Raw genomic sequence first — 57,671 nt, forward strand, 5'->3', positions numbered from 1 at the left:
TCTTTTATGGCATGGTACACTAAATTACGTGCCGAATCTTTTTCGGCAATAGAGACTGCGTCTTCACAATCAAGAATAATCGTATCGGCGCCATAAATATCAGCATTTTGCAGCATTCCTGGATTATTGCCAGGGACAAACATCATTGTTCTTCTCAGTTTTTCCACTACTCGCACCTCACTTCATTGCTCTATTAAGAGCTGTTTTCAGTCGTGCCCGTATTGTGCAATCCAAAGCGCCTTTATCACTGGCTTTAATGATTGCTTCTGTAACACCATTTTCGGCAAGTACGGCTTCAATAACCGCTTTGATCTGTTTACCATACTGTTTCAATACCGGACTGGTCAGTTCAATTGCGAGACCTGCTCCTGCCGTCGCTGGCGCTACCGTGATATAAATATCATTGGACTCCATCGTGCCGGCAACCGCCATTTGTACAATTTGACTCACTTCGATCCCTCCATATTCATACTAAAATTCTTATAACTTCATATTAAAAATTGATTCACATTTTCACTTAAATCGCCAGCTAATTGAGCTAAAGAACGACTTGCTTCGGCAATCTCACCTAAAGCGGCGGCTTGTTCTTGGGCAGCTGCAGAAATCGTTTCTGTTTCAGCTGCATTGTCTTTCGTAATTCGATCTATATCACACACAAGATCAACTAACCCTTTACTATGTTCGGTAACTTGATGAATGGCTGTTGAGAATTCTGTAATCTGTCGTGACAATACCACAATGGATTGGACAATTTCCTGAAAAGTTGTTCCAGTTGACGTTACCACTTCAATCCCTCGCCGAATTCCTTTTGTTCCAGACTCCATTGTTACGACAGCTTGATTCATATTTTGCTGATTCGTTTGAATCAAAGCGCCAATCTGCTGCGCTGCTTGGTTAGAAGCTTCGGCTAATTTCCGAACCTCCTCGGCAACCACCGCAAAACCACGACCATGTTCACCGGCTCTTGCTGCTTCAATCGCTGCATTTAAAGCCAATAAGTTCGTTTGTCCCGCAATTTGAGAAATCAAATTGACAATATTACCAATCTCCATCGAACCTTCGGCCAATTTAGCAACAGCTTGTTCTACCTCTTCGGAACCTTTGCCAATTTGCTGCATTTGTGCAACAGCTTCTTCTACAGCAACAGTACCTCGCGTTGCCTGTTGCGATGTATTACGGGCTATATCAACCATAGCGTCGCTTGCAGAAGAAATCTGCTCTGTCCTTTCAGCAATTTGCCGCGTAATTGTGGCAATCTTATTAGACAATACTGCTGTATCGGCGGTTCCTGCTGCAATTTTTGTGATAGATTCAGCAACTTGTAACGAAGCTTCGGAAGATTGTTGCGCACTGGCAAGAAACTCTTCACTTGCCGCCGCCAAATGATCCGACTTGTCCTGTACCTGTCCGACTAAGTTACCTAAATTATTTTTCATAGTAATAAAGCCTGTACTAAGCTGTCCAATTTCATCATGAGATTGAACTTTTACTTCCCGACTTCTAAAATCGCCTTTAGCCAATAATAGACACTCATCGCGAATTTCGCGAATCGGCGAAGAAAACTTCCTGCTGAAAAAAACAATCAATGCAACCGACAATAGCAAAAACATTGCAGAAATCACTAGTAGAACACGCGATAGTTGATTCGTTGCTGCTGCGATTTCCTGCTCTGGTGCCGAAACAAAAACTACCCATTTTTGTCCGCCACCTAAATCTACTGAAGATGCGATCCCATGATGCACTACACCATCAAAGTTTGTATATTGACCACTACTTTGTCGTCCCTGCTCCGCTTCATGAAATAAAGCAAGCATCCGCTCATCTACTTCTTGCAAAACAGTTTTAAAACTCGGATCAATTTGTTTTTTCGTAATATTGATCTGACCATTCAATTCTGGCTTTTGTGCATGAGAAATAATAATGCCATGTTGATCTAAAATAGTAATAAAGCCAGTTTCCTTAACCTTCTTATCCTGAATTAAACTTGTAACATGCTCTAGTGATACATTGCCTGTAACGATCCCAGTCAACATGCCGTTTTCGATGACTGGCACTGCAATAATCAGGCCCAGCTTTCCTGTTCCCCTTGTCAACATGGGATCAGAAATATATAGTTTATGAGTTTTTACAACGTTTTTTACATACTCTTTATCAGATACATCCGTAGTGGATCCATCAAACCTGACACCTTTGCCACTAGGCTGCAAACAGTTAATATTATCAAAATCGCCAGTACGCTGCTTCATTTCCTTTAAAATACTTACCACTTTAGCTGAATCGGTATTCTTTTGAATCGCTTCCTGCGAAGCCAAATCTTCTAGTTCAGTGACCCGTTTACTAATAAGTGTTTTCACTTGATTGGAGTAATCGGAATCAATGGAATTGATAACTTCTCGATTACTTTGTTCTAATGCTTTCATAGCCAAATAATAACTAGTACCGGAAAGCACAATAAAAGAAACCGCAAAAAGCGGTATAAATAAAATGAGAAGACGAATACGCACAGTGTTTATTTTCATAACGAATCCTCTCTCTTAGCGACTATGAAAAGAGCAGGGGCATAAAGCCCCTACTATTAATGAATTAAATTAATCCCAGCCAATGCCAATAGGTGTTAACAAATAAAATATACGCTCCCAAACCTAATAAAGTAAGCGGAATGCCAATTTTAAGCATATCACTTTGTTCATAGGTCCCCGTAGAATAAGTCAACAGGGTTGCCGGCGTATTAACTGGCAATAAGAAGGAAAAGTAAACCAAAAATGACGATATTAAAGTGACACTCCAGATAGGAATATCAGGATTATTAAAGTTAGTCAATAAGCCGAGCATGGTAGGTACAACAATGGCTGCTAATGCGACAATACTAGAAAAAGCAACACGAATGACGATAATCGGCACCGAAATAGTGGCAAGAATCATGGCAGCACTCATCGATTGCAGCCCCATATGCCCCAGGGCAGCATTGGCAGCCCAGGCCGCAGCACCCGTCTTAAGAAGCACTTCTCCGATCGTAATACCGGCACCAAATAAAACTAAAGTACCCCAGCCAACGCGATCGCTCATTTCTTTCCAGGTAGCCACCTGTGTCAGGAAAATTAGCAATGCTGCAAATACGGTAATCGTATTTGCATCAATATGATGGGTATGCTCAGTGCCCCAAAGCAAAATAGTAAACGCAAAAATCCAACCAATCCGCTTTTCTTTCGAAGTCATCGGTCCAAGCTCGGTCATATACTTAGTAATGAGCGCCTCGCCGCCTTCTAACTTTTCAAACTTATTCATGGTAATAACCAGCACATACATAATAATTCCCAGAACCACAGTGAACGGTCCAGCATAAATAAACCAGTCTAACCAAGTAATTGTGTGATTCAATTGACTGGCTAACAGACCTACTGTAAATGGATTTGGTGCACCTGCCGTCAAAACCGTCCCGCCAGTGATCGCTGCAGTAAAGCCAGTAACTAACATAATTTGCTTGGCAAAAGCACTTTTTTTATCTACTTTCAGCGCAGTAATAAGACCTAATGCCACTGGAATCAAAGCTGCCGCCCGCGCCGCAATCGATGGAATGATAAAAGACAGTAAAAATCCGGCAATAATCATGCCGCCAATAATTTTCTTCGGTTCTGTCCCAACAACTCGCAGAATATTAACAGCGATTCGACGATCGAGCCCGGTAAACCGAACAGCTTCTGCTAAAAAAAGTCCGGCAGCAACCAAGACCCAGCCCGAATTCACAAAACCCGACATAGCCATAGGAATCGCTTTCCCAGTTCCTAAAAGTTTACCGGAAACGCCTTTTTCCGGTGATAATCCAAGCAGCATAATCATTAAAAAAGTAATTGCTATACCACTAACAGGAAAAGGCATTGCTTCTGAAATCCAAATATACACAGCAAAAGCAAGGACTCCAAGCATTCTGTGCCCTGCAATTGACAAACCATCAGGATTTGGCAACAAAACGATACCGATTAATATAGCTAACGCAATACCAATATGAATTGGCTTATAGGGATTCTTTTTTATAACTTCCGACATGCCTTTTCCTCCTACAATTCACTTTTTATTTTGGCTCTTCACCATGAAAAACCTTGCGTGAAACGTATACAAAACCTTCCATTATGGGCTTGGCTGTACGACTGACCCCAGCCTTGACCAAATTCCACTTTTTCTGTTCATTTAGAAGCTCGATTTCAAAGCCTAGCACACCGGACGGATGGCCTAGACGGACAATTCCGCTTTTTTTCGCTGTTTCACTTACAATTTCATTGACTACAGTCCCGTCAATCAAAGCAGCTGTCGATGCACAAATTCCGCCAGTGACAGCATACGCTTTATGCAGCACAGCCATTGCCTTAGTACGAGCAACCAAGTCAATCTCTTCTGCGCGTATTTCAGCTCCTGTAGTCGTTTTATACGTCTTAGGTGCAGCTACAAAAGCAACTTTAGGTACAGCTGGGCCAACTTTTTCTTTACTATCAGCAAGTCCCATCATGACACCAGCTGTCGTACGCAAATCTTCCATTATCGCTAAAATTTCCGGATTTGTTTCCGTATCCTGGGGCAACTCCAAGCCAGTAAGCCCAATATCTTCCGCCTTCACAAATATAGAAGGATTGGCAGCATCAACTAAACTAACTCGTACCTTTTTCCCTGTTTTTAACGTAATTTCATCTACCACATTCCCTGTTGGCAACAACTTTCCTGTTTTTGCCCCACCGGAATTTAAAAAATTGAGTACAATCTTAGCACCTGTTCCTGGCACGCCGTCAATTGCATAATCACCCTCTGTAACAACCTCGCCATCTTTCACAGGGATCGATGCTTCAATAATTTTCTTTGTATTTGTGTTGTAAATCCTAACAGAAGTGATAGGTTCTACTGCTTTCACAAGACCTTGTAAAATAGCATAAACCCCTACGCCTGACGAAATATTACCACAATTCCCTTCATAATCGACAACGCGATCCTGAATCCCCACATAACCGAAAGTGTAGTCAATATCCACATTTTCGCGCTCGGAAACACTAAGAAGAGCTACCTTGCTTGTTAAAGGATCAGCCCCGCCCATCCCGTTAATCTGGCGAATATCAGGACTACCGTAAATCGCCAAAATGACTTCATCACGCTTCGCAGGATCTTTCGGCAAATCTTTCGTCATTAGATAAACACCTTTACTGGTGCCGCCACGCATATATAATGCTGGGATTTTTACATACTCTTTCATTTGTCCACATCCTTCGATGCTTATTTTCCGCCCTTAGCAGCGTAATTCAACAGACCTCCGCTAAGCACGATCTCTCTTTGGCGATTTGTCAGCAAACATCTTGTTTTAAAGCTATAACCTTGTGTTTTGTTAAGCACCGTAATCAATTCTGACTGGACGGCTTCATAGACGTTTTCTACTACAACCTCATCGCCGTCTTGCAAGCGGTCATAATCGGCATCATCCACAAAGGTCAGCTGCAAAATTCCAAAGTTAATTAAATTAGCGGAGTGAATTCGTTCAGCGCTCTTGGCTAACAACAGGCGAACGCCTAAATACATCGGGCAAAGTGCTGCATGTTCCCGAGAAGAACCTTGTCCATAACTTAATCCGGCTACGATGACTGAATCAAATCCTGATTGTTTATTAGTTTTACATTTTTCCGAAAAAGTCGGATCTATATGATAAAATACATATCCCGAATATTTAGGCACATTCGAGCGATATTTCAAATAAGGTCCAGCAGGCATAATATGATCGGTAGTAATCTTATCGCCTACCTTGATCGAAACTTTCGCTGTCAGCGTTTCTGGCATAGGTGTATTTTTCGGCGGCTCACCAATATTGGGTCCGCGAAATACTTCGATATCAGACTGACAGGATGGTTCAATCATCAAACTGTCGTCAATAAGATATTTTTCCGGCAGTACAATTTGCGGATAATCAAGCGCTAAGTCACGAGGATCCGTAACTTTTCCTGTCAATGCAGCAGCCACTGCTGTTTCAGGGCTTACTAGATACACATTTGCATCTTTCGTGCCGCTGCGCCCTTCATAGTTACGATTATTGGTTCTAAGGGATACTGCTTTTGTCTGCGGGGCCTGCCCACAGCCAACACAAAACCCGCAGGCCGTTTCTAAAATCCGCGCTCCAGCTGCAATCAAATCACCAAGTGCACCATTTTCAGCAATCATCGCAAGAACCTGCTTACTTCCTGGTGCAACGCCGAAGCTTACTTTGGGATGTACCTTTTTGCCTTTTAGCATAGCGGCAACCATCATCAGATCACGATAGGAGGAGTTCGTACAGCTGCCAACAAGTACTTGATTCACTTCTAATCCTTCAATTTCTCGGATCGTTTTTACATTATCAGGTGAATGAGGACAAGCGACATTAGGCTGAATTGCTGCAAGATTCAAATTAATCACCTGATCATACTTAGCATCTGCATCAGGTTTTAGTTCTTGCCAATCGCCTTCGCGCTCTTGCGCTTTAAAGAAAGTATGAGTCAATTCATCACTTGGGAATATAGAAGTCGTCACTCCCATTTCTGCTCCCATATTCGTAATCGTTGCCCGCTCTGGTACGGTAAGATGAGCTAGACCAGTGCCGCCATATTCAATTAATGTTCCCACATTCCCTTTCGTAGTGAGAATTTTCAACATTTCGAGCACAATATCTTTTGCCGAACACCAAGGCTGCAATTTTCCTTCTAAATTTACTCTGATAACTTTGGGGTAAGTAAGATAGAAAGGACCGCCTGCCATCGCTACAGCAACATCAAGACCACCAACACCAATCGCCAACATTCCTACCGCACCAGAAGTAGGCGTATGACTGTCTGAACCAATGAGTACTTCACCGGGACGACTCACTCTTTCTACATGAATCTGGTGACAAATACCATTTCCGACCTTAGAACATTTAATCCCATATTTATCGGCTACAGTCTGCAAATATTGATGATCATCAGCATTTTCAAAACCGTCTTGCAACGTATTATGATCAATATACGATACTGAAAGCGTTTTAACTCGATCAATCCCCATAGATTCAAATTGTAAATATGCCATGGTACCAAGGGCATCTTGCGTTAAGGTCTGATCTACGTGAATGCCAACTTCGCTGCCTGGCGTCATCTCTCCCGAGACAAGATGTGCACCAATGATTTTTTCTACTAAATTTTTTCCCATTTCCCAGCCTCCATTCATTTTTCATGATCAAAAAAACAATTTATTCTGAAAACAGTATTCAGATAATAAATAGGACATTGCCTGTTGATTTTGATTGTAGTACAATAATTAAAATATATAAAATATTTCATTTCTATTAATCCTCATAGATTTTTTCGATCGAGATAAAGCGAGGTATGTCTTATGAATGAAAAAGACTGGCTTATGTTAAAAATTATTGCTGAAGAAAAAAATATTACGAAAGCAGCCAATCGCTTGTTTATTGCACAGCCCTCAATGACGTATCGTTTGCAACAACTTGAAAAAGAATTTGCTACGAAGATCGTCTCCAGGAATTCGACCGGCGTCACACTAACCCCCGAAGGTGAATATCTTCTTGCTTATGCAAAAAAAATGCTTCTGGAGTTTAGAGCTGCAAAAGAAAAAATTCAAGATATGTCTGGTAAGGTACAAGGGACTTTACGTCTTGGCTCTTCGGCAATCTTTGCTTACTACGAGTTACCGCGACTTCTCAAAACATTCCTAGAAATGTATCCTTTGGTGGATATTTCTTTGAAAACAGGACTCAGTCAAAAAATTAACCGCTTGCTGCAAACCGAAGAAATCTCAATCGCCATTGTTCGCGGTGACTTTGCTTGGGATACTGAAAAATATTTGATTCGAGAAGAGCCGATCTGTCTTGTATCCCCCTCGCCGCTTACGTTAGAGGATTTACCGAAAAAACCACAAATTACGTATGGAACAGACTCTGCACTAAAAAAAATGATTGAAGAGTGGTGGCGACAGATTTTTGCCGTTCCACCGCTTATCAATATGGAAGTTGATAGCATGGATACTTGCCGTCAAATGGTCTTAAACGGACTTGGCTGGGCTGTCTTTCCTGAAATTGGTTTGCCTAAACAAGATGATCTATTCGTACAACATCTATTCTGGAAAGATGGTACGCCGCTCAAACGACGTACCTGGCTTCTATATCATGCCGATTCCTTGGAATTATCGGCAGTTCAAGCTTTTATCGAATATATAAAAACAACCTTTGCTACTGATGACATATAGACCTGTGTCAGTACCGCAGTATGGATCTCTAAAACCCCACGCCTAGCGTGGGGTTTTCTATTCGCGCAAAAAACAGGCATTTCCTAAAAATCTAGGAAATGCCTGTCAGACAAAATTTTATTCGGTTATTACTAAAGTAGGCTTATCATTTGTAAATCAAACAACTTTGCAATAATAAAGGAGTTGTTTGTTCGATGGCGAATAAGCTCTTTCATAAGATTACTATTGAATGTACCACATTAAAGGATGTGAAATATGTGTTTGATCATTTTATTGAATTTATGCAATCTCTGCTAACCTTTTTTTATAATATCACGTTAAGCCTCGGCTTCCCTAATTATGGCATCGCCATCATTTTATTAACACTCGTTATAAAAACTATCTTATTTCCGTTAGCAGCCAAACAAACAAAATCTATGAACGCAATGAAATCATTAAATCCTCAATTAAAAATTTTGCAGGAAAAATATAAAGATGACAAAGTACAGTTACAAAAAGAAATTTCTCTTTTATATAAAGAAGCAAAAATAACCCCGCTCGCAGGCTGTTTACCGCTTCTCGTACAAATGCCAATTTTAAGCGGTATGTTCTATGCGCTGCGTAATTATAACTATGTAAGTCATCCCGGGTTTCTCTGGATCAAAACGCTATCTGGCTATGATCACTTGTACATTTTACCTTTATTAGCAGCTCTGACAACCTATTTTTCTTCGCAACAAAGCCTGCCTGCAACAACTTCCAATGAACAAAGTAAAGTAATGCTGCTCATCATGCCTTTTTTCGTTGGCTACATGACAATGAATTTCCCCGCCGGACTTGGTTTATATTGGGTTATGGGCAATCTAATCCAAATGTTACAACAATATTTCTTGCAAAAAACTTAAAATGATACTCAGAAGTAATACACCTCTGAGTATCATTTATAACGAGAAAATTCTTCTAATCGATTACTTCTTGAACTCTCCCGACAATTCCATCGATCAGCCGTACTTTTATTCCGCGATGATGCACGGCACTATTCGTGAGAATATCTTTTACTATGCCTTCGGTTAATTGCCCGGTTCTTTGATGAATCTTTTGTACCACTTTAACCTTTGATCCTGGTTTAATATTTCTTCGCTCTGTTCCATTCATAAAACCATACCCCGATTCCCAAACATTCATTTTCCAGCAGCATGGAATAGCCGCTCTGATAATTGATGAATATAATCAATTATTCTCCGCATATGATCTATTCCCGCTGAAGTCATATTCAAGCTAGACTAATCATCTTTTGTGCAAACTGACGGGAATGTTGCGCTTTCTCCTCATTCATAAACACCGATTGATAACCTAAATCTCTCTCTGCTAGCATCCCCATATATTGTAATTGCGAGTGCTTACAATATCGTTTGATCCCTTCTTCAAACAAATCAGCGCCTTTTTCAGGCCGATATCCACAAGTGGCAATGATCGCTAACTGTTTTCCACTCCAAAGCGCTGGGCCAACCTTCTCACCATAGTACTTATTCATACCATACACCATCCGGTCCAATAAAGCTTTCATGGGCGGCGTACAATACCATGAGTAGATTGGCGTCGCTAGCACAATCACATCACAAGCAAGAATGTTATCGAAAATTTCTTGTACATCATCCTTATAATGACAGCCGAAAATCCCCCAATCCTTTTGGCAAATTCGACAAGCAATACAAGGCTCAATTTGTGTTTCATGAAGCCAAGTCAGAGTGTGCTCGACGTGGTTCTGCTCTAATTCCGCCATAAATGGCTCCAATAGCGCTATGGTATTCCCGTTTTTCCTTGGGCTTCCCATGAGAATATAAACCTTCATTTTACAACTCCTTATCCTCTGTTATACAGAGATGTACTGCAATGCCACGCGCTACTCCATTACAAGCTATTTTCCTTGAAAGATTGGCAGCCGTTTTTCCTTAAAGGCTTTAACGCCTTCTTTATGGTCTTCCGTTTGCATACAAATCGTTTGCAAATCAGATTCCAATTCCAACACACTTGCCAAATCCAGATTGCCAGAGCGATTAACCATTGATTTTACCATACTAAGTGCAATTGGGGCACCATTAGTTAACTGCTCAGCAAAGGCAACCGTCTTACTTTCAAGCTCAGCATCGGCAAAGATCTTATTGATAATGTTTAATTCTAATGCCTTTTGCGCATGAATCAGGTCAGCAGTAAACATCAGTTCTTTCGCTTTATGCATCCCAACGATCCGTGGTAACAAATACAAGCCGCCACAGTCGGGAATAAGTCCAACTTTCACAAAGCTCTGGGCAAATCGAGCAGATTCGGCACAAAATACGATATCACAGGCTAATGCCAAATTAAAGCCAGCTCCAGCAGCTACCCCATTTACCATAGCAATGACTGGTTTTTTCATGGTCATTATTCGTGTTACGATTTCCCCTACTTCTGAAATAAATTTTCTGGCGGCAATCGGGTCAGTAATACTATTTATGTATTCTAAGTCACCACCAGCGGAAAAAGCCCGACCTTCGCCAGTCAGTATAACAGTCCTGATAATCGGATCATTTTCTACCTCCTGTAAGGTACAAAGCAATTGATTCACCATGTCTTGATTCAACGCATTCATGGCTTTGGGTCGATTCATTGTAATAATTGCAATTTTGTTCGCTGTTTTTACTCTTACTACCTGAGATTGCTCTTTATTTAGTGCTTGATCGGTCATCTTCTTATCCCCTTTTTTTCATATTTTCAGCAGCAAATCACCTACTGTTGCTAAGTATATTTACTACAACCAGTAGAGAAACTGCCATAAGAACACCATGATTACCATCGATAAGAAAACCGCAAGAAAACAATTGCCCCAAATCACCCATACACCTACATTTAGTGTTTTCTTCATATTAATTATACCACTGTGGCGTGTCATGATCATAGTAGACAAAGCTACGGTATGATCACCAACTGCTACAATATCAAAAACCGCTGAGATAATAAATCGTAATCTATCATTTTTACCTTGTTTGAAGAGATGCCAACGCATTTCAAGTTGTCACTGAATGGATCAATAATAACTAGAAAACGCCTGCTCTATAATGAAATTCATTATAAAGCAGGCGTTTTCTAGTTTCTCAGTGTTTCTAGATTAATCCTTATAGAGCTTTAGCTTAGATGTGTCAGCTTCTTGGCTATTAATTTGAGCATGAAGTTTGCATCTGTAACCATAGTTAAAAGTTCGTTCATTGACAGAGTTTCAAGTGAAACTACATCAGGGGAGGAGTCCAATATCATAGCTTGGGCAGATATATTTTTCAGAACTGATTTAATAACTGCACTTTGAATGCTATCTTTGATTTTACTACTAGCAATGGCCAGTTGAGTAACTTCATCGCGAAGTTTCACGATTGTTTCGGGCGAAGAGTTATTTGCGAGTTTAATTTTAATTGCATCTATGGATTCAGCAATTTGATAATGAAAATTTTCAGCAATACACTTGATTAGATTTAACGCTGATGGAACAGATATGGCGCGTACTGCGGGAATAATAGTAACATCTTTTCGAAGATAAGAACGATACGTTGGCGACAAAAGACCGCCTTCTCCCACAAAACGGTCAACGCCAATTATATATTTTGCGCACTGAATCCGTGAAGCAACTTCTTCTTCTGACAACTCCCAATAAGCAATAGGGATAAAGTTGACACCATCAATGCCAATTTTTTTGCAATACTTAATGAGCGCATTTATATATTTAAGATAATTATTAAATATATATACGTCTTCGTTTTTAGGGATACGAGCAACATCAATAAAAAATCTTGAGTTTGGCATCAGATCTATTGTAAAAATCTCTTCTTTAGGAATTAATTTTTGTAGAAGGTGAACTTGGGTTGGCGTACAGATATAGATGTCAGCCTCCGGCCTGTTTACCATTTCAGGTGTAAAGTAAGTTTGGATCATTAGGTTCTCATCTATAATGGATTGTATTATATTGACGACCTCTTGCGCAATTAATTGTCCACTGGCAAATACCGCTATTTTTAATTCCATGTGGCTGCTCCTTTACAAACTAAAAGTGAAAGATCGTTTAAGTTTAAACCAATATTTCGTTAACTACAGCAAGAAAAGCCTGCCCTGCATGCGACAGATACCGATTCTTCTTAGTGGCAATTGCGTAATCAATCGATAAAGAAGTCTCTATTTGAATTGTGACAAGGGAACTATCACATAAATCCTGCGGCAAAATAGCAAGACCGGCGTTACAAGCCACAAGGCTTTTAATTGTTTGTACGTGATTAGATTCAAAAGCAATCCTCGGAAGTGTATTTTGTTTCTCAAATTCCTTAATAACCAGGTTTCGCAACAAACAGTTTTGAGAAAATAAAATAAGTGGCTCATCTACTAATTCATCAAGAAAAATAGAGTTCTTGCGCTTAAATTTATGATCTTTGGCGCAACAAACTACTAATTCTTGTGAAGTGAGAAGCGTATAATCAAGCAAATTATCATTCTCACCTAAAATAATAATTCCAAGATCAGCCCGATCCTCTATTAATAACTCTTGAACTGTCACAACGTTTTCTTCAATAAAAACGAGCTGAATATTAGGATGCCGTTCTCGAAACACTTTGAAAATGGTAGAAATTGTTTTCAAACCAGAAATCGGCGTAATAGCAATTGTCAGAACACCACTATTAAGATTTTTTAGTTCATTTATTTCGAAAATAGTTTTTGATACTCCGCTTATGATAGTTTCAACATGCTTACAAAATACCTGTCCTTCTGCGGTCAAGAAAGCCTGCTTTTGATTACGGTCAAATAATTGGATGCCAAGTTCTTCTTCCAAGCTACGAATCGCAGTGGTCACGGCAGGTTGTGATACGTAAAGACGTTCTGCAGCTCGTGTAAAGCTATTGGTCTTACTTACCATAAGAAAATATTCCAGTTGTCGTAATTCCATGTTTACTGCTCCTTGACGTGATATATTTCATTTTATCATAGGTGCTGTCATTAAAAGAAAAAAGCGCGATAAGATAATTTTATAATAAAATAAATAAAATTTATGAACCGTTGTAAAAAGTGATAAAACGACTAAGTGTATATATAAAAATATAGTTAAAGCGTTTTTATAATCTCAATTTATTATTTTATAAATTAAGATTATAAAATAATAAATTACTCTTAATTCACTGATGATTTTTAAACTGTTAACATTAAACAAGATAATTGCTCTTTGCATATTTCATGGAGCAAGTGAGATTTATATTCGGTAAGGAGGTCTAAGTAACGACATAAAAGCCATGTGAATAGCTGCAAATCAGCCTGTATAATGATCTATTTAGCATCAAAGTTAGCTGGCTTACAGCACAAATGCTGGGAAGTCAATAAGGAAGGGATATTAAAATGAACGGAACTATACGCAAGGGATTACTCGTTTTAGCAATTGGTGCTATTATTTGGTTCTTGCCCGCTCCGGCAGGTTTAAGTGTAAAAGCCTGGCACTTATTTGCTATTTTTATTACTACGATTTTAGGTTATATTCTCCAGCCTCTGCCAATTGGGGCAATTGCTTTGATTGCAGTTACTTTTTCGGCTTTGTCGGGAACGCTTAAAGTAAATGATGCCCTAATGGGTTATGGTAATGGGACTATGTGGCTGATTGTTTCAGCATTTTTATTTGCCCGAGGCTTTATAAAAAGCGGCTTGGGTAAAAGAATAGCCTTTGTTGTTATAAAGCTTATTGGTAAGTCTTCTTTGACGTTAGGTTACGCAATTACCCTTAGCGATCTTATTATATCTCCCGCAACTCCATCTAGTGCAGCTCGGGCAGGCGGAATTATTTTTCCGATCATCAAAAGTTTGTCTTCAGCACTGGGATCTGAACCTGGTGCTACAGCACGTAAATTCGGCGCATACATCATGCTAGTGGAATATCACGCCAATGCAATTACCTGTGCTATGTTTATGACTGCTATGGCAGGAAACCCATTAGCAGTAGAGCTGGCTTCTAAAACAATCGGTATTCAGCTTACTTGGGCAAACTGGGCTGTCGCAGCCGTTGTTCCTGGTCTTATTTCACTGCTGCTAATCCCCTACTTGCTTTACAAACTTTGCGCGCCAGAATTAAAACAGATGCCTGATGCGAAAGATTTAGCGATAAACGAACTAAAAGCAATGGGTCCTATGACAAAAATAGAAAAAGTCGTGGCCTTCGTATTTATCGGCGCCATGCTACTGTGGGCCACAGCAGAAATTACCAAGCTTGATGCAACCGTTGTAGCCATGTGTGCCGTATCTGTACTCGTTATTTTTCAAGTTCTCCGCTGGGATGATATCCTTTCGGAAAAGGGAGCTTGGGATACCTTATTTTGGATGGGTTCGCTGGTCGCTTTGGCAACAGAACTTGCAAAATCCGGTTTTATCGCCTGGATTGCCAAAACCGCAGGCGCCGCAATTGCAACAGCTAACTTCCCCTGGCTTACAGCCTTTATTATTTTGATTGTCATTTATGTATATTCTCATTATGGTTTTGCTAGTGTTACCGCCCATATTAGCGCTATGTATGCAGCTTTTCTTGCCATCTCCGTTGGCGTAGGTGTACCGCCTTTACTCGCCGCATTGGGATTTGCCTTCTTATCTAATGTTATGATTCCTTTGACCCACTACAGTGGCGCCGCCGGACCAATTCTTTTTGGCGCTGGCTACGTAACACAAGCTGAATGGTGGCGGCTTGGTTTTATTCTCACCACAGTAAATGTATTAATCTGGCTTGTCATTGGCGGTGCATGGTGGAAATTCTTAGGTCTATGGTAGTAAAACATAAATAATACGGAAAATCATAGGAGGCTTATAAATGAAAGAAATCCAAGTTGCAGATATTACAAAGCTGGTGTGCCAAATGATTAAAACATCGGGCACAGAGCTTCCACTTGATGTTTGCCAGGCAATTGAAAAATATCGAGAAACAGAGCCATCAGCAGTAGCAAAAAATATTTTGGGATTGTTAAGAGAAAATGCCGAAATTGCCCACAATGAAAAAATACCGCTCTGTCAAGATTGCGGTCTTGCCTTCTTTTTTCTAGAAGTGGGCCAAGATGTTCATTTTGTTGGCGGTAGCTTAGAAGACGCGATTAACCAAGGCGTTGCCCAAGGATATACAGAAGGCTTTTTACGTAAATCCGTTGTTGCAGAGCCATTATTTACTCGAGTAAATACAAAAAACAATACCCCTGCCATTATTTACACAAATTTTGTTCCTGGTGAACAAGTAAAAATCAAGTTAGCAACTAAAGGATTTGGTGCCGAAAATAAAAGCGTCGTCAAAATGCTTGTTCCTGCCGATGGAATTGAAGGAGTCAAAAAGGTAGTTTTAGATACGGTAAAAGAAGCAGGTTCTGCCGGATGTCCGCCCTTTTTAGTTGGAGTTGGTATTGGCGGTTCTCTTGAATATTCCGCTTTATGTGCAAAAAAAGCTGCAATCCGCAGTATTGAAAGTCGAAATCCTGATCCACAGTATGCCGCACTTGAAGATGAATTATTAACGCTTGTTAATAAAACCGGAGTAGGTCCACAGGGGCTAGGCGGAAAAACTACAGCTTTAAAAGTAAATATTGAATGGGCGCCTACCCATATTGGCTCAATGCCAGTAGCAGTGAATCTAAATTGCCATGCAATAAGACATGTTGAAATGATATTATAGGAGGTAGTACACTGTGAGCCAAAGTATTCAAGTCTCGATTCCTTTAAGTGAAGTAGTTGCTCGTTCTCTTAAGGCCGGCGATGAGGTATTAATTTCCGGTAAAATATTTGTTGCCCGGGACGCTGCCCATAAGCGCATGATGGAAGCAAACAAGGCCGGAGAACCCTTACCAGTAGATTTTACTGAAGGAGTTATTTATTATATGGGACCGAGTCCGGCTTTGCCAGGCCATGCCATAGGAGCGGCCGGACCAACCACTTCCAGTCGTATGGATAAATACACTCCTATGATAATAAAACAGGGTCTTAAAGGCATGATTGGCAAAGGTCAACGTTCTAAGGAAGTTATAAATGCAATGAAAGAACATGGATGCGTTTACTTTGCAGCAATTGGCGGCGCTGGCGCTCTAAACTCTAAACGTATAAAAAGTTATAGTATTATTGACTATGCTGATTTAGGGCCTGAGGCACTTGCAGTGATTGAAGTTGAGAACTTTCCCGTAACGGTTGTGATCGACTGTAATGGCGGCAATCAATATACGGCGGGCCAAGCAGAATACGCTGAATTGTAAGCGAAGTGCTCTGGGTATTTATAAGTCATATAATAGGTTACTTATCATTCTTTAGTAATTCAATTATAGATTCTATCGGAATGACACAAAGTATTTAAAACGGCGAAATTCCTAATTCGCCGTTTTTTCTTTGTCAAATATATAAAAATCCCTCACCATTAGAAACTAAAACATAATCAAAATTCTATTTTAAACCGCTACCCTATTTTTCATCGTGTTTATCCATTTTTCCGCAATAAGGTGCAAATAAGGTATAAACGCAAAAAAACAGACCTTACGGAAATTCCGTAAAGTCTTAAATCTACTCTGGAGCGGGTGAAGGGAATCGAACCCTCGTAACTAGCTGAACTAAACCAGAAGCAACGTACAAAAAATAAAACTCCCCGAGGTAGAATAACTTGAAATTACGCAAACTGGCATCGTTTTTTATACGGTGTCAGTTTTATTTTTAATTGAATACGTTCAAAGATATTAAACAGAGTGTTTCAAATTACGTTTTATCTCAAAGAAAAATGAAATAAATATAGGGCTTAGACAAGTCGCTAAGCCCTATATTCTGCGGCAAAAAACAATGGTTAAATTAGCCATCTTACATTTGAAATTTACTATCTTCTGACGAACAAAATACTAGTTGAAAATCATATGGCAAGGATTTCATGTGATTACATACTTCCTGATAGAACACTTATATATTGTCCTGCTCATTAAAAGCAATCACAACAATTGAAATAAGTTGATGTCTGGCTGCTCCTATTTAAGATGCTCTTCATAACCCAAAACAGCTTTTTAAGTACAATTTGGGGAGTATCCCTCATTTTGTGCAAACGCCAATTGGTATAAAAAGAGCATATGCTTTTATAGGGGCAAAACAGTCATCTGGACTGGTTGCCCCTTGTTTGCATTATACGAAAAAGTTCCTCACTGTCAAGTCATTCAAGTCTGTCAGCAAAAAATATTTCTAATTGGGAATGAATTTGCCCCCAGTCTCTACGGCGGCCTGTCCATTTTTTCATAATATCTATCATTGCTAAATACAGTATTTTTAGCAAGCTGTCATCCGTGGGGAAAACTGATTTAGACTTCGTAACCTTACGAAACTAACGATTAAAGTTTTCTATTGCATTTGTGGTATAAATTAGCGTTCTTACTTCTTGTGGATATTTAAAATAAGTAGATAAATGAACCCAATTCGCTCGCCAGGACAGCGCAATTTGGGGGTATTTACCACTCCATTTTTCATCAAATGCATCAAGTTGATATAGTGCAGTTTGTTCATCAATAGCAGCATAAACCAGCTTTAGATCACCCATTAACAATTTAATATCTTTATACGAAACATATTTCGTTGAGTTACGAATCTGATTTCAGTTGTATCAATTTATTGAAAAATGTTTTATAAGCCCAAAAACTTGCCAAAAAAGCAGTAACAGACACTGCTCCGGTTAACATAAACGCGACAATAATTTGATATTTAATAGCGTTCACCGGTGCTACTCCCGCTAAAATAAGGCCGGTCATCATACCTGGCAACTGCACAATTCCTAGAGTTTTCATCGAATCAACCGTTGGTAACATAGCAGTTCGAACCGTATCCCTGATAATAGTCAGCGAAGCCTGTTTCGCAGTAGCCCCCAAACACAATTTAATTTCTATCTCGTCTCTTTGTTTTTCGAATCTTTCCCTCAAACTGTTAAAAACTAGACCAGTTGCAACCATAGAATTCCCTACAATCATTCCGCTAATTGGAATTACTTCACTAGGCTGATACGTAACAACCCCAAACAAAAGCAAACTTCCCAATGTAACAACTAGACCGATAAACAAAGAAATATAAGCAATCCTTACAGCATGATGAATACCGCGCCCGCGCTTCGCTGCAACAGTCGCGGCATTATAAATCATAATCAGTAAGAGAATTGTTGTAACTCCATAATTATTCAAATGGAAGATATAAGTTAACGCAAATCCGATTAAAGTGAGTTGTAAAACTGCCCGAATACTACCAACAATAATTTCTTTTTCCAAGCCAATTTTATTTTTATAAGATAGCCCTAGAGTCAGGATAATCAAACTGAAAGTCATGGCTAGAGAAGTATCACTCATGCGGGCACCTTCTTCCTAAAAAATAATCACTTTTGCTTCCAAAAAAGTGGAGATGGCCATTTTTTATAAACAATATTTTTTGTGCCAACCGTTCTGCTTGTTGCAAACTGTGCGAAATAAACAAAATTGTCATCTGACGCTGTTCATGCTGTTTTCGGATGAGTTGTTCAATAGCAAGCGTATTTTCCTCATCAAGCGAAGAAGTCACCTCATCTAAAAGTAAAACTTTAGGCTTAATCAAAAGCGAACGAATCAATGCTATACGTTGCTGCTCTCCGCCAGAAAGGTCATGATTTTTCTTCAGTTTAATGCTCTCTGGCAAATTAGCCTCTCGTAAATACTGATCGATTTCTTCCTCATCTGGCTTTTGTTTGGCCAGTTGATAAGGATATATCAAGTTATCCATAACAGAATTGCCAAAAAGGTATGGCTTTTGAAAAACATATCCGATTTCCCGACGAAGCATTGTTGGCTGATAAGATAAAATATCTTGCTCCCGATAAAAAATTTTGCCTAACGTAGGACTTTGCAATAAATTAATCATACGAAACAGAGATGTTTTACCTGAGCCTGAGTTTCCCATTACGACGACTATGTCACCACAGTTTACCTGAAAAGACAGAGAGTCTATGATGCGTTTTCCTGCAAATTCTAACCCGATAGCAACAATTTTAAGCAACGAATCCATACGCTTCACCTCCATCAATAAAATTCTTTCTACTTTGAAAAATCCCTCGCATCCCTTTTAATAGATTTAGTGGTGAAGAAGAATTCTTCTCCACCACTAAAAAGCCAGGATTATACTTTCATGTCAACCTTTGTGCCAAGGTTTGGTTGTGCATTTGCCTGCAAAGACTTTGATTTGACAGCGTCATCAGCACCTGTTCCATTATCGTAATCACCGTCATTATCTTTGACTCTCGTCATACTGGCGGTCGTGCTTAATGCTTGATGAAGCGGCGCATACTGCCCGCCTGTTGAAACAGCTCCTATATTCATTCTACTCTCCCCCCTCTTTTTTTGTATTTATTTTAATAGCCTTGTGAAATCGCTTTCATCAAGACTAGAATAAACCCACACCGCTTAAATTCTTCTTATTCATGTTTCTATACTACTTGTTCATTAACAAATTCCCTCACTTATCGGATGAAAACGGTTCCTAATGCGCCGGATGAAAATAAATGGTTGCCTTTGGCAGGGCTGCAATATAGGTCCATTCATCAGCCTGAAAGTATTGACTAAACTGTCCATAATTACGTTCATCCAGAATAAGATAGATATTTTTATCACGCGGCAGCTCTTCGAAAGCAATGAAAGGCATCACATTTTTACTGCTCCAGCTCATGGCCTTTGGCGCAACTTGCTCTAATTCCGCCTTGTGGACAAGATTATAAACTGGTCTATTCCCATAAAAAACAGCTGATGCTTTATAGTCACCGTAGCTTACAATCATGTCGCCAGACTGTATCTGCTCGTTCAAAATGGCAGCAATCGCTTTGCCTGAATAACTGTTATTACAAAAAGGAATGGCCACAAACCAAGTGATTATCACATAAAAGCCAATACTTCCCCAAGCGATGCCTTTAACAAGTCTTGTATGAGTATAAAGAAGACGGGCTGTCAAAACGGCAATTGGCAATAACGCTGGCAGCGTATAAGTTGTATATTTTGTCGCCATAGATTGATAAAATCCATTGATCAGAACTGCCCATAACAGCAAAAAGAGAGTCGTCTGATCAAGAGCAGGCCATCGTCTACTACGCCAGTATTTTATAAATGCCATGGGCAGGCTAAAACACCACGGAAAAAAACCTATAAAGAAAATAGCTGTATAGTAATACCACACATTAAAGCCCGGATGCTCTGACACAGTAGCTCGTAATACATTATGAACACCTAAAAATGTATCAAGAAAAATCGGTCCATGTAGCTGATACATCGCATAGTACCAACTCACACCAGTTATAAGAAAAATGGCAGTACCAGCCAATAATTTCATCTGTTTGATTTCGCCAAAATCCCGACGGCAAATAAGAAATACCGTCACAATGAGTCCAGGGAGTAAAATACCGATAGGCCCTTTCGTAAGAACAGCAAGGCCGGCAAATAGATAGCAAAGATAGTAATACTTTTTATTAACCCCTCTATAAGCCAGATAAAAGCAGACAAGTACAGCATTAAAAAAAAGAAATAATGTCATATCGGTAATGACTGTTTTAGAAATTAGCCAATATTCAAAAGAAGTTCCTAGGATAATTGCAGCAAACAATCCTGTTTTTGCATTATAAATAGTCCGGGCAAAACCATATGTCATCCCCATACCAAGAATACCAAAAACAGCAGGAAAAAATCGCGCCGCAAACTCGTTAACACCAAATAATTGAAATGCAGCGATCAATTCCCAGTAAAAGAAAACCGGTTTATCATACCAGTAGTTTCCATATATCCGTGGTGACAGGTAATCACCAGACCGAAGCATTTCTGATGCTGTCAATGTATAATTTGATTCGACGGGATCGGTAATGGCAATCAGAGAATTACCAAAGAAAAACAATACTAAGCCTAAAACAAAAAGAAGCAACAAATGTTTTCTTGTCGTTGTCATACTTAACTCCTCAAATCGGAACGGACTTTTTTATTGCTCTTCTGTCGTATATACCATAAAAATAAAATCGTCAAAATTCCGCCAACAAAAGCAATAGCAGTCTTATGTCCAATAATAACCAATACGTTCCAACTTTCTCCTAATAAAATTCCAGCCCATAAAAGCAGTGCAGTCCAGGGAAGTGATCCTAGAAAGGTATAGCATAGAAATTTCTGACTATTAACCTTTCCAGATCTAGAAAAAAAGTATTAAATAATTCCATGAGCTCCTCCTTTTACATTATTGCTTCACAGTTCGACTACCGTAAAATGGCGCGATGGCACCACTCCTGATTTTTCGCCAGATAAAAGGAACATAACGTCCCATGTAATAAGCGGCCCATCCTGCCAGAAACCCAAACACAACGCCAGCCAAAACATCACTAGGATAATGCACAAATAAATACAACCGGGAAAAACCAATCGCAGCGGCCAAAGCTATCGCCGCTAGCCCCGCGCGCCTATTTCTAAAAAAGATAGCGGTGGCAGCAGAAAACGATCCGAATGTATGGCCTGAAGGAAACGAATAATCTGTCGGTAATGGAGTTGCAATAGCCAGCGATACCCAGGGATACTCGATACAAGGCCGCAACCGTTCCACTATATGCTTTAAGATACCATTTCCGACAATCAAGCTAATTGCAAGAGCAATAAACACGGCGATGCCAGTTGAACGATATTTTTTCATGGCCACTAAGGCTAAGCCAATGGCAATCCAGATGGCTCCTACATCCCCTAAATTTGTAATAAATACCATATATGGGGTTATTCCCGGCATAACCAAATGCGCTTGTATCCAAAACAATATACTTTGATCTGTCATGCTAAACCATTCCATCTTAATTCTTCCTCTCAGTTTGATGAACTCAGTATAGATGGCAAATCTAAACAAAAGCTAAACAGAATAAAAACATTTCTAAAACTTTTCCAATAAAGAAAGCAAGCTGTTTGACCTGATTCTTGTCAGATCAAACAGCTTGTTCCTAAGCAATTACAATATATGATCACTAGCATCTATGAAAGCGATATCCGGCTCCCCAAACCGTTTCAATGTAGATCGGTTTTGTCGAATCAGGTTCAATTTTTTCACGGATGCGGTTAATATGAACCATCACTGTAGCCGTATCGCCCACAGCCTCCATTCCCCAAACTCGATCAAAGAGTGTTTCTTTACTAAATACGATTCCGGCATTTTCTGCTAAAAATACCAGCAATTCAAATTCTCGATTTTTTAAAACTACGTCTTCGCCATGAAGTACTACACGGCGTGCTTTAGGATAAATCTCTAACTCGCCAAAACGCAGACTTGTCCCGCCAACATCTCCGCCGCCAGTCAATCGTTCATATCTCGTAATATGCGCCTTAACCCGCGCCACCAGTTCACTGGGGCTAAAAGGCTTTACAACATAATCATCAGCACCAAGTCCCAAGCCCCTTATTTTATCAATATCTTCCCGTCGCGCCGACACCATTAGAATCGGTGTATTTTTTTTAGTCCGAATCTGGCGACAAACGTCAAATCCATCGACTTGCGGCAACATAAGATCCAGTATAATGAGATCATAATCTTCGAGCAACGCTCTTTCCAATCCGGTTTTTCCATTATCAGTGATTTCCACATAAAATCCATTGGCTTCCAGATAATCTCGTTCTAACTCCGCAATACTCACATCATCTTCAATGATTAATATTTTTTTCAACGTTCCATCCCCCCTTGTATCGGCAGTGAAATACCTATAGCCAGACCGCCAATCCTACTCTTTTCCGCCCAAACAGCGCCTCCCATTGTCAAAATAATTTTCTTTACAATACTAAGTCCCATGCCGCTTCCCTTGCTTACGTTCGTCCGCGCTCGGTCAGTTCGGAAAAAGCTTTCAAATAAATTAGGAATATCTTCATCAGAAACGCCGCAGCCATCATCGCTAAATAAGAGAATCGCTTCATTAGAATTATTTGCTTTTAGCGCAACAATCAATTGCCCAACCTCATTTTGCTTATATTTTATAGTGTTTTCTACTATATTTTCAATGACCCGCTGAAATTGGATGCGATCAATTGCTACTACGGCACAAAGACCGTCTGTTTCAAAATTAACATTCACGCCGCGTTTTGCCAAACGCTCTCTATTTTCTTCTATATAATCAGCGAAATAGTCTTGTAGCTGAACTGATTCTAAACAAAAATTTTCCTGTCCAAGATCTAATTTAGAAAACAAAAATAAACGTTCAACCAAAGATTCCATCGTGCAGGTTGTTTGGTAAATGCGGCTCAGGTAACGTTCTCGTTTTTCTTGTGTATTAGCAATTCCATCTAAAAGACCGCTGGTATAGCCTTTGATTGTTGTCAAAGGCGTAGAAAGATCGTGCGAAATGCCAACGATAAGCTCTTTGCGATTTTGCTCATAACGTTCCTGTATCTGTCTGGCCTCTTTCAATTGTACTCTCATTGCATCAAATTCCCGGCAGGCAATACCAAGTTCATCTTTTGCATCAACAGAAATCGCATAGTCCAAGTTGCCTTGACTGATTGCTCCGGCAGCGCGCCGTAATTCTTGTAAAGGTTTTACAATTTTCCGTGATAACCGTCGTGAAAGAAAAACCCCCGTGACAATAATAATTGCTATCGTTATGGCACTGACAAGCAACGCCATAATTTCCAATACATTTTTAGCAGTCGCCTCTGACAAGCTCCCCCGCACCAATAATGGAACATCGCCTCTGGCTATTACTACTAGATTACTTCGCACCGATCTATAGCGAAAAGCAAACCCCTCTTCGTCCCAAAGTAAAGCCGATCCATTACCTCTGTAACGTTCTTGTATTTTTTCGATCAAATATGGCAATTCTGTCCCTTTTGTTATATAAAATACTTGGCTGTCATCGGTAACAGCAACTTGTATTCCTTGTTCCTCCAAAGCTTCACAGGCTTCGAGAATTTCATGAAACTTTGGCCCGTTTTTCCGGTCCAACTCTGCCCGCAAAGAACTAACAGCCAACTGAATCGATAAGGAAGGTCCTGTATCAGGCCACAACAAAGCAATTTCACTGCGCCGAGCATTGCCAGACATTCTCAAACCAATTACAATACTAGTGACAATTACCAGGATTAATACGACTGGAATCAAAACCATCATAAAATTAAATAACATAATCTTTTTTCGGACAGATATATTTCGCATTTTCACAGTATGAATCATCTCCTTGCGATTCTTGAGCCGATTTTCTCCTGGATACACTCTCATCACTAAGTATACGGTAAAAATGTAAACAAATCCTAAACTAAAAATATTTTATCGCCCTACGGTGGCTTCTTTTATTTGCTTCATAATAAAATAAAGTTGAACAGTTAAAAAAAATCCATCTTACCATTTTTCTCAAATGGTAAGATGGGAGTTATCACACAACCATAATCAAATTTGTAATCTTTGACGATAGTATTTGTCTCTTTACATACATAAAGCCCCCCCAAACGGCCCCAACGCATACATGAGCATTTTTTAAACTGCTAAACAATGACATTGCTCATTCGGCTCGGAAAAACCAACATTTTACTTTCCTTGCATTTTCTTGAATTTAGAAAGTTCTTCAATATCTTTGTAAATCAAGCATTTCAGAGGCTATATCCTACTTAACTCGTTCTGAATTTTCCCCATCATTTGCTATAGAAACACTTTGTTTTTCATCATTTTTTCAAAACCAAGCAGTGCTAACCAGTTTTTTGTTTTTTCTTCATAATCCCATTCCTCAGTATCCAATGTGAACTATCTTCAATTTGAATAAAACAATTTAATTCCTGCAGCTATCGCATTAGCAATTTTATGCTGGTATTCCGGCTCTTGCAATAACTGATACTCTCTTGGATTTGTAATAAACCCAACTTCAATTAAAGCAGCAGGCACCTTATTGCGTCGTAATACGAAAAAGTCACCTGACCTAGCCTGATTACAAATTGGAGTCACTGTTTTTAGTTGTTTTTGAATTGCTATAGCGAGTTCTTTCCCTTTTCCAGATTTCCCCCAATAATAGCATTCAATTCCGTGCTTTTCCGGATTCTTATTGCTATTTGCATGAATACTTACAAAGAGGTCTGCCTGCGATTCTTGAATCGCTTCTAACCTAGCGTAAAGATCTCGATGATACCGACCTCTTACCCTAGTATTATCGCATAAGTCGCTCAATTCGCGATCTATATCTCGTGTCATAATAACCTTATAATTATATTTTTGTAAAAGATCTCTAACTTGAAGGGCAATCGCAAGATTAATATTCTTTTCTTCTATACCAGGTCGATTAGCTCCCGGATCAATACCACCATGCCCGGGATCTATCACAATGATCTTTCTTAATTCTCCCTGATCCGCACCTAAATTTAAATTAGGCACAGCTAAAAATCCCCATATAATGACCGGGATTAAGATAATTTTACTAATAAGCCCCATATTCGTAAAAACCTCCAGTGCAATTATATGCACTGGTTAAAAAATAAAGACATCTGAATAGTAAAGCAAAATAAGTCGCTTTCCTAGACGACTATCTTTCTGTGCCTTCCCACCACAAAAGAAAAGATATGCAAAAAGCCAACCACATGGACCCTATAGCATAGCCCGCTATAACATCAGTAGGGTAGTGAACACCTAAGTAAACACGGCTTATTCCAACAACTACCACCATTGCCATTGTAAGAACAACGACGACTATTTTTTTGTGCCAATTGGTGCTAGAACGCATAAGTAAAAAAGCGACCATACCATAAAAGCACAGAGTTGCAAGCGCATGGCCGCTAGGAAAACTATATCCTATTTCGGGAACTACCCAGAATGCCTCTGGTCTTGCACGATGAAATAAATTCTTCAATAAAGAACTTAATACTGCTCCTCCGGCTAAACAAATAGCCATACTCATAAGTTCTTTCCAGCGCTTGCTATAAATAAGAACCAGCAATGCAAGTCCTACAAGTACAATATAACTAGTACCAAACCCCAGGTCAGATAGGCCTATCATCACTTTATCCATATAGGGATTGGAAAAATATCTGATAAGCCAAATAAAACTATCATCAAATAATACAAGAGTATGGCGAAATAGAGTATTCCATGCAATTTCACTAAACAAAGCTAACATTAAGCCGCTAATCAATAAGCCGATAGTTACATAAATAAACGGCCAACGCTTTTCTACATAGAACAATTGCCTCTCTATATTCGAATACCATGAAGTTTTTCTTAAGAGTAGATAAATAAACCAAAGAAAGAGTGGTAAAACAATAAGGATGAAGGCTCCCAAGCCTAGTAAAATTGCTACCAAAAATGGAACAAGAGGATGTCCTTGCGGTGCTATAATCCATGGAATCCGTTCAACTATTGCTCCATCTTCTATCTGCACATCGCCGCCTAATATTATAATCTGCCCATCAACGATTGCTCCATTTTTGATTGCTAAGTTACCATCAATAACGATGACACACTTTCTGACTTGGCCAAAAATAGTGCCCTCGCCTCCGGCCACCATGAAATCATTGACGATTTGATCTGATGACAAAATAGAGCTAGTGTGTGCAAAAAAACTAGGGATTTCTTTGTTTGCAGCTAATACATGATTAAAAGAAAAGAGTGATATTACGATCCCGTAAATTATCACATGAATAAATGGCCTATAATATTTCACACGGTACCTCCCAAGTTAGAATTAGTATACTTTGCATAACGAAATTCAATTCTGCCTGGTTGACGGAAATCATCTTTATTAGATTTTGCGGCAATTAATTGCTACTATATGAAGAAATCAATTCCAACCTAAAATACTAATTCCAACCTATAAACTACTTTAAAAACCATCCATAGAAAAATTAATATTATTCCCAACATGCCACCGCCCATGCTCATTGTTTCAATTCCCAACTTATCTTCAAGGTCATAATTGGTTATTATACAATAGGCACGAAGAGATAGAAATTGAGCTACTAATAAAATGCCCATACTTGCTAAGACCTTCTCAATGGTATTAAACAAATCTTATCCCTTCCCTATCTTATCCTTTTGTGCAAAAATACAACTGAACTATGTATATAGTTTCCTTAAGTTAGGATAATAACTCTTTAAAGACTAATTACAATAAAAACATAACTTGGGCAAAATTACCTTACGCGAGTTTATGCTAAAAATTTTTGTATATTTTTTTAATAACTTTGCTTATATATAGATTTTGTGTCAAATCTACACACCGCGAATATAGGAATAAAAGAGCAGCTATTGAGGCCTCCCCCTCAATAGCTGCTCTTTTGGATCGGCTACACTTCTTCAATATTCGAAGATGAGGCAATTCCTGATGATCAAATATTAATTAAACAATTTATAGAAGAATTTACTATTGACACCTATGATCTAAGCAAAGCAAATATTGAAAATCATCTCGATAAAAATACCACGGTTCGCACCATAGATTTTTATGCTACCTACATAGAATGGCTAAAATCTCAAACACTCCCCTATCCTTAACACCGCAAAAATTAAATGCCCTATTAAGAAATATTTATGGAGATCGCAAAGATAAAACCGAATTAGAAAAACGAGTTTATAAACACAATAATAGAGGCGCAATATGTATTATGGGATTAGAACTAAATAAAGAAAAACTTAAAGAATACTTTACTTCCTGCAAAAATTCTAAAAAAGATACATTTGGCCAATACTTATTGGATTTATTGTCACCATATCTTTAATAGTTACTTAAAAAGAAAAAGGCGTTGTGGAACAATCCCACAACGCCCTGACTATTTTTAGATTCACTTATTGATCATTTTTATAATATATAATTTAAAATTCACCCAATATCAAACTACTTGTCAAATCAGTTTTTCCTCATATTTTCATTTATTGTTATTGGTTTTCAGTTATTTTTTCGCAATAAGGTGTAAATAAGGTGTTATAGCAAAAAAACAGGCCTCACGGAAAGTACCGTGAGGCCTTGATTTTACTATGGAGCGGGTGAAGGGAATCGAACCCTCGTAACTAGCTTGGAAGGCTAGCGCTCTACCATTGAGCTACACCCGCATACTGTTTTTATATGGTCGGAGCGGCAGGATTCGAACCTGCGACCCCCTGGTCCCAAGCCAGGTACTCTACCAAACTGAGCCACGCCCCGATCAACGACTTACTTAGTATACCAGAGATATTTTTATTTGTCAACTTCTTTTTTCCAAGATCGTATTTTGTACTTTCTCGCTTAGCAGAAGTTTTCTTTCAAGTTATCCCCGACAAGATAAAATTATAGCATAGGACCATAGTTATGTCAATACGTATCCTATGCTATAATTACTAAAATTTTAAAATTTAAAATTGATTACCGTTTTACCCGTTTTGCTGTATTTTCCCGAATCACTTCAGGATCTACTGTAATGCGGGCAACGCCAGTATCCATAGCTGCTTTGGCTACAGCAGCTGCTACAGCAGGAGCTACACGAGGATCAAAAGCATCAGGAAGCACATAGTCTTCGCGAAGTTCTTCATCCGTTACCAAGCCAGCAATAGCATAAGCTGCGGCAATTTTCATTTCTTCATTGATCTGACGAGCGCGAACATCTAAAGCGCCGCGGAATACGCCAGGGAATACAGTAACATTATTAACCTGGTTCGGCGCATCGCTGCGGCCTGTTCCAGCTACAGCCGCGCCAGCTGCTTTCGCATCGGCATAGCTGATTTCTGGCACAGGATTCGCCATAGCCAACACAATCGAACCGGAATTCATCGTTGAAACAATTTCTTTTGTAAATACATTTGGTGCTGAAACACCCAAAAGCACGTCGGCACCTTTAGCAATGTCAGCCAAGAAGCCTTTGATTTTATTTTTATTTGACCGTTTTGCTAAATCTTGTTGAATGCGGTTTAAGCCTTCCATACCATCATACAAAGCGCCATCGCGATCAATGACAAAAAGGTTTTCTGCCCCAGCATTAACAATAAGACGAGCAATAGCGGAACCAGCAGCACCAGCGCCATTTACAATGATCTTCGCTGTTTTAATATCTTTCTTTACAAAACGCAACGCACCGATCAAAGCCGAAAGAGCGGCAATTGCCGTACCATGCTGATCATCATGAAATACAGGAATATCCATGATTTTCTTTAGCTCATCTTCTACATCATAGCATTTTGGCGAAGAAATATCTTCTAAATTGATGCCGGCAAAATTAGGCTGCAATAAGCGAACTGTTTCAATAATCTTTGCAGGGTCTTTGGTGTCAATACAGATTGGCACCGCATCCACATCCGCAAAAGTTTTAAATAAAACGGACTTTCCTTCCATAACCGGAAGCGCCGCTTCTGGCCCAATGTCGCCAAGGCCCAGTACGCGAGTTCCATCAGAAACAACAGCAACCATGTTACCACGGCAAGTATATTCAAAAGACAAATCTTTATTTTCCTTAATGCGTCGGCAAGGTTCAGCAACGCCCGGCGTATAAGCAATGCTTAACTCATGACGGTTTGTTACAGGCACCTTACTGGCAACAGCTAGTTTACCTTGGTATTTTTTATGCATTTCTACTGATTCTTCATTTAAATCCACAACACTTCCCCCTCATGAATGAGTTAGCAGCCCCATACTTTCTAAATAACTGCTTCTATGTATATTGTATAGAAAAGTGGGACAATATTCAACCCATTCTGACTAATGTCGCGTGGAAAAGGTGCGAATTTTTTCAATAATCACTTTTGCCTGATCAGACTGTAAATATTCATATGTAGTTTCCGGCACAATGGCAGCGATTTCGGCTATTTTTCCTTGCCGAATTAGTTCGCGAACTTTCGAAGCGCTAATCGCCTCATCATCCTGAGCTAAACGGCGGACTACTTTTACTTCGATGCCATGCTGGGGCAAAACAACCGCTAAAGCACTATTATATGCTCTAGTTACTTCACAATAAGGCTCTTCGCCTACATAACGCACCGTTGCTTGCAGCGTTGGAGCAATATGCACAGCAAAAAGTTTAGCATCCAGCTGGGTTTGCGCCGTCACAGCATCATTCCCTTTCACAAAGTAATCAGGGAAAGTAGCCCGCGATACCGTATAGGGACCACTTGGCACAACGCGAACATTCGCTAGATGTTTCACCCCTGCCTTGACAAGTTCATAGCGAACGGCAAACGGAAACGCAGACTGGTCTTCACTGACGACAAGCACGACTACCGAATCACACTCTCTCGCTGCCTGTTCGATAATTGCCTGATGGCCTTTCGTAAAGGGATTGCAATTCATCACCAGAACAGCCCGCCGCCCTGGGGGCAGATCGGCAGTCTGCGCCGCAAGATCTTGCTTATAGTTCGCAATCGACGGAAGGCCCGTTTCCAGCAGCGCCGCTTTTTCGACTTCGCAGAGCAAAGCAAAACCAAGCTGCGTAAAAAGTTGGACAATTTTCGGTTTTGTAAATAAAAATGTGTGAAAATGACCACGCCTTGCCGCTTCGCTCAGTAAATGAGTCACTACTTTACCAGTAAGATTTTCACCTTGGTAATTTTCATCTACCGCAAAATTACGAAGCACAGGACCGCTAAGCGATCCTGTGGCTATCAAAGTATCGTTATCCATGATGGCAACGGTATAATCAACTTGACCATCAAAAGATAACTCGAAAGGAGCAAGAAAATCTCTGATTTCCGCAACTTCCTTCTGATTATTTAGATTTACAACTCTCTCCGTAAAGGAATTCCACATATCATTACCTCACAACTTTGCGAACCACATCAATGATCGTTCCGTCGCGATACTCAACAAGAGCAACAACAGGACCGTCATGGGGGATCGCTTTCGGTTTTCCTGCTATTTTCTCCGCTTTTGCTTTTAATTCCTCTATGGATTTTACGGGAAGCTTCCGTTTTAAGAGAGCTTCTGTTAGTTCCGGACGCTTAGGATTCACTGCAATTCCCCGTTCGGTAACAAGTATATCAATCGTTTCACCTGGCGTAGTCGCTGTAAGCACTTCATCAACAATGATCGGTAACCGACCGCGAATTAAATTTGCTACAACAATCGTTACTTTAGCGCCAGCCGCTGCGTCGCTATGTCCGCCAGAACCGCCCATAATTACGCCGTCAGAACCAGTTACAACATTAACATGGAACTTCGTATCAATTTCGGTAGCGCCTAAAATCACTACATCAAGCTGATTTACAGCACAACCTTTATTAAAGGGGCTGGCATAGCCGCCCGCGCTGATTTCGAGATGATTGGGATTCGTCGCAATGGAATGAACCGCTTCCAGATCAAAGCCCTGTACGTCAATGATCTTTTCAAACAAGCCTTCTTCCAGCATATTAACCATGAAACCAGTAATGCCGCCTAAAGCAAAACTGCCTTTTACCTGGCGTTCCTGCATCATTTTTTTCACAAAAGCCGCTGTAGCCAGCGAAGCGCCGCCAGCGCCTGTCTGGAAGGAAAACCCGTTTTTAATAAAGCCAAGAGCATCAATGACTTTTGCGGCAGATTCCGCAATTTTTAAAGCAACAGGATCTTTTGTCACTTTCGTCGTACCTGATACAATCCCCTTAGGATCGCCAATCGAATCGACTTTGACGACATAATCTACTCTCGTCTGAGGAATCGAAACAGGAGCAAGCGGATACGCTTCAATATGATCTGTCACCGCAACAACAACATCGCCGTATTCAGCATCAGGCATAGCATAACCAAGCGAACCACAAGCAGCCTGCCCAGCCACGCCATTTAGATTCCCGTAAGGATCTGCTGCTGGAGCAGCCACAAAAGCCACATCAATATGAAGCTGGTCGCACTCAATGGCTCTGGCTCTACCGCCATGAGTACGGAGCATAACTGGTTCGGTGAAAAGACCTTCCGAAACAGCCTGCGCTACAGGGCCAGACATATAATTGGTATCTAACTTGGCGACAACGCCTTGTTTTACATAGTCAACGAGCGGCGCATGAACCGGAAAAACCGAACTTAACGCAATGGTTAAATTCTTCAAGCCAAGCTTGGCAGCTACGGCTAGCACCTGATTGACAACACCGTCGCCATTACGCAAATGGTGATGGAATCCTAATGTCATTCCGTCGCGGACAGGAATCGCTTTAAAAACGGCTTCCAAACTGTCAAATAGTTTGTCTTCGCCAGGGTGAATCGTTTTTACCGGCGGTGCAGCGCGACGCATTGTCGGCGGTGTCTCAAAGGCTCCTTGAAAGGGCTGTAAAGTACGTCCAGCCAACTCTGTTGGTACTTCTCTGCCAATACTATTTTTCATAGCGCATCTTCCCCCTTGAGTCCTAACCGTTCTGCCAGAAAACGAATCGTCTGCGCCCGACTCACAACAGGAGCATCAACCATTTTCCCGTTCAAAGACGCCACACCGGCTCCTTCCGATTCGGCTTTTTCAATAGCGGCAATCACTTGATCAGCCCAGATAATATCTTGAGGCGATGGATTGAAGACGGAATGAATCGAATCGATTTGCCGCGGATTAATGCTCAATTTCCCTTTGAAGCCAAGACGTTTTGCTAGCATCGTATCAGCGATTAAGCCTGCTTCATCAGCCGCATCAGTAAAGGGTGTATCAATCGATTGGATTCCGGCGGCAGCTGCCGAATTGATGACTTGCGTCCGAGCTGAGAAAATTTCATTGCCTTCTTTCGTCCGCTTCGCTCCGAGCGCTGCCGTGTAATCTTCCGCCCCTAAGGCAAGAGCCACAATCCGCTCATGGGCTTTCGCAATTGAATAGGCTTCGGCAATTCCTTTCGGCGTTTCTAACAGAGCAATAATCTTGACCTCTCCCGGCGTTTTTTCTGCCGTTTCAATCAGGCGTACTGCCGCTAAAATATCATCAGGACTTTCTACCTTGGGTAGTAGCAATGCCGAAGGACGGCAAGCAACAATGGCCGGAATATCTGTTTTCCCAAAAGTGTCCAGGGGATTTACCCTGACAATGGTCTCGCTTTGTTCATAATCTACTGTTTTTAAGGCCTGAGATACAAGAAACCGAGCAGCATCCTTTTGGTTAGGCGCTACAGAATCTTCTAAGTCTAAAATGACACCGTCGGCACCAAATACACCGCCGTTTTGCAACATTCCCGGATTATTCCCCGGCAAAAAAAGCAAACTTCTCCGAAGCGAAATCATGCCATCGCCTCCTTTATGGTCACACCGGCTCTGGCTAAAACTGCCAGCATTCTAGCCCGGATCGTACAATCTAACGCACCGCGATCATGGGCTTGCACCAAAATATCGGTTACATTCTGCTCCTGCGCTACAGCCAGAAGAACCGCTTTAATCTGATCGCCAAATTGCAGTAGAACAGCACTTGTCAACTCAATCTGGATGCCGCTGCCGGCAGCCGCTGGCGATAAAGTAATTTGAATATCATTTGATTCCAAGGTCCCCGCCTGGGCAGGTTGAAGCTTTTGCATCGAGTCTGCCTCCTCTTTTCCATTGTGACGGGTGCCGCTATACTTATCGAACCGAGTAGCTCAAAGCGGCAAAGCCGTCTAAATCATCAGCTTTAGGGCCGACAATTCCAATAATCAAATAACTCTTGGTCTTAGGATCATAAGTATAATGGTGAACAAGCCGGAAATTTTCAATGTCTTCCGTATTTTTCACATGAGTCCGTGGCCCGGAACAATCCCATAAATCTTTCCCAATTCGGATATGAGCCTCATCGTGATAACAAACTTTGACCCCGTCATCAATGAGGTCCTTTACTTTTTTCTCCACTTCTGCCAAATCGGCTTCGATGTTTAAAGGATACTCAAGAACAAAGCCATGATGCACATCACGATGACTAAAATCTAAAATGGCATTATAGTCGTTGCGCAAAATCATAGCTGTCAAATCTTCCGCCGTATGAGCCATTTTCCGATACCGCAGTGTATGAGTAACAACTTCCAGCACCTCTTGCGGCAAGGGGCCGAAAACCGTTGGTCTTACCGCAATGACCTCGCCACCTACGCCAAAGAGCACGTCAGCGTTGACTTCTAGGGCTGGATATAGAAGATCAAAATGTTCCACAATAACCCGCTTGCCATGAGATAGAGCCTTTTGCACGGCTTCCGCCAAAACATGAAGCTGCGTAAACGCCATTTCGAAACGGATATCAACATGATAGGTATGACTGTTAAAAAAGCCTTTATCAATATTCTTGAGTAGTGGCAAAGGTCGAATATTAACGCCATCATCATCGTTTGTCAGTTCAAGTCCCGGAAACATGCCTTTGACGAGAGAAGATTTGCCTGCTCCCGGGCCGCCGATAATGCCGATAAGGCGATCTAAGGGAGATAAATATCTTTCGCTAAGCTGTTGTCCCAGGTCATAAATCCGATTGCGGCCCCGCGGCGCAAAATAACTGGCATACATCAAATGATCGCCAAGCATCATACTTCTCATGAATGAATCCTCCTGAAACTTTTGTTTATTTGTTTTTACGAGCCTTGCGAACAGCCAGGATACGCTGCATTTCATTATAGACAATCATGAGACCTTCATCGACGCCCATACCTGGTTTAGCCAGCATCTGTGCTGGTTGGGTCGCCATAGCCACATGCACGCAGACTTGCGCGCTACGATCTGTTTCGTTGCAAGTACCGCCTTGATAGGCGCCAACGCCTTTTTCCTTGCAATATAAGACAGCTTCAATAATGTTATTGATACCGCCAAGATCCGGTGTCTTAATCTGCAGCATATCGCCAGCTTTCCGGTCAGCAAAATCTTTGATGTCTTCGTAAGTATTGCACCATTCATCGGCAACTACTTCTACCTGGATATTTTCTTTATGAAGTTTTGCCGTAAGCTCGGTAAGAGCTTTCATCTGGCCTTCCCGTTCTTCTACATCCATTGGACCTTCGATGCGAAGTTTTAACGGCGCAGCGGCCTGTTCAAGACTACGGAAATATTCGACCATAGCGTCAATATTCCCTTTAAAAGCAAGACCAATGGTACCATAAACATCAATATGCAGCGTAGGCAGATAGGCTTCATCAGTGCGCAGTTTTAAGACGCGGTTTTTTAACCAAGTTACATAATCAAGAAGGAGTTCACCTTTTTCACCAAGTTTTTCTTTGACATTATTAATAAGCGCATGCGGCAATACCTGCGCACCTTTAATGATCATTTTATCGGCATTATCATAACGGTCATCGCCAGACTGCGTAAAAATAGGAATTTCGCGATCGCTGACTGTAGTGTTGTATTCGTCGGCAATGACTTCGCACATCAATTGATGTTTTGCTTTAGCGACTGCGTCCAAAATGGCCTGAGTTACGCCATAACGCAGCGCTGTGTGAATCCGTTTGCCTGTATTGGCATCAGCTAAACTATCAATTTCTTCGGCAAGCGCTTTAAAAGAGGACAACTCGCGGCCTAAAAGGCGTGGCCGAATTTGCTGTTCAATGACTGGAATAAAATCGTCAGCTAAAAAAACGGGATCCCGTCCGCCAGCACCGCTATATTGCACAGCGGCGCAATCGCCGTAAGCCACCTGACCATCTTCTAATAAAATCGTAACAGATACAGCTTCCCCGGCTTGACGAATCGCCTTAAACCCTGGCGTAATCGGCGTACCTGCATAGGTAAAGCCTTCATGTACAGCATTATTTTTAATCGCTCTCTGGTCATCAAAATAAAAACCTGTTAAACTACGGGAACAAATCACATCAACAATTTTCATAACTCCATCTCCTGACTTTTTATCGTAGATTTATGAACGGAAACTAGGCAGAGCCCGGCAAGGCCGGGCTAGAAAGTTTCTGTGTACTTAGCGTGGTCTGCCGACAAGACGACCATTGGAAATTGCATAAATATCATCGATTACCATTTGGAAACTTGCTGCGCGATCTTCTTCTTGCGCTCTTTCTTCAATTTTATCGCGATGGAAGGCAATGAGGTCGTCCGTAAAGGGCAGATTGCCTACATCAAAGAGACGAACAGCGCCGTTATTATCACGAGCCGGTAAAATCTTATTTAAATTGTAGCGGCTAGGTGCGAAAGGAACGTCAAGAACGCCTGTTTCAAAGGCCCGTACAACGCCCACAGCATAGTCACCATTGCCGAGTTCTTGCACTTTATTTAAAATGCAGTGAGTTTCTGCTTTAATAACAGCGATTTCTGCCGCCACTTCCGCGGTAACCGGGAATACCTGATCACGCAGCATATTAACGACCTGTTTCGTCGCTCTAAGGCCTTGCGCGTTGGCTTCTTTCGTCGGAATACCCAGAGCTTCATGGGGAGTCTTGACAATAACCTTCGTAGCCCCTGACAATACAGCCGCAGCAGCTCCCCAGGAAATAACCCCAAAGGCTTTGGCTTCATCCTGCGGGAAACCGCCCATCCACTGATGGAAAACGCTAGTAAGCACGCAATCATTATAGCCATGTTTCGCAAAATACTCTGCAGCCAATTCTTCCAAGGCCCGAATCGCCGCAATATCTTGAATTAAGTTACCGCACTGACCGTAGCCAAGCGTAATATTTTTTACACCTTGTTCTGCTGCTAAGAGGCCCTCAATAATTGCTACAGCATGAGAAACACAAGGCGGTACAAGCGTTCCTGTTAAAGGTCCGAAGGGCTCGCGGTTAATTTCTACTCCAGCTTCGGCGTAGAGACCTACTAAACGGTCAGCATACTGCCAGTCTAAAATCGTCTGTTCCAATGAAACGCTTTTAGCGTAAGGAATATTATAAGAAATACCGCCGCCTTCGTAAGAAGTAAAGCCGCCTGCTAAAGAGATTTCCGTAAGCAATCTAGCGTCAGGCGTACCATGCCGAACCTGTAGCGGTCCGTTGACACTTTCAATTAAACGACGAACTCCATGAACGCCATGATTTACTGCCGGAAAACCATTTAATAGCGAACGTCCGGCCCGTTTACTTTCTTCAATCCCGTTTTGCGCTTCTTTATATTGATTTTGCCGCGTATAGCTATCAATCGTTGTCGGTAAAAGATCAGCTAAACCTTCTTCTTTTAAGAAATTTAAGAGCTGAATGTGTTCATCAATTAAGGCAACGCCAGCGCGCGGCTGAGTTAAAGTTTCTTTATCGCGTTTGGCTTTTACTAGCCGTTTCGCAAAATGTTTTTTGGCGGGAATCGTTTCATGGTATTTCACAGCCTCATCAAAATCGACCTCACTACCTGTAGGCCATTGTTTCAACACCTCTTCACGCATTGCAAAAAATTCATCGCGGGACCATTTCTTATTTTTTAGTTCCACTTTGCTTCCCTCCATCTATTTTTCCAACATATATTTTTTCATCATGCGCACAGCTGTATCAGGGTAGGCTTCTGCCAAAAGTCCCATAGCCGCGAGAATATAAAGTCTATCTACATACATGTTTGGTTTTTGCGGCTTTAACAAATCCGGCGCCGTTTCATCAAAGACAATGCCTGCCAAAATCTTCTCAGGCTCACCATGATTGACAATGACACCGCCTGTTCCCAAAACCGTTTCTACCTTTGTTAAATCTTTGCCAGTCTGTACAAAAACGGTACCGACAATAGAATAGACGCTTTCAATCTGCCCGACATGCCGGTCAGCCGCTAAGGCTGTACAGGCTTTGCCCATGGCCGTTTCCAAAGTATGTTCTTCCTGCGTTGTTGCCAGGTAGTCTTTGTCACGATCAATTTTTTCGATATAACGAGTTACAGATTCTTCTGTTACATCGCCATAAGCAGCAATTTTCGGCGCTCCTGCCGCCTTCAGTAAGGCCGTGGCACTATAGCGCATTCCTAAATCGCCTTCAACGGTTCGTTTCGCAAAAGGCTCCTCTAAGCCCCTAAGCTGCACATTCGGCTTGGTCGGCTGTCCTTTGGCCAAGGAATACACATCTGTCGTAGCGCCGCCAATATCAACAACCATCAAATCGCCGACCCCTGTTTCCTTCGCCGTACCGACACTTAATAGTTCTGCTGCGCGAAGCACGGCCGCCGGCGTAGGCATGACAAGTTGATCTACCATGGCATTGGCTTTATCGAGCCCTTTGGCTGCCACAATCCGCTCAAAGAAAATATCACGAATCGCTTTGCGAGCCGGGTCAATATGAAGTTGATCGAGTTTCGGCATTACATTCTCAGTAGGTACTACTTTCGAAAACTTCGTTTCTAAAATACTTACAACCTGAGGCGCTATCGATTTATTGCCAGCAACAACAATCGGCGTATCGGCCTTTAGCCCTGTCAAAATCTCGGCATTATGCAACAAGACCTTTTTATTCCCGCCGTCAGTTCCACCTGCCAAGAGAATAATATCTGGCTCTAACGACTGAATTTCATCAAGTTCATAAGAACTTAACTCGTGGCAGTATACCTTAAGTACCTTAGCGCCAGCCCCTAAAGCCGCCCGTTTCGCCGCTTCCGCTGTTAACTCCGGCACTAGTCCGATGGCAATCATCTTGAGTCCCCCGGCAGCACTTGAGCAGGCAAGCGTTTTAGCAAAAGACAGTGGACCGGTCTGACGGAATAGTTCTTCCTGCGCCGCTTTTAGCCCTTCTGTAATGTCTGTCTCTACCGTAGTAAATCCTTTCGCTGTACCTAACACTTCTTCTTTTTCCAGGTCAACTGCCGTAATCTTGGTGTAAGTACTACCAAAATCAATCAGTAATACATTCACAGTTTTCTCGTCCCCTTTACGCCAAATCTGCTTTCAGGTCACGAATCACATCTTCCGGCAAAGTTCCCGGTTTATAAACGCGGTTGTAGCCCATTTCCAAAAACTTCTTTTCCACGCCGGAAAATTCGGTTTTGCCAACTACAAGATTCCCGCCGACATAAATGAGGATATCGTCCAAACCGGCTTCTTCACAACGCTCTCTGAGACCACGACAATCAATCTCACCATGTCCGTATAAAGAAGCTACTAAAATCGCCTTTGCATCTGTTTCTATTGCAGCATTGACAAATTCCTCCTGCCGCACTAGAACACCTAGGTTAATCACTTCATAGCCTGCTGCTGTTATGGCATAGTCTAAAATTTTGTTGCCAACAGCGTGGCAGTCTGCACCGATTACACCAAGTACAATTTTTGTTTTTTCTGTCTGCATGATTCTACCTCACTCTTTTTTTTATAAACTATGGGTGTTATATAAATTAATGGGATTGACTGACGATACGCGACATAAGCTGATGCAGCGACCCTTGGTCAATCTCATAATAAAACGCAACAACTTGCTGCTCTGGCGTCGTAAGCGCGGCAACTTTCCCTTGCTCTTCTTCTGGCACAATCAATATAGTCTGCTCTTGACAAAAAGCTTTTAGTTCTTCTTTCGAATAATTCAGAGCAGTAGACACCGAAATATCGCCTACGGTCACTGTACCTAGGAGCTCTCGGACTGATTTAGCAAATCCTTCGCTCTCAGCGACAATACCGACTTTACTATAAACCGGAATACGAGCTAGCTTAATAACTGCCTCTAACTTCGGCGTAACGGAAAGCGTAATCAATTTATCAGAACTTCCCCACAACTTAGCTACTTCCGCTAAATGCGCCGTTGTTGTTACGACATAATCACAAGACTTTAACAGTTCCAAACTCGTCTTACCAGAAAGCAAATCAGCTAAAACAACGCCTTCTAATGAAGCAACAGCTAAAGAGGATAGTTGCTGCAAAAATCGTCTTAAATATTCTGGCGTTTCATCAACAACAGCAATCCGCAAATGACGCACAGCCACTTCTTTCTCTCTAGCTCTGACATTAGCAATCGCCGTAAACTGATCCACAGTAAAACCAAGTTCTAAGCCTTTTTGCATGGCTTCATCAATAATTTTCATCATTCTTTCCAAGCGACTGCCGGGAAGAGTAGCACTTTCATAACTCTGGTCTTCTTTTTTTACAAAGGTTCCTTTGCCTTGCCGTGCTTCTAGTATACCTTCTAACAGCAGTTCCTTATAAGCAGCACTTACTGTATTACGGCTGATTTCTAAGGTTTTCGCCAAATCGCGTTCTGTCGGCAAACGATCACCCGGCTGCAATTCGCCCGATTTTATTTTATCTAAAACATACCCCTTTACTTGCAAGTAAATAGGCAGTCCTAAACGCTGAACAATCATTTTACCACCTTGCCAATTCATATTGGACCATTGGATTAATCCAATTCATTTATCTACTTCTATTATCTTATAAAACGCTTTGCCTGTCAATCACGAATGGACAAAAACCCCCTAAAATAATTAGAATATTTTATATTTAGTACAAAAAATGAGGTTGTCTCACTAAAAATCAATGAGACAACCTCGCAATAAACTTCTAAATGATTAAACTTTCCATTTTGCCTGATATTTTACTATGGCTCTTTTTGCCAAATTATCCACCGTCAAATAAGCAACAGGAATCACCAACAGCGTCAGCAGTGTTGAAGTCAGCAACCCACCTACGAGGACAACCCCCATGGATTGGCGAAGTTCCGCACCAGCGCCAATTCCTAGCGCCACTGGAGCCATGCCAAATACCATAGCCGCCGTTGTCATCAAAATCGGCCGCAATCGCACGGTTCCTGCTTCTAATAGTGAATCTTTTAGGGAAACACCTTGTTTTACAAGCTGATTTGTATAGTCAACAAGTAAAATCGCATTTTTCGTTACAAGCCCCATAAGCATGATTACGCCGATCAGGGACATAATATTGAGCGTTTTTCCTGACAGCAGCAAAGCCCAAATCGCCCCAGTCAAAGAAAAGGGTAAGGACAGCATAATTGTCAAAGGATGAATAAAGCTTTCAAATTGAGCGGCAAGCACCATATAGATTAAGATCACAGCCATTAACAGAGCTATGGCAATTTCTCGGAAAGAGTCCTGCATGGTTTGCGCTTGGCCGACAAATTTATAGGAATAGCCCGTAGGGAAATTTACCTCTTGTAACAACGCTTTTACTTTATTAATGATCTCACCAGAGGACACACCTACCGCATTGGCATAGACGATCACTTCTCGCTGGCGTCCTTCGCGGTCAATTTCTGTCGGTCCTGACGACAAGTTCACGGCAGCCACATCGCCAAGTCGTACAAAAGAACCAGCTTTCGTCGCTACAAGAAGGTTTTTTACGTCTTCTAAGCTAGCACGATTTGCTTGCTGTAGCTGCAAGCGAATATTATAGTCTGTATCGCCCACATTATACCGATTGCGCGTAGTCGCCCCTAAAAAAGCATACTGAACGGTTTGCGCCGCTGTAGCTGCATCAAGGCCGGCTGCACTCATGCGGGAAGGGTCGAGCGAAACCACTACTTCTGGTTCAGCCTGTTCACTCGAAATATCCACGTCAGCCGTACCAGGTATTGCTTTAATCTTCTCTGAAATATCTTGGGCCATTTTAAGCAGAGCATCCAAATCACCGCCGCGAAGTCCAATTTGCACCGGTCTAGAATCGCCTCTGCCAACTCCCTGGCTTGTCTGAACAACGATCTTCAATTGTCCATTCCCCGCAAAGTTCCGCCGCAAACCATCCATAATCTGTGTCAAACTTCGTGAGCGGGCGCTGGCATCAGTCAGCTTTACGCCAATGGTCGCGCGATTCGCCTGACTACCGGCGCCAATCGTGATAAAAGAAACTTCTCGTTCCGGAATCGCTAGTACAGCTTCTTCAATGGGCTTAACGAGTTCATTCATTTTTACCAAAGAAGTACCTGCCGGCGCCGTCATAACAACATTAAATTCACCAGAATCATAGGTAGGCTGAAACTCTGTACCGATGAAGGGTAACAGCATGCCGCTTGCCACAAGCGATACTACGGCGATAGCAACAACCTTTTTCGGCTGATCCAAGGCCCATGCTAAAACCTGGCGATATGACTGTTGCAACGCTAAAAATCCTTGCTCCCACCAGTCAAGTCCCCGCTGCACCAACCGTCTCACACCCTGCAAAGAAGCTCTATCATTTGACTCTATTTTCAGCCAATAAGCTGAAAGCGTCGGCGTCAAAGTAAAAGCCACAAACAGTGAAAAAGCCACAGCAAAGGCTACAGTAAGGCCAAATTGTTTAAAATATTGCCCAACAATTTCTCCCATAGAACCAACCGGCACAAAAACAGCTAAAATCGAAAAAGTCGTAGCCATAACCGCTAAGGCAATTTCACCGGTTCCTTCTCTCGCTGCATCCAGCGGCGATTTGCCTTGCTCGCGATGACGATATATATTTTCAATAACAACAATCGCATCATCAATCAAAATCCCTACAGCAAGGCTTAGCCCCATAAGAGACATGTTATTCAAAGTAAAATGCATCAAGCGCATTAAGAAAAAGGTAGATATAACAGAAGTAGGGATGGCAATAGCAGCAATTAGCGTGGCCCGGCTATTTTGTAAAAATAAATAGGTAATGAAAATAGCCAACAGTCCGCCAAAAACAATGGAAACCATAACATCATCCACACTATTGCGAATATAGGTAGAGCTGTCCCTGGTTGCCGTTATGGTCACATCACTAGGCAAAAGCGGTTTAAGGGTTTCCACAGCGGCCTTCACCCGATCCGCTACATCTACTGTATTCGTTCCTGATTGCTTCTGCACAGAAATCATCACGCTTGGTTTACCATTCGTACGGGCCATAACCGTTTCTTCCTGCCAACTGTCGCTCACTGACGCCACATCGCTTAGGCGGACCGGATGACCGTCCGAATTTGCTACAATTACATTTTGAATATCGGCCACACTCTTATATTTGCCTACCGTCCGGACAGTAAGTTGTGTCCCTTTATCAACAACATGACCGCCAGGAGCGTTTAGATTTTGATTATCAATGGCCGTAATGATCTGATTCAGCGAAATTCCATAGCTAGCCAACCGTTTACTATCAACTTGTACCGAAATTTCTCGATCGGAGGCCCCCGAAACAGTTACATCGCCAACGCCATCTTGCCGGGCCAAAGCATCTTTGACTACATCAACAGCAAGTTTCCGGATCTCACCAGGACTGCGGCTGTCAGAAGATAAACTAAAGTACAGTATCGGCGCCGCATTCATATCAAATCGCTGTACAACAGGCTCGTCAGCATCACTAGGCAAACGTTTACGCACCGCTGCAACTTTTTCGCGAATTTCATTGGCCGCCAGTTTCGCATCGGTTCCAAAGACAAACTCAATGGTTGTTTGTGATTGGCCTTCTTTGGTCACTGAAGATAGGTTTTTAATCCCAGCCACAGAGCTTACGGCATCTTCAATTGGTTTTGTAACTAGACTTTCCATTTCTTCCGGCGATGCGCCGCTATAGCTTACATTCACACTCACCAGAGGAAAGTCCACATCAGGGTTTAAATCAATGCCTAGTTTCGGATAAGCTTGCACCCCAAAGACAACAAGCAAAGCGACTAGCATTACCGTGAAAACTGGTCGCTTAATAAAAACGGCAATCCCTTTCACTGACCAGCCGCCTCCTTGGATGGAGTAACTAGCGCACCATCCTTAATTTTATTCTGGCCCCCATTTACGACTTGATCACCTTCAGCAAGACCGGAAAGCACTTCCGCCCAACCATCGCCAACATATCCTACAGTAATCGTCTTTTGGCGCGCACGATTTTCACCATCAATTACAAAAACTGTTTTTTGATCTTCTTTCATAACGAGAGCACTTTCTGGTACAACAAGCGCCGCCTGATGAATCTTAGTAGGAAGCGTAGCCTTAGCAAACATGCCGGCTTTTAATGCTCCCGCTGGATTCGGTATCGTAACTTCAGCGGAAAAAGTACGGGACGGGAGCTGAGCTACAGGGGAAACTCGAGTGATTGCGCCCATAAATTCTTGTCCGCCCAAAGCATCCACTTTGACTTTCACTTGCGTTCCTACCATAATTCCGTCAATTTGCCCCTCACCGATCGTCGTTTTAGCTACAAGGCTTGATACATCGGCAATAGCCACAATGGGCGTACCAGAGCGAACAAAAGTCCCTGCCTGTAAATACCGTTTCGTAATCACGCCCTGACTAGGCGCGAGAATCGATGCTTCCTTTACTTTCTCCTGCAGCAACGCCAAAGCTCCCTGCGCCGCTTGTACCTGCCCCAAAGAAGCATTTTTCTTCGTTCTTACACTATCCATAGTCTGAGCTGAAATAGCGCCTTGAGCCGCTAACGTGCTGTAGCGATTATAATCAGCATCAGCTTGATCTAACGCCGCTTCCGCCGCTGCCAGATTCCCTTGGGCCTGAAATATCTGCGCGGAAAGCTCACTTGTTTCCAAAGACCCCAATAAGTCACCAGCAGCAACGATATCCCCTTCATTGACCTTCAAGTTATCTAACCGGCCATCCACTTTGGCGGCAATATCAGCTAACCAGACTGGCTCTAGCGAAGCGGAAAATTCCACTTGCGGCGCCATATCGCGCCGCGATACATCTGCCACCACAACGGTAACAGCTTTAGATGCATTATTCATCGTTTCTTTACTCTTACTTGCCGCCACATTCGCATAAACACGGTAGCTAGCAAGCACTATACACACGAATGCAATAACGAGTACGATGTACATACTCTTTTTATTTTTTCCTGGCATCACAGCGCACCCTCCTTAAATTGACTATACAGTCAGCTTGTATTATATCAATTTAATTGAAAAAGTTATATACTTTTTCATCTTTTTTTATATCAGTATGTTTTGGCAACTTTTCCTGTGATTTCTTTTTCAGGATAATATCTTCTTTTTATGACAAGAACGTTCGTGCAGCAGGATAATAGAAAAAACTTTCGTATATAATGAAGAGGAAGAAAATATTTAGTAAAGGGGATTTATAAATGGCTGTAAAAAATGCAATGACTGCTGATTTTCTCCACTCTGCTTATGGCGGCGAAAGTATGGCCCATATGAGGTATCTCATTTGGGGCGAGATTGCTAAAAAAGAAAAGCTTCCCCACATTGCCCGCTTATTCGAAGGCATTGCCTATGCGGAACAAGTACATGCCAGCAATCATTTTCATGAAATGGGTAACTTAACAGGCGATGCCGCAGTAACAGCAGGTGCAGCTTTCGGCGTAGGCAAAACAAGCGAAAATCTCAAAGGCGCAATTGCCGGCGAACTCCATGAAGTCGAACAAATGTATCCGGTTTACTTAGAAGCAGCTCACTTTCAAAGCGAAAGCGGCGCTGAAAAATCCTTTCATTATGCCCTAGAAGCAGAAAAAATTCATGCTAAATTATTCCAAGATGCTCAAACACTGGCTGAAAAAGGCAAAGATATGAAATTTGACGCTGTCTATGTTTGTCCGATCTGCGGCCACACCATCCTAGATGAAGTTCCTGATCACTGTCCCGTGTGCGGCGCTGCTAAAAAAGTTTATAAGAGTTTCTAGCAGCGAATAAATAGAAAAAAACAGGCCGCCTCGTTCTAATTGAATGAGACGACCTGTTTGGCTTTGAACCTTATATAAAATGAGAAAAGGAAAAAGCAGAGACTTTCGTCTCTGCTCTTTCTTTAATAAGAACCCGTAATACCGTCCTTCCATATGTTCAAAGCCCGCTCTTCGCAGGTGGGCATCCTGACTAAAGTGTTTGTTGTCCCTTCCACGAGGGCTTAACATTTTCTTTAACACCGGAATCCCGAACATATTGCATAGGTTGAACATATAGGAAGTTAACGCACATCACAGGAGATCTATTGATGATATAGTATCATGATCAGAAAAGAATTGCAATAGGTATATAAACCCATAAACAGAATTTTTCTGCATTTTAAACAAAATAAGAAAATCGAATAGATTAAGGCCACATAATCATTACAACTTGGTAAATCAAGGCACTCGTTACAGCACTCAACGGAATCGTAAGAACCCAAGCTGTAAGCATTTGTCTGGCAACGCCCCAACGAACAGCGCTCACTCGTTTCGCGCTGCCAACCCCCATAATTGAACCAGCTACTACATGGGTCGTACTTACAGGCAAATGAAGCAATGTAGCAGAGAAGATTACAATAGCCGAGTTCAAATCAGCAGCAAAACCGTTAATCGGTTCCAGTTTGAAAATACGCCCGCCCATGGTTTTAATAATTTTCCAGCCGCCAACCGCTGTTCCCATCCCCATGGCTGCGGCACAAGAAAACTTAACCCATGTCGGTACATCCAGGGTTGGAATATATCCGGCACTAAGTAAGGCTAGTGTAATAATCCCCATGGATTTTTGCGCATCATTGGAACCATGAGAAAAAGCCATTAAAGCAGCCGATAGTAACTGCATCTTTTTAAAGCGATGATTCAGTTCTGATGGAGCAAAGCGGCCAAAAAGCCACAACAGGATAATCATAATAAAATAACCAAAAATAAGAGCTATCACTGGCGATAAAATTAAAGATAAAACAATTTTGAAAATCCCTACAGCATTCAAAGCATCCCAACCGCTATTTAAAGCGACAGTGCCAATGACACCGCCAATTAAAGCATGAGAAGAGCTGCTAGGTATACCGTACCACCATGTAATTAAATTCCAGCCAATGGCGCCAATTAGGGCCGCCACAATCATAGGTTGATTGATTAGGTCAGCTGAACGAACAAGGTCGCCGCCAATAGTCTTGGCTACGCCAGTACTAAACAGCGCTCCGGAAAAATTTAAAATCGTTGCCATAATAATGGCATGATTGGGTTTCAAGGCTCGCGTCGAAACGGACGTCGCGATCGCATTCGCCGTATCATGAAACCCATTAATATAATCAAAGGCTAATGCGAAAAAGACAACTACATAAACAATCGATAAATCAGGCATATTTCAACAAAACTCCCTTAAGTAAGGCGGCTACATCTTCACAATCATCAAGAGCGTCTTCCATAAGCATGAGTATCTCTTTCCACTTGATGATTTCGATAGGGTCCTTACATTCGCGGAATAGTTTGGCCATTTCCTGTCGATATAATCGATCGCCTTCGGATTCATGTTCAATAATGCGACCGCAGCGCGCTTCAATTTTTAGCCGCTTTTCCTTTAGATCCGGCAGATAAGAGCAGGCCCGCTCCATTTGCTTCGCGCTTTTCGCTACGAGAGCCGCTAAAAGCAACGCACCTTCGGAAGCACTGTTTACATTATAAAGAGTCATTCGTTCGGCAATTCCTTGGACACCATCAATGACATCGTCGATTTTTTGCGCCAAGGCATAAATATCTTCTCGGTCAAGCGGTGTAATAAACGTATCATTTAGACGTCCGACAATTTTATCCGTCACTTTATCGGCCTGTTTTTCCAAATCATCCACTTTACTGAATAAATCAGCTAATTGTTCCGGATGACTCATTGCCTCAAGCAACATATCGGCGCTTTGCCGCACAAGCACAGTTAACTCGGCAATATATTCATAAAAATTCCCGTCTCTCGGCTTCAGTCGAAATCCCATACTTGTCCCTCCTAATCGTACAACCTCTTTGATTATAGCTTAGCTTTTTCCTCTTGTCGAATAGGTTTTTTACCTTATCAACGCTCTTTTTTAAAGAAAAATTATTCTGTAAATTTTAAAAATAGCTTATTTTGTTTTCCCATGTCATAATTTGTTTTCAATTGTCTCTAAAACAGTTTTTAAGACTTTAATCCTAGCATAAGGCTTTGATTCGGCTTCAACAATGGTCCAGGGAGCATAGGAAGTGCTTGTACGGAAAAACATTTCATCAACTGCCGTTTCATACTGTTCCCACTTTTCACGATTACGCCAATCCTCACCAGTAATCTTCCATTCCTTCTCTGGCGTCGACTGCCGTTCTTCAAAGCGGCGCTTTTGTTCTTCCTTACTGATATGAAGCCAAAATTTAATGATGGGAGCGCCAAAATGAGCCCATTGCTCTTCCATTTCATTGATTTCCCGATAGGCCCGGCGCCACTCTTCCTCACGGCAAAACCCTTCCACACGTTCAACCATGACCCGACCGTACCAGCTACGATCAAAAATGGCAATATGCCCCTGCTTGGGCATGCTTCGCCAAAATCGCCACAAATAATGATGGCTTTTTTCTTCATCATTTGGGGCGGCAATCGGCACAACCGTATAGCCCCGCGGGTCCATATGTTGCGTCAAGCGGCGAATCGCCCCGCCTTTACCGGCGGCATCCCAGCCTTCAAAAACAATAAGTACCGGCATTTTTTTCGTATAGATAGTATATTCAATTTCACGAATTCTTTCCTGATACTTCTTAAGTTTTTCCTGATACGTCGCCTCATCGATCGTTAAAGACAGATCCACTTCGTTCAACATAGAGCTTTTCAACAGTTTTTGATCAAACTGTGCTGCCGTAAATAAGGGATCAACAGTAGGTAGAGTATCCGACAAAACACTCGCTTTCTGTTCCTGCTCGCGTCGAATCAAGTCAATTTTTTCTTCCAACGCTTGCGCAAAAGCTGTCAAAATTTTCACAGTAGCAAACCGCTTGTCAGTTGCCTCGACAATCAGCCAAGGCGCCGCATCTGTATCCGTTTTTTCCAGCATGACTTCCACAGCTTGCAAGTAGTTTTCATAAGCATTATGATGCTCCCAATCTTCTGCGGTAACCCGCCAGGCTGAAGCAGGATCGCTCGCTAGCTTTTCGAGCCTTTCTTTTTGCTCTTTACGACTTATATGCAAAAAAAGTTTGATCATAACAGCGCCCTCAGCTACAAGCTGCCGTTCAAAAGAAGGTATCTCTTGATAGGCATTCGCTACTTGCTCTGCTGTTGCTGTTTGCGTAACTTTTTCTACTAAAACACGGCGGTACCAACTGCGGTCAAAGATCGCAATGCGTCCTTTCGGCGGAATTTTCGTCCAAAACCGCCAGAAATAAGATCGCGCCGCCTCTTCGGCGCTTGGCTCATGAATTGCAAAAACTTGAAAGCCCCGGGGATCAAGCGCTTGCAGCAATTCGTTAACTAAGGTTCCTTTGCCTGCGGCTTTCCAGCCCTCAAAAACGAGAATAACCGGAATCTGTAAATCTCGAGCCTGCCGTTGCAGCAGACCGACTTTTTTTCTTAGTTCAGAAACAACCTTACGATACGTATCTTTGTCTAGCTTTTTTTTCAAGTCTACTTTTTCCAGCACGAAGTTACACCGCCTTATTTCTGTTTTGGGTCTAGTCCGCAAATTAACAAAAATTTAATCATTTGGCAACATCATAATGCTTATTTTCGCATATACTACAAATGTAAGTGCTATTGAATTTTAAACAAAGCTGACTTGACTTTATGCAGGTACAGCGATCTAACCGCTCAATGAGCGGTTATTTTCTTGCTCTGCCAAAGTCCACTACTTATACTGTAACATTCTAGCGAATATTGGTAAAGAAAAAAGAACAAGCTAAAAAGAATCCTTCTTTTTGCTTGTTCTTTCATTTTGTCTGTTAAAAAATTTATTTTACCGTTGCAGCAGCTGTCTGCTGCACAGAAGGAGCCTCTAAATCAAGTGTTGCAAAATAATCATCAAGTGTTTCTGCTCGGCGAATCATTTTGACTGCGCCATTTGGCTGTAACAAAAGCTCAGCGGAACGAAGTTTTCCATTATAATTGAAGCCCATAGCATGGCCATGTGCACCAGCATCATGAAGAACGAGTAAATCGCCAATATCAATTTTGGGTAAAGCTCGGTCAATAGCAAATTTATCATTATTCTCACATAATGAGCCTGTTACGTCATAGATGTGGTCAAGCGGAGCTGTTTCTTTGCCAACGACAGTAATATGATGGTAAGAACCGTACAGAGCCGGACGCATCAAGTTGGCCATGCAAGCATCTAAGCCAATATAATTTTTGTAAATTTCCTTTTTATGAATCGCTGTTGTCACTAAGTAGCCATAAGGACCTGTGATCATACGACCGCACTCCATAGCAATCTTTAATGGTGCTAAGCCGTTCGCTACGATTTTAGCTTCATAAGCCTTTTTCACTTCCTGGCCTAAATATTCTAAATCGATCGCCTGCTGTTCCGGTTTATAAGGAATCCCGACACCGCCGCCTAAATTAACAAACTCAAGGGAAATGCCCAATTTTTCTTTTAGTTCGACAGCTAAGTCAAACATCATATTCGCTGTACCAATCAAGCCAGACGGATCTAATTCATTTGAGCAAACCATCGTATGAAGGCCAAACCGTTTTACGCCTTTTTCCTGCATGCGTTTATAGGCTGTAAACAGCTGTTCTTTCGTCAAGCCATATTTCGCTTCTTCGGGATAACCGATAATGGTATTACCGCCGCTTTCCATAAGCGGTCCCGGATTGTAACGAAAACAAATGATTTCAGGAATTGATGCTACTTTTTCTAAAAAGTCAATATGAGTAATATCATCAAGATTAATAATAGCGCCAAGTTCACGAGCTTTGCGAAATTCCGCCGGCGGCGTATCATTAGAGGTGAAAATAATGTCTTCGCCTGATAAACCAACGCGTTCTGATAAAACAAGCTCAGCCATAGAGCTGCAGTCGGCGCCAACGCCTTCTTCTTTTAAAAGAGCCATAATATGGGGATTCGGCGCCGCTTTGACGGCAAAGTATTCTTTAAAAGCTGGGGCCCAGGAAAAGGCCTGTAAAAATCGACGTACATTGGCGCGAATCGCCGCTTCATCATAAATGTGAAAAGGCGTAGGATACTGATTTACAATCGCTTCTAGTTGTTCGCGAGAAAAGGGCAGTGTTTTTTCTGACATGAATGATCCTCCTAGCGGGATATACCCAAAATAATATAGCGGTCGCTGAGAACTCCCCGCAACCGCCTAGTATAAACTTAAGCTTTGCAAGATAGCACTCCATCCGGTCTTGGATGACAGTTTGACTCCTCTTCAAAGCCAAACCAGCAAAAACCCCAGCCAGGGATTTTCACTTCGGCGGAAATGCCTTTCTGCTCCGTCATCGCCGGCCCGCTCAAAAGCATACTCTTCATTTTCCGCTCCTCTATCATAGCATCATTATTGAATTGTTTTGGCCCTAGTATAAGTTCTTTTACCTCATACTGTCAACTCTTTTTCCGTATTTTTTCATCGAAAGGTTACATTTATTTGCTATCCGAGCCTTTTTTGTCTTCCCAATAGTCAATGGATGTCTTTTCGCCATCACTAATAAAATGATGCTCTACCATAAAATTTAGTAAACCAGCCATGGTTTCGCGGCTTAAAACATGCTCTAGACGACAGGCGTCTTCTTCGGCAACAGCGGGAGCCACGCCCAGCGTATCTTTTAAAAAGCTGGTAAGAATCTTATGGCGATTGGCAATACATAATGCCAGCTCGGCGCCACGTTCGGTAAGACGAATCGGCTTATAAGGCAAATAGAAAATCAAGCCGTGCTTGGCTAAATTTTGCAACGCACCTGTTACGCTGGCCATTCGAACTTTCATCTTTACAGCAATATCTTTAACACGAACCTCTTGGCCATCTAGGCCTAGCCCGTAAATGGTTTCCAAATAATTCTCCATACTAGGAGTCAGTGCCAATTTCACAGAGCTCTCTCCCATCTTTATATAGCTGATAATCATTCTCTCTTTAAACATATTTCTTTATTATAGGCAGAAATAGTACCACTGTCAAAGGAAAAGGTAAAATCAAATGAAGTTGATAGCTTGCAAAAAAACAAGAAAAAAGAAAATATTTTTGTATATTTCCCATTAATAATCCGAGAAAAACAAATTTGACCTTTTGGCTAATTAGACTTTTACTGACCTTTAGTTTATACTAAAGCCATAAAGAAAAAGCAATCAATTAAGGAGGTTGATCTTATGTTTGACATGGTTCCTTTCAAAAAAACAGCAATGCCAACAAAACGCGGCGACTATTTCAGCAATTTCCTTGACAACTTCTTTGATGAAGATTTCTTTGCTCCCTTCAATCAATTTGGCACTTCCTTCCGAGTTGACTTAAAGGAAACGCCAGAAGCTTATCAGATCGAAGCCGATCTTCCCGGTATCGACAAAGAAGCAATCCAGCTTGAATACAAAGATCATTATCTGACAATCGCTGCCAACCGGGCTGAAAAAGTCGAAGAAAACCACGATGGCTATGTCCGTCGCGAAAGAAAGTTTGGTCAATTTCAACGAAGTTTCTATATTGATAATGTGGTAGAGAATGAGATTAGCGCCGAATTTAAAAATGGCGTTCTCTTCGTAATTTTACCGAAAAAAGAAAAAGTTACAGCTCCGTCTCATCAAATTCCCATTAAATAAAGCGGTCCCTCTCAAACCAATCGAGTCCCAACAATTCATAAAAGCGGGCTGGAGAAAACTTGACTTTAAGTTTTCTCCAGCCCTTTATTTTCTTACGGCATATCAAAGGTTATGATTTTTCCAGTCAACTCATTCCCGGCAATCTCAACAACGGCAATAGAAGCTTTCTCGCCGCGATGAGGATAGCCGACACTACCTGGATTCAAATAGAGACGTCCGGCATTTTTTTCCATAAAAGCGCTATGAGTATGCCCAAATAAAATAAGATCCGCCTCATAATGTGTGCCCCAGTAAAAAAGTTCTGTTAAATCCTGCTTCACATGATAGCGGTGACCATGGGTTAACCAAATCTGCTTGCCCATGACTTCGAGAAACTCATCATATTTCGCTTGCGTCCAACCATCGGTATTGCCTGCTACGGCTACAGTCGGCACAGAAGTCCACTGCAACAAGAAATCTATATCCTGACTGTAATCGCCGCAATGAAGCCACATATCAACAGGGCCGCTATACTGAAGCGCTTTTTCTATAGCCAGACGATTGCCGTGGCTATCACTCATGACTCCTATTTTCACGGAAACATCGCCGCCAATTTATGCGCCATTTCTTTAAGAGCCAGACCGCGATGGCTTAACTGATTTTTTTCTTCGATGGACACTTCACTAAGCGTCTTTCCCAGCTCTGGTACAAAGAAGAGAGGGTCGTAGCCAAAACCGCCACTCCCTTGCGGCGCCTGCAAAATAAGACCTTCACAAACGCCGTCTGCTGTCAACAGAACCTCTCCGTCAGGACCTGCCAGTACCAAGCTGCAGCGAAACCGTCCCGTTCTCGCCTCCTCTGGCACACCTTTCAAAGCATGAAGTAGCTTTTCATTGTTTTGTGCGTCCGTGGCCTGCTCGCCGGCATAGCGAGCGGAATAAACTCCCGGCGCTAATTGCAGCGCATCCACTTCTAAGCCGGAGTCATCAGCCAAACAGAATTTCTTCGTCTGTTTGGCATATTCGACGGCTTTCTTAGTGGCATTGGCTAAAAAAGTTGCGCCATCTTCTGCTACTTCGCCAAAATCACCGCACTGATCTAGTGCGAGGACTGTTACGGGAAGATGCGAAAAATATTCGGCAATTTCCTTGATCTTTCCCTTATTTTTACTTGCTACTACAATTTCTTGTTTTGCCACACTAACCGCCCTCGCTTTGTATCTATTGTCTCATCCATCTTTAATTCTATAATTCTTCTAATATATCATCGCGCTTATCCTGAATAAAATAATGCTCATAGCGCTCTTCCTGCTTGGCCTTGTAAACGGCTTCACGGGCTTCTTGTCGGCAAGCCGGACAAGCGTCTTCCTCAACTACAGCAACAAAAGCGCTCTGGCTGTCATAATAACTCGTCTCAGCTTCTGTAGCAATTGTCATAAACGAGCGGCAATGACGGCAAAGCCGTACCTTTTCTAGTTGTTGCTCGCGAATGCCGCTGTCATCATAATAAATATTTTTACGCCGTGAAAAAAAATCGCCCCATTTATTCATTTCAGCCGTTCTTAATTCGTCTCTGGCTCGCCAAATCGCCGTCTGATCAGCTACTAACTTCTTGAGGTAAGCCATATCCGAGCGCCCTCGTTTGGCAGCAATATCTGGTTCGATGACCCGGCTATAGTCAAGACCGGCCATAGCCAAAATGATCCCAACATTCACATAGGGAAGGGCATCTTCAATGGAATACCCGCCTTCTAGTACCGCAATATGAGCATTTAACTTTTCAGCCAGTCGCGCATAACCTTGGGCGGTAATCGCCATATTTGCCAAAGGATCGCTATAATGATTATCCTGCCCGGCGGAATTGATAATCAGCTCCGGCTGAAAATCCTCCAGCATTGGCAAAACAAGCTGATCAATCACATAATGCAGCCCCACATCATCCGTTCCCGGCGGCAAAGGTAAATTAATGGTCGTGCCAAAAGCCCTCGGACTACCTAGTTCATTTGCGAAGCCTGTTCCTGGATAGAGAGTGCGACCGTCTTGATGAAATGAAATAAAAAGCGTATCAGGATCATGATAAAAAATATCTTGCGTTCCGTCGCCATGGTGTACATCCGTATCGACAATCGCCACACGTTTAATGCCAAAATGCCGCCGCATATGGGCAATCATAATTGCCTCCATATTAACAGTACAAAACCCTCGCGTACCATGAACCACTTTCATAGCATGATGTCCTGGCGGTCGTACCAAAGCAAAGGAGCGATCCACTTTTCCCTGATAAACGGCTTTTGCTGCTGTAATTGCGCCGCCTGCCGCTACCAGATGAGCTTCTTTAATATGAGCGGCTACAGAAGGAACACCAATATGAACGCGCTCTAAATCGCGCAGCGTAGCAAGCTCCGGCCGATATTCGATAATATTGGGCAGATCAAGCAGCCCTTCTTCCTCAATTTGATCACGCGTATATAACAGACGCTCTTCCCGTTCGGGATGAGTCGGCGTAATGGCCCAATCAAAAGCTGGGAAAAAAACAAGTCCTAGTTTATTCATGACTGCCAGCCTCCTTGTGACGTTGCAAAGAAAGCAAAACGCCCGGTTTGATCTGTTCTCGGCAGGAAATCATTTTTCCCACAGTCTGAAAGCCTCGAATCATATTGAATTCTTCTTGATACACTTCCTCTATGTTGGATGCGTCCATACCTGCCGCTGCAGCTTGGCGCGCTAATTCTTCTCTCGCTATTTTTTGCGCATCGGCAAGAGAAAAATTCTTTTTGTCAATTTTTTCTTTCCGCATAAGTTCAGGAATCGTATAATAGGAAGCCTCAGTATCGGCGCGAAGCGTTAACGCCATTGTCGGCCGAGAAACAGCGGCTCCAACGGCATTGGCAATTTCAGCATATTCCGGCACAAGGTAAGGTAAATCAAACTGTTGCGCCACTGTAGGAATCAGACCAGCCGCCGCCCCGCCAACGCCCAAAATTGTCTTCGGTGTAAACGGATCAGGATGAATCAAGTCATTGACTGTATAAACAGGCTGCAGTTCTTCTTCGGCAATCGTTGCCGCGATAGCTTCCTGAATCGTCGCAGCGGCAACAGTCATAATCTCAGCAGCCACTTCCGAAAGACTCTGACCGGGAATGGCCAGATTCATAATCGCCTGACAAGCAGCCGCTTCATTCCCAAAAACCATCTGTTGCGCTGCAATCATGGCATCAGATAAGGTTGGCTCATGCCCCCCTACGGCAATAGGCGGTCCCTTACGCACAGGGCCGACTTTCATTTCACCAGCTTCACGGCGCACGTAACTATCGCCGCCGATGCCGACTGAACGGAGCCGGAAAGCGCGCACTGACGTAGCATAACCTGCTATCTTGGCCCCACGCTGGGCAAAAAGCGCCTGCCCCTTGCGCCATAAAGCAATATCCGTTGTGGTTCCGCCAATATCTAACGAAATAGCGTCTTCGCCTTCTGGCGCCAAAGCCATAATACCAAGTACGCTGGCAGAGGGACCTGTAAACACAGCCTCGACTGGCGACTTTCTAGCAACAGCCAGCGGCAGCGTTCCACCGTCGGCCTTTAAAATATGAACAGGCGCCGCAATCGAACGCTTGCCAAGGGCTGCTTCCACCGAATCGGCAAAAGCATTAAACAGATCATAGCAGGCGGCATTATAGTAAGCCGCATTGGCACGACGGACAAAATTTAAAGAACCGCTGACCGTAGAGGCGGCGGTAACATGTTTGGCCTGTTTTTCTCGCAGCCACTGGACGACACATTCCTCATTCATTGGATTACGCACGGCAAATTTACCGGCTACGGCAAATGATTTACCGGTGATCGGACCAAGATCAGCGAGCAAGGCCGTTTGCTCCGGCTTCATAGCTACGCGTCCGCGATGGTCCACATAGCCAGCAGCTACATATGGCTTTACCGGAAACAGTCCTTCTGTATTCATGCCCGGACCAGGCATCAAGACAAGTTGTACCGGATCAAGCCGATTTTCAACAATTGCATTGGTGACAACCGTTGTTGAGAGGGCGACACGGGAAATTTCCTCTGGAGCGATATGGGCAATAGCTGCATCTAGAGCCGTTAACACCCCTTGTAATAAGTCTTGATGCGTCGTCGCTGCCTTACTCTTTGCAACAATTTTTCGGTCTGAAACTAAAACTGCATCTGTAAAGGTTCCGCCAACATCAATGCCTAACCACACGGTTATTCCCTTCCTTCTTTACTGCTCTCGGCCATACACGCAGCAGCCAATAGCACCGTTTAACTGCGGCTCAGCCGGAATCACAACAGAAACGTCCAAATCCTTTTCTAACATACGAGCAAGAGCTTTACCCCAAGCGACTCCCCCAGTAAAAACTAAAACGGGGCTTTTTAAAGTGATAAGCAACGGGCGAATTCGTTTTACAATGGAAGCATTCACCCCTGCCGCCAAAGAAGCCGTGCTGTGACCTTCGACTATGCGGCCAATGAGTTCCGATTCCCCAAAGATAGCGCAAGTTGAACTAAGCTCTACAGGGTTCTCATCATAATCCCCCAGTTCTTCCAAGGAAATTTGTAAAACCGTCGCCATATTTTCCAAATAACGCCCCGTACTAGCAGCGCATTTATCATTTGTCTCAAAATCAAGCATTTTTCCCTTACGGACCTTAATCACCTTACTGTCTTGACCGCCAAGATCGAGTAACGTAAAATCTTGGAGTCCCGTTTGTTCAATAGCGCCAAGCATATGGGCCTTCAATTCGGGAATCACCGTAGCTTTGGCAATCGCTAACGTATTTCGACCGTAACCTGTGGCTACAACCTTGGTTACATCGGCAAATCCTAGCGCAGCAAAATCAACAACAAGCTCACCATCTACTTGCTTGCCGTATTGACGATAGAAAGCAACTGTTTCATAAAGGGCTTTATGAACAATTTGTTTTTGATCCATAATCACAACTTTGACAGAACGACTGCCTAAATCAATTCCACAAATCATTTTTTCACCTCACTTCAGCATCTCTAAAAAACTATCTAGGCGTAATTTAGTCCGCGCATCCAGCTTTCCCGGCCGATCTCCCTCAATGGTCAGCATGGGAATCTCCAATTTTTTTCGAAAAATAATATCTTCAATCTGCCGAAAACAAAAGCTCTGCACATAATGAATCAAACCATCGAGATGCCTTAGCTCAATCTGCTCTTCGATATCGGCTAAGCGGGGAAAAACACCATAGGGATAGGTATAACGACGATACTGTTCGACAAGATCATTTTCTTGATTCGGCATAGAAAATTGCCGCTGCACTTCATTAAATACAACACGGGCGCCTTGCGTTTCGACATAATCATAAATTTCGGGCATAATCGGCGGCACGCCAATAAAACCTAAGCGAAGCTTTTGTTCATAAGGATTT

General features: G+C 42.1%; 54 protein-coding genes, 2 tRNA genes, 1 other RNA gene and 1 riboswitch (1 of these 58 running past the window's edge). Of the genes, 8 read left to right on the forward strand and 49 right to left on the reverse strand.

Annotated elements, in window-relative coordinates; all coding sequences use genetic code 11:
- From AC0NJP_RS10455 to AC0NJP_RS10480, 6 genes are all read right to left on the reverse strand, one after another.
- Positions 1–167 (reverse strand): aldolase/citrate lyase family protein (locus tag AC0NJP_RS10455; protein WP_474699846.1); only part of this gene is annotated, 167 nt, incomplete at its 3' end.
- Between the two features lie 10 nt (positions 168–177).
- A complete protein-coding gene (citD, locus tag AC0NJP_RS10460; RefSeq protein WP_474039806.1) occupies positions 178–450 on the reverse strand; it encodes a citrate lyase acyl carrier protein in 273 nt (90 codons plus the stop codon).
- 38 nt (positions 451–488) lie between these two features.
- Entirely contained in the window at positions 489–2,519 is a 2,031-nt protein-coding gene (locus AC0NJP_RS10465; protein ID WP_474699769.1) for a methyl-accepting chemotaxis protein, read from the reverse strand.
- Between the two features lie 64 nt (positions 2,520–2,583).
- Complete coding sequence (locus AC0NJP_RS10470; protein ID WP_474039809.1) at positions 2,584–4,044, reverse strand: SLC13 family permease; 1,461 nt, start codon at positions 4,042–4,044, stop codon at positions 2,584–2,586.
- A gap of 25 nt (positions 4,045–4,069) precedes the next feature.
- On the reverse strand, positions 4,070–5,233 hold the full coding sequence (locus AC0NJP_RS10475; RefSeq protein WP_474039810.1) for a PrpF domain-containing protein: 1,164 nt from the start codon (positions 5,231–5,233) through the stop codon (positions 4,070–4,072).
- A gap of 20 nt (positions 5,234–5,253) precedes the next feature.
- The gene (locus AC0NJP_RS10480; protein ID WP_474039811.1) at positions 5,254–7,185 is read right to left on the reverse strand and encodes an aconitate hydratase; all 1,932 of its coding nucleotides are present in this window, start codon (positions 7,183–7,185) and stop codon (positions 5,254–5,256) included.
- 183 nt (positions 7,186–7,368) lie between these two features.
- On the opposite strand from AC0NJP_RS10480, the gene AC0NJP_RS10485 reads away from it, so the two are divergent.
- On the forward strand, positions 7,369–8,241 hold the full coding sequence (locus AC0NJP_RS10485; protein WP_474699770.1) for a LysR family transcriptional regulator: 873 nt from the start codon (positions 7,369–7,371) through the stop codon (positions 8,239–8,241).
- Positions 8,242–8,435: 194 nt separating this feature from the next.
- Positions 8,436–9,125, forward strand: a complete 690-nt coding sequence (locus AC0NJP_RS10490; protein WP_474039813.1) for a YidC/Oxa1 family membrane protein insertase — start codon at positions 8,436–8,438, stop codon at positions 9,123–9,125.
- 55 nt (positions 9,126–9,180) lie between these two features.
- Here the strand turns inward: AC0NJP_RS10490 and AC0NJP_RS10495 are convergent, their stop codons facing one another.
- The 5 genes from AC0NJP_RS10495 to AC0NJP_RS10515 form a co-directional block, all read right to left on the reverse strand.
- The gene (locus AC0NJP_RS10495; protein ID WP_474699771.1) at positions 9,181–9,375 is read right to left on the reverse strand and encodes a YwbE family protein; all 195 of its coding nucleotides are present in this window, start codon (positions 9,373–9,375) and stop codon (positions 9,181–9,183) included.
- Positions 9,376–9,493: 118 nt separating this feature from the next.
- Positions 9,494–10,072, reverse strand: coding sequence for a flavodoxin family protein (locus AC0NJP_RS10500; protein ID WP_474039815.1), 579 nt, complete (start codon positions 10,070–10,072; stop codon positions 9,494–9,496).
- A 66-nt stretch (positions 10,073–10,138) separates the two neighbouring features.
- On the reverse strand, positions 10,139–10,945 hold the full coding sequence (locus AC0NJP_RS10505) for an enoyl-CoA hydratase/isomerase family protein (protein WP_474039816.1): 807 nt from the start codon (positions 10,943–10,945) through the stop codon (positions 10,139–10,141).
- 437 nt (positions 10,946–11,382) lie between these two features.
- Complete coding sequence (locus AC0NJP_RS10510; protein ID WP_474039817.1) at positions 11,383–12,270, reverse strand: hypothetical protein; 888 nt, start codon at positions 12,268–12,270, stop codon at positions 11,383–11,385.
- 43 nt (positions 12,271–12,313) lie between these two features.
- Complete coding sequence (locus tag AC0NJP_RS10515; protein WP_474039818.1) at positions 12,314–13,180, reverse strand: LysR family transcriptional regulator; 867 nt, start codon at positions 13,178–13,180, stop codon at positions 12,314–12,316.
- 443 nt (positions 13,181–13,623) lie between these two features.
- Between AC0NJP_RS10515 and AC0NJP_RS10520 the strand changes: the two genes are divergently transcribed.
- The 3 genes from AC0NJP_RS10520 to AC0NJP_RS10530 are packed head-to-tail and all read left to right on the forward strand — an operon-like array spanning position 13,624 to position 16,490.
- The gene (locus AC0NJP_RS10520) at positions 13,624–15,033 is read left to right on the forward strand and encodes an anion permease (RefSeq protein WP_474039819.1); all 1,410 of its coding nucleotides are present in this window, start codon (positions 13,624–13,626) and stop codon (positions 15,031–15,033) included.
- Positions 15,034–15,073: 40 nt separating this feature from the next.
- Positions 15,074–15,919, forward strand: coding sequence for a fumarate hydratase (locus tag AC0NJP_RS10525; protein ID WP_474039820.1), 846 nt, complete (start codon positions 15,074–15,076; stop codon positions 15,917–15,919).
- Between the two features lie 13 nt (positions 15,920–15,932).
- Complete coding sequence (locus tag AC0NJP_RS10530; RefSeq protein ID WP_474699772.1) at positions 15,933–16,490, forward strand: Fe-S-containing hydro-lyase; 558 nt, start codon at positions 15,933–15,935, stop codon at positions 16,488–16,490.
- 1,097 nt (positions 16,491–17,587) lie between these two features.
- On the opposite strand, the gene AC0NJP_RS10535 is transcribed toward AC0NJP_RS10530, so the two are convergent.
- The 11 genes from AC0NJP_RS10535 to AC0NJP_RS10585 form a co-directional block, all read right to left on the reverse strand.
- On the reverse strand, positions 17,588–17,800 hold the full coding sequence (locus AC0NJP_RS10535) for a transposase (RefSeq protein WP_474039822.1): 213 nt from the start codon (positions 17,798–17,800) through the stop codon (positions 17,588–17,590).
- 40 nt (positions 17,801–17,840) lie between these two features.
- Entirely contained in the window at positions 17,841–18,593 is a 753-nt protein-coding gene (locus AC0NJP_RS10540) for an ABC transporter permease (protein WP_474039823.1), read from the reverse strand.
- Positions 18,586–19,281 carry an ABC transporter ATP-binding protein gene (locus tag AC0NJP_RS10545; protein ID WP_474039824.1) on the reverse strand — a complete coding sequence of 232 codons (696 nt, stop codon included), beginning with the start codon at positions 19,279–19,281 and terminating at the stop codon, positions 18,586–18,588. Before AC0NJP_RS10545 ends, AC0NJP_RS10540 begins: the two co-directional genes overlap by 8 nt.
- Positions 19,282–19,391: 110 nt before the next feature.
- Positions 19,392–19,592: a hypothetical protein gene (locus AC0NJP_RS10550; RefSeq protein ID WP_474039825.1), complete on the reverse strand. Its 201-nt coding sequence runs from the start codon at positions 19,590–19,592 to the stop codon at positions 19,392–19,394.
- A 160-nt stretch (positions 19,593–19,752) separates the two neighbouring features.
- Positions 19,753–21,198, reverse strand: coding sequence for an ArnT family glycosyltransferase (locus AC0NJP_RS10555; RefSeq protein ID WP_474039826.1), 1,446 nt, complete (start codon positions 21,196–21,198; stop codon positions 19,753–19,755).
- Between the two features lie 279 nt (positions 21,199–21,477).
- Positions 21,478–22,074, reverse strand: a complete 597-nt coding sequence (locus AC0NJP_RS10560; RefSeq protein ID WP_474039827.1) for a phosphatase PAP2 family protein — start codon at positions 22,072–22,074, stop codon at positions 21,478–21,480.
- A gap of 169 nt (positions 22,075–22,243) precedes the next feature.
- On the reverse strand, positions 22,244–22,936 hold the full coding sequence (locus AC0NJP_RS10565; RefSeq protein WP_474039828.1) for a response regulator transcription factor: 693 nt from the start codon (positions 22,934–22,936) through the stop codon (positions 22,244–22,246).
- Positions 22,933–24,414 carry a sensor histidine kinase gene (locus tag AC0NJP_RS10570; protein ID WP_474040065.1) on the reverse strand — a complete coding sequence of 494 codons (1,482 nt, stop codon included), beginning with the start codon at positions 24,412–24,414 and terminating at the stop codon, positions 22,933–22,935. The genes AC0NJP_RS10565 and AC0NJP_RS10570 overlap by 4 nt, the downstream gene beginning before the upstream one ends.
- Before the next feature lie 588 nt (positions 24,415–25,002).
- A complete protein-coding gene (locus AC0NJP_RS10575) occupies positions 25,003–25,674 on the reverse strand; it encodes an N-acetylmuramoyl-L-alanine amidase family protein (RefSeq protein WP_474039829.1) in 672 nt (223 codons plus the stop codon).
- A gap of 91 nt (positions 25,675–25,765) precedes the next feature.
- Positions 25,766–26,899: a phosphatase PAP2 family protein gene (locus tag AC0NJP_RS10580; protein WP_474039830.1), complete on the reverse strand. Its 1,134-nt coding sequence runs from the start codon at positions 26,897–26,899 to the stop codon at positions 25,766–25,768.
- 128 nt (positions 26,900–27,027) lie between these two features.
- Positions 27,028–27,243 carry a hypothetical protein gene (locus AC0NJP_RS10585; RefSeq protein ID WP_474039831.1) on the reverse strand — a complete coding sequence of 72 codons (216 nt, stop codon included), beginning with the start codon at positions 27,241–27,243 and terminating at the stop codon, positions 27,028–27,030.
- A gap of 452 nt (positions 27,244–27,695) precedes the next feature.
- Between AC0NJP_RS10585 and AC0NJP_RS10590 the strand changes: the two genes are divergently transcribed.
- Positions 27,696–27,953: a hypothetical protein gene (locus tag AC0NJP_RS10590; protein WP_474039832.1), complete on the forward strand. Its 258-nt coding sequence runs from the start codon at positions 27,696–27,698 to the stop codon at positions 27,951–27,953.
- 257 nt (positions 27,954–28,210) lie between these two features.
- Here the strand turns inward: AC0NJP_RS10590 and AC0NJP_RS10595 are convergent.
- From AC0NJP_RS10595 to AC0NJP_RS10665, 15 genes are all read right to left on the reverse strand, one after another.
- Positions 28,211–28,284 (reverse strand) — tRNA-Gly (locus AC0NJP_RS10595).
- Between the two features lie 14 nt (positions 28,285–28,298).
- A tRNA-Pro gene (locus AC0NJP_RS10600) sits at positions 28,299–28,375 on the reverse strand.
- A gap of 198 nt (positions 28,376–28,573) precedes the next feature.
- Positions 28,574–29,797 carry an NAD(P)-dependent malic enzyme gene (locus AC0NJP_RS10605; protein ID WP_474039833.1) on the reverse strand — a complete coding sequence of 408 codons (1,224 nt, stop codon included), beginning with the start codon at positions 29,795–29,797 and terminating at the stop codon, positions 28,574–28,576.
- 102 nt (positions 29,798–29,899) lie between these two features.
- Positions 29,900–30,943, reverse strand: coding sequence for a [citrate (pro-3S)-lyase] ligase (gene citC, locus AC0NJP_RS10610; RefSeq protein WP_474039834.1), 1,044 nt, complete (start codon positions 30,941–30,943; stop codon positions 29,900–29,902).
- Between the two features lie 4 nt (positions 30,944–30,947).
- On the reverse strand, positions 30,948–32,486 hold the full coding sequence (citF, locus tag AC0NJP_RS10615) for a citrate lyase subunit alpha (protein WP_474039835.1): 1,539 nt from the start codon (positions 32,484–32,486) through the stop codon (positions 30,948–30,950).
- Positions 32,483–33,355 (reverse strand): HpcH/HpaI aldolase/citrate lyase family protein, encoded by an 873-nt coding sequence (locus AC0NJP_RS10620; RefSeq protein WP_474040066.1) that lies wholly within the window; start codon positions 33,353–33,355, stop codon positions 32,483–32,485. Before AC0NJP_RS10620 ends, citF begins: the two co-directional genes overlap by 4 nt.
- Positions 33,355–33,645, reverse strand: a complete 291-nt coding sequence (gene citD, locus AC0NJP_RS10625) for a citrate lyase acyl carrier protein (RefSeq protein WP_474039836.1) — start codon at positions 33,643–33,645, stop codon at positions 33,355–33,357. The genes AC0NJP_RS10620 and citD (AC0NJP_RS10625) overlap by 1 nt, the downstream gene beginning before the upstream one ends.
- A 43-nt stretch (positions 33,646–33,688) precedes the next feature.
- The gene (locus AC0NJP_RS10630) at positions 33,689–34,621 is read right to left on the reverse strand and encodes an alanyl-tRNA editing protein (RefSeq protein ID WP_474039837.1); all 933 of its coding nucleotides are present in this window, start codon (positions 34,619–34,621) and stop codon (positions 33,689–33,691) included.
- Between the two features lie 25 nt (positions 34,622–34,646).
- Entirely contained in the window at positions 34,647–35,900 is a 1,254-nt protein-coding gene (locus AC0NJP_RS10635; RefSeq protein WP_474039838.1) for a methylaspartate ammonia-lyase, read from the reverse strand.
- 87 nt (positions 35,901–35,987) lie between these two features.
- Entirely contained in the window at positions 35,988–37,439 is a 1,452-nt protein-coding gene (locus AC0NJP_RS10640; protein ID WP_474039839.1) for a methylaspartate mutase subunit E, read from the reverse strand.
- 15 nt (positions 37,440–37,454) lie between these two features.
- A complete protein-coding gene (gene glmL, locus AC0NJP_RS10645) occupies positions 37,455–38,834 on the reverse strand; it encodes a methylaspartate mutase accessory protein GlmL (RefSeq protein ID WP_474039840.1) in 1,380 nt (459 codons plus the stop codon).
- A 16-nt stretch (positions 38,835–38,850) separates the two neighbouring features.
- Positions 38,851–39,264 (reverse strand): methylaspartate mutase subunit S, encoded by a 414-nt coding sequence (gene glmS, locus AC0NJP_RS10650; protein WP_474039841.1) that lies wholly within the window; start codon positions 39,262–39,264, stop codon positions 38,851–38,853.
- Between the two features lie 46 nt (positions 39,265–39,310).
- The gene (locus AC0NJP_RS10655) at positions 39,311–40,270 is read right to left on the reverse strand and encodes a GntR family transcriptional regulator (RefSeq protein ID WP_474039842.1); all 960 of its coding nucleotides are present in this window, start codon (positions 40,268–40,270) and stop codon (positions 39,311–39,313) included.
- A 204-nt stretch (positions 40,271–40,474) separates the two neighbouring features.
- Positions 40,475–43,570: an efflux RND transporter permease subunit gene (locus tag AC0NJP_RS10660; protein WP_474039843.1), complete on the reverse strand. Its 3,096-nt coding sequence runs from the start codon at positions 43,568–43,570 to the stop codon at positions 40,475–40,477.
- Complete coding sequence (locus tag AC0NJP_RS10665; RefSeq protein ID WP_474040067.1) at positions 43,567–44,697, reverse strand: efflux RND transporter periplasmic adaptor subunit; 1,131 nt, start codon at positions 44,695–44,697, stop codon at positions 43,567–43,569. The genes AC0NJP_RS10660 and AC0NJP_RS10665 overlap by 4 nt, the downstream gene beginning before the upstream one ends.
- A gap of 239 nt (positions 44,698–44,936) precedes the next feature.
- Here AC0NJP_RS10665 and AC0NJP_RS10670 point away from each other — a divergent pair, with 239 nt between their 5' ends.
- On the forward strand, positions 44,937–45,491 hold the full coding sequence (locus AC0NJP_RS10670; protein WP_474039844.1) for a rubrerythrin family protein: 555 nt from the start codon (positions 44,937–44,939) through the stop codon (positions 45,489–45,491).
- A 126-nt stretch (positions 45,492–45,617) separates the two neighbouring features.
- Here AC0NJP_RS10670 and ssrS read toward each other — a convergent pair.
- From ssrS to AC0NJP_RS10700, 6 genes are all read right to left on the reverse strand, one after another.
- Positions 45,618–45,794, reverse strand: a non-coding RNA gene (gene ssrS / locus AC0NJP_RS10675) — 6S RNA.
- A 103-nt stretch (positions 45,795–45,897) separates the two neighbouring features.
- Positions 45,898–46,893: an anion permease gene (locus AC0NJP_RS10680; protein WP_474039845.1), complete on the reverse strand. Its 996-nt coding sequence runs from the start codon at positions 46,891–46,893 to the stop codon at positions 45,898–45,900.
- Positions 46,886–47,515, reverse strand: coding sequence for a DUF47 domain-containing protein (locus AC0NJP_RS10685; protein WP_474039846.1), 630 nt, complete (start codon positions 47,513–47,515; stop codon positions 46,886–46,888). Before AC0NJP_RS10685 ends, AC0NJP_RS10680 begins: the two co-directional genes overlap by 8 nt.
- A 144-nt stretch (positions 47,516–47,659) precedes the next feature.
- Positions 47,660–49,180 (reverse strand): polyphosphate:AMP phosphotransferase, encoded by a 1,521-nt coding sequence (gene pap / locus AC0NJP_RS10690; RefSeq protein ID WP_474039847.1) that lies wholly within the window; start codon positions 49,178–49,180, stop codon positions 47,660–47,662.
- Positions 49,181–49,487: 307 nt separating this feature from the next.
- Positions 49,488–50,777, reverse strand: coding sequence for a diaminopimelate decarboxylase family protein (locus AC0NJP_RS10695; protein WP_474039848.1), 1,290 nt, complete (start codon positions 50,775–50,777; stop codon positions 49,488–49,490).
- An 84-nt stretch (positions 50,778–50,861) separates the two neighbouring features.
- Positions 50,862–51,032: riboswitch (Lysine riboswitch) on the reverse strand.
- Positions 51,033–51,121: 89 nt separating this feature from the next.
- Positions 51,122–51,565, reverse strand: a complete 444-nt coding sequence (locus tag AC0NJP_RS10700) for a metal-dependent transcriptional regulator (protein WP_474039849.1) — start codon at positions 51,563–51,565, stop codon at positions 51,122–51,124.
- A gap of 276 nt (positions 51,566–51,841) precedes the next feature.
- On the opposite strand from AC0NJP_RS10700, the gene hsp18 reads away from it, so the two are divergent.
- Positions 51,842–52,285, forward strand: a complete 444-nt coding sequence (gene hsp18, locus AC0NJP_RS10705) for a heat shock protein Hsp18 (protein ID WP_474039850.1) — start codon at positions 51,842–51,844, stop codon at positions 52,283–52,285.
- Between the two features lie 92 nt (positions 52,286–52,377).
- Here the strand turns inward: hsp18 and AC0NJP_RS10710 are convergent, their stop codons facing one another.
- The 6 genes in view from AC0NJP_RS10710 to AC0NJP_RS10735 are tightly spaced (at most 46 nt apart) and all read right to left on the reverse strand, a layout consistent with a single transcriptional unit that may run on beyond the window.
- On the reverse strand, positions 52,378–52,845 hold the full coding sequence (locus tag AC0NJP_RS10710) for a metallophosphoesterase family protein (RefSeq protein WP_474039851.1): 468 nt from the start codon (positions 52,843–52,845) through the stop codon (positions 52,378–52,380).
- 11 nt (positions 52,846–52,856) lie between these two features.
- A complete protein-coding gene (locus tag AC0NJP_RS10715) occupies positions 52,857–53,462 on the reverse strand; it encodes an XTP/dITP diphosphatase (protein ID WP_474039852.1) in 606 nt (201 codons plus the stop codon).
- A gap of 46 nt (positions 53,463–53,508) precedes the next feature.
- Positions 53,509–54,816 carry a histone deacetylase family protein gene (locus tag AC0NJP_RS10720; protein WP_474039853.1) on the reverse strand — a complete coding sequence of 436 codons (1,308 nt, stop codon included), beginning with the start codon at positions 54,814–54,816 and terminating at the stop codon, positions 53,509–53,511.
- On the reverse strand, positions 54,809–56,479 hold the full coding sequence (locus tag AC0NJP_RS10725; RefSeq protein WP_474699773.1) for a hydantoinase/oxoprolinase family protein: 1,671 nt from the start codon (positions 56,477–56,479) through the stop codon (positions 54,809–54,811). The genes AC0NJP_RS10720 and AC0NJP_RS10725 overlap by 8 nt, the downstream gene beginning before the upstream one ends.
- Before the next feature lie 18 nt (positions 56,480–56,497).
- On the reverse strand, positions 56,498–57,256 hold the full coding sequence (locus tag AC0NJP_RS10730; RefSeq protein ID WP_474039855.1) for an acyl-CoA dehydratase activase: 759 nt from the start codon (positions 57,254–57,256) through the stop codon (positions 56,498–56,500).
- A gap of 9 nt (positions 57,257–57,265) precedes the next feature.
- A protein-coding gene (locus tag AC0NJP_RS10735) for a 2-hydroxyacyl-CoA dehydratase family protein (protein WP_474039856.1) crosses the window boundary here: on the reverse strand, positions 57,266–57,671 show its final stretch. It continues 572 nt past the right edge of the window; the window shows 406 of its 978 coding nt (coding positions 573–978); the start codon falls outside the window, past its right edge; its stop codon occupies positions 57,266–57,268.

The organism is Pelorhabdus sp. sgz311002, from assembly GCF_056134285.1.

Bases quoted from the DNA above. Each gene is read 5' to 3' on its own strand.
- AC0NJP_RS10465 (WP_474699769.1), bottom strand. From the start codon at position 2,519: ATGAAAATAAACACTGTGCGTATTCGTCTTCTCATTTTATTTATACCG.
- AC0NJP_RS10470 (WP_474039809.1), bottom strand. From the start codon at position 4,044: ATGTCGGAAGTTATAAAAAAGAATCCCTATAAGCCAATTCATATTGGT.
- AC0NJP_RS10475 (WP_474039810.1), bottom strand. From the start codon at position 5,233: ATGAAAGAGTATGTAAAAATCCCAGCATTATATATGCGTGGCGGCACC.
- AC0NJP_RS10480 (WP_474039811.1), bottom strand. From the start codon at position 7,185: ATGGGAAAAAATTTAGTAGAAAAAATCATTGGTGCACATCTTGTCTCG.
- AC0NJP_RS10485 (WP_474699770.1), top strand. From the start codon at position 7,369: ATGAATGAAAAAGACTGGCTTATGTTAAAAATTATTGCTGAAGAAAAA.
- AC0NJP_RS10490 (WP_474039813.1), top strand. From the start codon at position 8,436: ATGGCGAATAAGCTCTTTCATAAGATTACTATTGAATGTACCACATTA.
- AC0NJP_RS10495 (WP_474699771.1), bottom strand. From the start codon at position 9,375: ATGAATGGAACAGAGCGAAGAAATATTAAACCAGGATCAAAGGTTAAA.
- AC0NJP_RS10500 (WP_474039815.1), bottom strand. From the start codon at position 10,072: ATGAAGGTTTATATTCTCATGGGAAGCCCAAGGAAAAACGGGAATACC.
- AC0NJP_RS10505 (WP_474039816.1), bottom strand. From the start codon at position 10,945: ATGACCGATCAAGCACTAAATAAAGAGCAATCTCAGGTAGTAAGAGTA.
- AC0NJP_RS10510 (WP_474039817.1), bottom strand. From the start codon at position 12,270: ATGGAATTAAAAATAGCGGTATTTGCCAGTGGACAATTAATTGCGCAA.
- AC0NJP_RS10515 (WP_474039818.1), bottom strand. From the start codon at position 13,180: ATGGAATTACGACAACTGGAATATTTTCTTATGGTAAGTAAGACCAAT.
- AC0NJP_RS10520 (WP_474039819.1), top strand. From the start codon at position 13,624: ATGAACGGAACTATACGCAAGGGATTACTCGTTTTAGCAATTGGTGCT.
- AC0NJP_RS10525 (WP_474039820.1), top strand. From the start codon at position 15,074: ATGAAAGAAATCCAAGTTGCAGATATTACAAAGCTGGTGTGCCAAATG.
- AC0NJP_RS10535 (WP_474039822.1), bottom strand. From the start codon at position 17,800: ATGGGTGATCTAAAGCTGGTTTATGCTGCTATTGATGAACAAACTGCA.
- AC0NJP_RS10540 (WP_474039823.1), bottom strand. From the start codon at position 18,593: ATGAGTGATACTTCTCTAGCCATGACTTTCAGTTTGATTATCCTGACT.
- AC0NJP_RS10545 (WP_474039824.1), bottom strand. From the start codon at position 19,281: ATGGATTCGTTGCTTAAAATTGTTGCTATCGGGTTAGAATTTGCAGGA.
- AC0NJP_RS10550 (WP_474039825.1), bottom strand. From the start codon at position 19,592: ATGAATATAGGAGCTGTTTCAACAGGCGGGCAGTATGCGCCGCTTCAT.
- AC0NJP_RS10555 (WP_474039826.1), bottom strand. From the start codon at position 21,198: ATGACAACGACAAGAAAACATTTGTTGCTTCTTTTTGTTTTAGGCTTA.
- AC0NJP_RS10560 (WP_474039827.1), bottom strand. From the start codon at position 22,074: ATGGAATGGTTTAGCATGACAGATCAAAGTATATTGTTTTGGATACAA.
- AC0NJP_RS10570 (WP_474040065.1), bottom strand. From the start codon at position 24,414: ATGCGAAATATATCTGTCCGAAAAAAGATTATGTTATTTAATTTTATG.
- AC0NJP_RS10575 (WP_474039829.1), bottom strand. From the start codon at position 25,674: ATGGGGCTTATTAGTAAAATTATCTTAATCCCGGTCATTATATGGGGA.
- AC0NJP_RS10590 (WP_474039832.1), top strand. From the start codon at position 27,696: ATGGCTAAAATCTCAAACACTCCCCTATCCTTAACACCGCAAAAATTA.
- citC (WP_474039834.1), bottom strand. From the start codon at position 30,943: ATGTGGAATTCCTTTACGGAGAGAGTTGTAAATCTAAATAATCAGAAG.
- citF (WP_474039835.1), bottom strand. From the start codon at position 32,486: ATGAAAAATAGTATTGGCAGAGAAGTACCAACAGAGTTGGCTGGACGT.
- citD (WP_474039836.1), bottom strand. From the start codon at position 33,645: ATGCAAAAGCTTCAACCTGCCCAGGCGGGGACCTTGGAATCAAATGAT.
- AC0NJP_RS10630 (WP_474039837.1), bottom strand. From the start codon at position 34,621: ATGAGAAGTATGATGCTTGGCGATCATTTGATGTATGCCAGTTATTTT.
- AC0NJP_RS10635 (WP_474039838.1), bottom strand. From the start codon at position 35,900: ATGAAAATTGTTGATGTGATTTGTTCCCGTAGTTTAACAGGTTTTTAT.
- glmS (WP_474039841.1), bottom strand. From the start codon at position 39,264: ATGCAGACAGAAAAAACAAAAATTGTACTTGGTGTAATCGGTGCAGAC.
- AC0NJP_RS10655 (WP_474039842.1), bottom strand. From the start codon at position 40,270: ATGATTGTTCAGCGTTTAGGACTGCCTATTTACTTGCAAGTAAAGGGG.
- AC0NJP_RS10665 (WP_474040067.1), bottom strand. From the start codon at position 44,697: ATGCCAGGAAAAAATAAAAAGAGTATGTACATCGTACTCGTTATTGCA.
- AC0NJP_RS10670 (WP_474039844.1), top strand. From the start codon at position 44,937: ATGGCTGTAAAAAATGCAATGACTGCTGATTTTCTCCACTCTGCTTAT.
- AC0NJP_RS10680 (WP_474039845.1), bottom strand. From the start codon at position 46,893: ATGCCTGATTTATCGATTGTTTATGTAGTTGTCTTTTTCGCATTAGCC.
- AC0NJP_RS10685 (WP_474039846.1), bottom strand. From the start codon at position 47,515: ATGGGATTTCGACTGAAGCCGAGAGACGGGAATTTTTATGAATATATT.
- AC0NJP_RS10695 (WP_474039848.1), bottom strand. From the start codon at position 50,777: ATGTCAGAAAAAACACTGCCCTTTTCTCGCGAACAACTAGAAGCGATT.
- hsp18 (WP_474039850.1), top strand. From the start codon at position 51,842: ATGTTTGACATGGTTCCTTTCAAAAAAACAGCAATGCCAACAAAACGC.
- AC0NJP_RS10710 (WP_474039851.1), bottom strand. From the start codon at position 52,845: ATGAGTGATAGCCACGGCAATCGTCTGGCTATAGAAAAAGCGCTTCAG.
- AC0NJP_RS10720 (WP_474039853.1), bottom strand. From the start codon at position 54,816: ATGAATAAACTAGGACTTGTTTTTTTCCCAGCTTTTGATTGGGCCATT.
- AC0NJP_RS10730 (WP_474039855.1), bottom strand. From the start codon at position 57,256: ATGATTTGTGGAATTGATTTAGGCAGTCGTTCTGTCAAAGTTGTGATT.